Raw genomic sequence first — 54,474 nt, 5'->3', positions numbered from 1 at the left:
GAATTTCTTCGACGGCGTCGCGCCGGTCGCCTTCACGAGCAGCGGCGGCAAGGACGCGCGCACGCACGTGAGCGCCTACGCGCAGGCGGCGGGCGCGAAGATCGGCGCGGGCTGGATCGGCCGGCGCGTGTCGACCGGTTCGCCGGCCGCGCCCGGCGCGCATTCGGACCTGTTCTTCGTCGGTGCGTCGTACGCGGTGAAGCCCGATTTCGTCGTCGACGGCGAAGGCTACCGGATCGTCAACAGCGCGCACGACACGCGCGCGACGATGGCGACGCTGCGCGCGACCTATTTGCTGACCAAGCGCACGGCCGTCTATGCGCAATCGTCGTACCTGTGGAACAGCGCGCATGCACGCTACGCGGTCAGCGGCGGCGGCCCGGGCACGACGCCCGGCGAAGGGATGGGGCAGCTCGGCGCGATGGTCGGCGTCCGGCACATGTTCTGATCCGGCAGTCTGACGAACAGGAGCTATCTTGAACAGACAATCTGCATTCCTCTGCATTGCCCCGCTCACCGCCGCGATGCTCGCCGGTTGCGGCGGCGACGATTCGGTGAATTCCGTGCCGACGCACCTGAGCGCCGCGACACCGGCCGCGATGGCGCAGACCTGCGACGCGCTCGCCGCGAAGCTCGCGTATGCGAACACGTCGTTCACGTCGGTTGCGACCGCGGCCGCCGGCGCGCTCACCTTAGCCGGCAAGCCGATCGCCGAGCACTGCGTGATCGAAGGGAAGATGAACGAGCGCGTGAGCGCGGTGGACGGCAAGACCTATGCGATCGGCTTCGAGATGCGCTTGCCGAAGGCGTGGAACGGCCGCTTCTTCTACCAGGCGAACGGCGGGCTCGACGGCAACATCGTGACCGCGACCGGCGAGATCGGCGGCGGCGGGCCGCTGACCGATGCGCTGAACCAGGGCTTCGCGGTGATCAGCTCGGATTCCGGGCACAGCGGCGCGCAGAACCCGCTGTTCGGCCTCGATCCGCAGGCGCGCATCGACTACGGCTATGGCGCCGTCGATGCGCTGACGCCGATGGCGAAGCAGGTGATCCGTCTCGCGTACGGGAAGGCGCCGGATCGCAGCTACTTCGGCGGCTGCTCGAATGGCGGCCGCCACGCGATGGTCACGGCGGTGCGCAACCCGGCCGACTACGACGGCATCATCGCGGGCGATCCGGGCTTCCACTTGCCGAAGGCGGCGATCGGCGAGATGTATGGCGCGCAGCAGTTCGCGAAGATCGCATCGGCGACCGGGTCGAACGGGCTGCCGGATATCCGCAGCGGTTTCACCGATGCGGAGCGGCAGTTCGTCGGCGCGAAGATCCTCGAGAAATGCGATGCGCTCGACGGCGCGGCCGACGGGATGGTGCAGGACGTCGCCGCGTGCCAGGCGCATTTCAGCGTCGATGCGGACATCCCGACCTGTGCGAACGGCACACGCATGGGCGCGTGCCTGACGACCGCGCAGAAGACCGCGCTCGAGAACGTGTTCACGGGCGCACGCAACAGCGCGGGCACGGCGCTCTACGCGGGCTTTCCGTACGATCCGGGCATCGCCGGCGGCGGCTGGGCCGCGTGGAAGCAGTCCAATTCCATCACGCTCGATCCGGTCGCGATGGCGTTCACGTTCATGTCGCCGCCGAAAACCGCGGCGGTGCTCGCGAACGTGCCCGGCTTCGCGCTCGGTTTCGACATGGACAACGACGCGCCGGCCATTTTCGCGACGAGCGGCGTGTACACGCAATCCGCGTGGTCGTTCATGACGCCGCCCGACGAGACCAACCTGTCCGCGCTGAAGGCGCGCGGTGCGAAGCTGCTGGTCTATCACGGCACGGGCGACCCGGTGTTCTCGTTCGACGACACGCGCGACTGGTATGCGCGGGTCGCGCAGGCGAACGGCGGCGATGCGTCGGATTTCGCGCGTTTCTATCCGGTGCCGGGAATGAACCACTGCTCGGGCGGGCCGGCGGCCGACCAGTTCGACCTGCTGACGCCGCTCGTCGCGTGGGTCGAGCAGGGGCAAGCGCCCGGTACGGTGGTGGCCACTGCGCGCGATGCGACGAACGCGGTGCCGAATGCGGACGTGCCCGCATCGTGGGGGGCGGGGCGCACGCGGCCGCTGTGCCCGTATCCGCAGGTGGCGCGCTACAACGGCTCCGGCGACGTGAATTCGGCGGCGAGCTTCAGCTGCCGCTGACGTAGCCGTCGATGAGAGGCGGCCGGCGTGCGCCGGTCGCCTCGTGTTTGCAAGCGCTCACTCGCTCACTCGCCGGGTTCGACCGGCACCTCGAGCCCGACCTTCACGCGGCTCATGCTCACCAGCGTCTTGAACCGCTTCACGTTGTTGTTCGCGAAGAACAGCTCGCGCGTGAGCGCGTTGTATTGATCCATGTTGCGCACAGCCAGGATCAGCACGAAATCCCATTCCCCGGTCACGTAGTAGCACTGCTGGATCTGCGGGCAGCGCTCGAAGGTGCGCTTCATCGCGTCGAGCTGGTCGATCTGCTCGCTTTCGACCTCGACGTTGACGACGATCGTCAGCGGATGATCGACCTTGTCCGGCGCGACGACGGCTGTGTAGCGCTCGATCACGCCGCTTTCCGCGAGACGCTTCAAACGCCGGTTCACCGCCGCCGTCGACAGGTTCACGCGTGCGCCGAGTTCGCTTTGCGGCGTCTGCGCGTCGCGCTGCACTTCCATCAACAGCTTGCGATCGAACGCATCGAGTGGGGTCGTCATGATGGTGCGCGAAACCTCGAAAGAATGAGAATTTTTTGCGTCCAGGCAACTGTTTTGGCGATTTTATTGACCGGCATGCGCAATATTATTTTTCGGAACGACGGCGAACGCAACCCGCGCTTGCCCGATCCGAACCACCCGACGGGCCGCCTGCGCGGTCCTGCACCGGAGCCTTTCCCCATGCTGATCGCCAACCCCCGCGCGTCGCGCGCCGCCTACCCGAACGCGCTGCGCCGCGTGATGAACATCGCGTCGGCCGACGAAAGCGGCGCGTGGCTGTCGCACTGGCCGCTCGTCGGCCACGCGCGCACGCCGCTGCGCGCGCTGCCGGATCTCGCTGCGCGGCTTGGCGTCGCGAGCGTCAGCGTGAAGGACGAGTCGTGCCGCTCGCCGCTCGGCAGCTTCAAGGCGCTCGGTGCGCCGATCGCACTGGTGCGGCTCGTGAAGCGCCTGCGGCGCACGCAGGATCTCGATCCGCAAGGGCTCGTCACCGGCCGCTACGCGGCGGAGCTGGCCGACCTGACGGTGATCAGCGCGACCGATGGCAATCACGGCCGTGCGCTCGCCGCCGCCGCGCGTGCGATCGGCTGCGGGTGCGTGATCGTGCTGCACGCGAACGTCGACGCCGAGCGCGAACGCGCGATCTCGGCGTACGGCGCGCGGATCGTGCGCATCGCGGGGAACTACGACGAGTCGGTCGTCTGCGCGGCGCAGCTTGCGCAGGCGAACGGCTGGTATGTCGTGTCGGATACGTCGTACGACGGCTACGAAGCGATTCCGCGCGACGTGATGCAAGGTTATGGCGTGATCGCCGCCGAGGCCGCCGCGCAGGCGGCGCAGGACGACAGGCGGCCGTTCACGCATGTGTTGCTGCAGGGCGGCGTGGGCGGCCTCGCCGCGGGCGTCGCGAGCTACCTGTGGGAGCGCGATGGCGCGCAGCGGCCGCATTTCATCGTGGTCGAGCCGCGCCAGGCCGACTGCCTGTATCAGAGTGCGCTCGCGGGGCGGGCGGCGAAGGCGACCGGCAGCGTCGATTCCGTGATGGCCGGCCTGGCGTGCGGCGAGGCGTCGCCGCTCGCATGGGATTTCCTCGAGCTGTGCATCGACCACTTCATGCTGATCGACGACGAGGACGCGGTGCAGGCGATGCGCGGCCTCGCGGCCGGCAGCGAACGCGACGCGCCGCTCGTGGCCGGCGAATCGGGCGCGGCCGGCGTCGCGGGGCTGGCAGTGCTGATGCGCGACCCCGCGCTCGCGCGACAGGTGGGGCTGGGTGCGGATTCGCGCGTGCTGGCGATCAATACCGAAGGCGCGACGGCGCCGTCCGTGTACCGGAGCTGCGTCGGCGAGGCGGCCGACGCCGTGCTCGCGCGGCAGCGCGACTGGCTGGACCGCGCGGCAGTGGCGGCCTGAACGACATCACGACCGATCCCGATCGACTACGACTGACGAGGCCAACGCCATGGACGCAACCGAAGAACGCACGCTGCAGGGGCAACTGAAGACCTGGCGCCGCCATCTGCACCAGCATCCGGAAACGGGTTTCGAAGAAGTGAACACGTCGGACTACGTCGCGCGCATCCTGACGACGCTCGGGCTCGACGTGCATCGCGGGATCGGCGGCACGGGGCTCGTCGCGAACCTGACGGCAGGCACCGGCCGTCGCGCGATCGGCATCCGCGCGGACATGGACGCGCTGAACATCGCCGAGCACGCGCCGGGCCGCGAACATGCGTCGCGCACGCCCGGCAAGATGCATGCGTGCGGGCACGACGGCCACATGTCGATGGTGCTCGGCGCCGCGCAACTGCTGGCCGAGCGCAAGGATTTCGACGGCACCGTGCGTTTCATTTTTCAGCCGGCCGAGGAGCATGGCCGCGGCGCGAAGGCGATGATGGCCGACGGGCTGTTCGAGCGCTTTCCGGTCGACGCGATCTTCGGCGCGCACAACATGCCGGGCATGCGCGCGGGTACGTTCTCGACGCGTGCGGGCGGCATCATGGCGAGCGAAGACAACTTCGTGATCCGGATCGACGGGCGCGGCACGCATGCGGCGCGCCCGCACATGGGCATCGATCCGATCGTGATCGGCGCGCAGGTCGTGCTCGCGCTGCAGACGATCGTGTCGCGCAATCTCGATCCGGGCCAGCAGGCCGTGATCTCGTGCACGGAGTTCATCACCGACGGGCTGCGCAACGTGCTGCCGTCGACGGTGACGATCAAGGGCGACACGCGCAGCTATTCGCGCGACGTGCAGGCGCTGCTGGCAACGCGGATGCGCGAGATCAGCGAAGGGGTTTGCCGCACGCACGGCGCGACCTGCACGTTCGAGTACACGCACGAGTTCGCGCCGACGGTGAATTCGCCGGAGTGGGTCGATACGGCGGTGCAGGCGGCGGCGCAGGTCGCGGGCGCGGATGCGGTGAACGCCGACGTGCAGCCGATGATGATCTCGGAGGATTTCGGCGCATTCCTGCAGGCCGTGCCCGGCAATTTCATGTTCATCGGCAACGGCGAGGCGGCCGGGCGCGGCGGCGTGCCGCTGCATAACGCGGGCTACGATTTCAACGACGAGATCCTGCCGGTGGGGGCGCGGTATTTCGCGGAAGTGGCGCGGCGGGCGTTGAAGGCGGCGCAGCGCGTCGCTGCATGACGCGCACGCGACGGGAAACGGCTCGCCGTGCGGCGGTCCGTTTCACTGTCAGGCGAGACGGGCGACACGAGCGACGCCGCAGGCAACCCATCGCGGCCGTACTCGCGCGATGTGCTGCCTGCCGCGAATGTCACTGCGTCAAACCAGCTCGCCGAGACACGCGTCGAACTGCGTCACGAGTCGGTCGACATCGTCGGCCGTCGTCTGCGGGCACACGAGCATCATGTTGTGGAACGGCGTGATCAGCACGCCGCGATTCAGCAGGTACAGGTGCACGATGTGTTCGAGTTCGCTGTCGAGCTGCGCGCCGGCGAGCGTCCCGTTGCGTGGCGGCACGGGCGCGAACTGAAACTCGGTACGCGCGCCGATGCGCGTCACGCACCACGGCAGCCCGTGCTTCGCGATCGCCTGTTCGAGCCCCGTCGCCAACCGCGCGGCGAGTGCGAACATGTGCGCATAGGCCGCGTCGGTCGCGACCTCGGCCAGCGTCGCACGCATCGCATGCATCGCGAGCATGTTCGCGGTGAGCGTCGTGCCGATTCCCGAATGGCCGGGCGGCGCGTTCAGCTTCGCCTGCTTCGCGCGTTCGGCAAATTCCGCGCTGAACCCGTACACCGCGCACGGCACGCCGCCCGCGATCGGCTTGCCGACCACCAGCATGTCCGGCTCGAGGTCGTGCGCGACCGCATAGCCGCCCGGGCCGCTGCTGATCGTGTGCGTCTCGTCGATCACGAGCAGCGTGCCGTAGCGGCGCGTCAGTTCGCGTGCCGCCGCCCAGAAGCCCGGATCGGGCAGCACCATCCCGATGTTCGTCATCGCGGGCTCGGCGAGCACGCAGGCGACATCACCGCTTTTCAGCGCCGCTTCGAGTGCAGCCAGATCGTTGAATTCGACGACGCGCGTGTTCGCGAGCAGGTCGTATGACTGCCCGAGCAGGCTGTCGCGCTGCACGGGGCGGCCGTCGACGAGATCGACGAACACGTCGTCGACCGTGCCGTGATAGCAGCCGTTGAACACCACGATCGTATTGCGGCCGGTGGCCGCGCGCGCCCAGCGCAGCACGAAGCGGTTCGCGTCGCTCGCGCTCAGCGCGAACTGCCAGACCGGCAGCCTGAAGCGGCGCGCGAGTTCACGTGCGACCCACGCGGCGTCCTCGCTCGGCAGCATCGTCGTGTAGCCGCGCGTGGCCTGTTCGGCGAGCGCGCGCGCGACCGGTTCGGGCGCATGGCCGAACATCGCGCCGGTGTCGCCGAGGCAGAAGTCCACGTAGCGATGGCCGTCGACGTCGGTGAACGTCGCGCCGCGCGCTTCCTTCACGTACAGCGAGAACGGCGTCGACCAGTCCTGCATCCAGTGCAACGGCACGCCGAACAGCAGATGCTCGGATGCTTCCGCGGACAGGGCGCGGGAGACCGGCATGGCTTCGGTGAATGCGCGGCGCTCGCGATCGAACAGCGTGCGGGCGCGGATGAGGTCGACTCCGTGACGGGAAGGCAAAGGCGGCTCCTGGGCTGTGAAGATGCGGAAACGATAGCGCGGGCGGAGGGGGGCTGAACAGGGGCGGAATTACCGAGGCGAATGGGCGCGCACGAATATCCCTTGCGATTGACGATGACGTTGGCGAGCGTGACGGCAGGTGCTTACCGTGCGAGTTTTATTTGATTTGGAGATGGCACTGGTGAATGGAAATCGAAAAGAACCGTGAAGGTTTCCATGGATATTTATCCCGGTTATCGTGGCCTATCGTTAATGCACGCCGTGGCGTGAGGTGTTCGCCCGAGCTTGTCATTGCTGGATGACGGGGGAATCCGATACGCGGTTACGAATGCATCCGGACGATTCGATCGCTCGTGCATGCGGCTGGGCGTGTCGAATTCCGCGGGGATTTTCTTGTTAATTTAGAGATAAGCGAATACCGGATTTTCCAGCAATGACGGGATCGTGGGCTCGAAGCGGGCCGGCTTGTCGGCGATCGGATTTCAACCATCCATCCAGAATGCGGAGCAACACAATGAAGATCGGAAAGCAGCTTGCCGCACTCGCCGTGTGCGGCGCATTGGCCGGCATCGCTCATGCAGGCCCGACGTCGCCGCAAGCGGTCGTCAAGAAGATCACGCTGACGGCGCATATCGGGGACAGCCTGTTCGTGTCGAAGCCGGACAATTCCGCGTGGTACGACGTGGTCGAACTGAACGCGACGGACCGTGCGCAGCAGGCGTTCGCCGCGACGCTGCCGATCCGCGTGCGCACGACGAACCCCGATATCAACGTCGCGCTGTTGCAGCCGCTGCGGCTGTCGAACGGTCGCGACGACATGGCCAACGCGAAGGTCGTGCTGACGGGCAAGGCGGGCGACGCGGAAATCGCATCCGGCGCCGCTCGGACGATCACGCTGGTCAGGCCCGGTCACGACGGCTTTGACGGCTACGACGAAACGCGCAACCTGATAGTCAGCGCCCATGCGCCGGCCGTCAGTGGCGCGACGTCGGCCAACGGGAGTTACCACGGCGATCTGGTGCTGATGTTCGAACCGGCCGCTTCGGCGGGACGCGAGCCGGCAACGGGTGCGGTAGCGGCCGCTGGCGAGTAGGTCATTGCCCCGGCGGACGGTGTCGGCCGGGGTGTTTCAGTTGAAGTTTGTGCGCATAAATGTACGACAACATATCTCTGAAATTACTCTTTTGCGATGTGAGTGAGCGCATACATTCGAGGCATTATCCCGGTTAAAAAAAGGATAAGCGACAAATACGGGCTCGGCTGCGGTCGCGTTCGGACTGCGCATCATGATACGACAACGTACAAGTAACGATCCGCCGTCTGGCGCGTCGATACCCCATGCACTGAAGGAGCTCCCACGGCTGCAAACAATCGCCGTTCGTCTTCGCCTGCCCGATCGCCCTCGTCGAAGCGCGCGTTGCGTCGCGCTTTCATCGGCTGGACCGGCGCGCTCGCCGGCGGCGCCATGCTCGGCGGACCGCTCGCGGCGACCGGGCCTTTGCGGGAGGCCGCATGCCCAATGCGTCGGCGGTCGACCTCGTCTGGGGCGAGCATGGCGCGGCTGCGCGCATCGCCGCGTCGCTCGCGTACGTGTCGCGGCTCGCGCTGCGCGGGCGCGATGCCGACGTGACGCACTCCGGCGCGCGCCGCCGGTGCTTGCCGTGCAGCCGATTTCCGGCGTGACGATCAGCAACTGCGACTTCGGCACCCCGGTCGCGTCGGGCACACCGACGGTCACGTGGGCCGATCCATGCGTTCAACGTGAGCGCGATGACGCTGATGAACGTGACGATCGCCGGGCCGGCCGTCAATACGACGATTACCGACTAGCGGTGACGAGAGGTGAAGGTGAGGGGCGTTCGCGCGCGGTTGGTCGATGCACGCGAACGCCAACCTGATTGAATGCGTTACGCCAGCGTCTTGACCATGTGATGCTCGTCGTAGAAGCGGCCGTCGACGAACAGCGAGCGCGGTTCCGTGCCGAACCGGACGAACCCCTGCGACGCATACAGCCGTTCAGCGGTGCCGTTGACCTCGTTCACGCACAGCATCAGCTGCTTGCAGCCCCACGCCTGCGCCGCGTGCGCGGTCGCGCTTTCGAGCAGCGTTTGCGCGATGCCTTGCCCGCGATACGCGGGATCGACAAACACGCCCCAGGTCGTCGCCTTGTGCGCGATCTTCATGCGCGCATCGCGGCGCACGCCGGTGATGCCGACGAGCGTATCGCCGTCGAACGCGCCGAACACGGCACGTTCGTGGGTCGGCGTGATGCGCGTCGCGAATTCGTCGACGGGCACCTGCGATTCTTCTTCGAGCGTCGGCAGGAACGAGGTGGGCGCGGTGTCGACCGCACGCAGGCGAAGGGTCTGGAAACGGGCAGCGTCGGCCGCGTCGAGCAGGCGGGTCGTGATCGTCATGGGGGCGTTCCGGTTGAAGGTCGTGCATGCCGGCGCGGGCCATTGCGGCCGCAGGATGCATCGTCCTTATCGTAATAGGAATCCGGAGGTCGCGTGGCGGTGTTCGGCATCGCCGCGCGGTCGATGTCACATCGCGTCGCCTGGCCGCGCCGCATCGCCGTCGACACGGCGATACCGGAGCGCTCGGACGAGCGAGGCGAGAGTGAGGCGAAGCAGGTGCGCCGTCGCGCCGAACCGGCGCACGACGTCAAACGCGCGACGATGCGCCCGCTCAGGTCAGGCGCACCGTATCGGCATCAATACCGCGCCAGCTGGTTGCCGTTGATCTGCACGCGATCACCCGGCCGCAGATTGCCCGGCGACTGCACGTCGAACGAACGCATCGTGCCGTCGCTGACCTGCACGTCGATCCGGTAGCTGCTCGGGCCTTGCGCGGCGCCCATCTGCTGGCCGATCTGGTTGCCGGCCACCGCACCGCCGAGTGCACCGATCACGGTCGCCGCATCGCGGCCGTGGCCGCGGCCGAACTGGTTGCCCACCAGGCCGCCGACCAGTGCACCGACGACGGTGCCGGCCACGCCCGACGGGCCGACCGAGCCGTTGACCGGCTGGATGTTCGAGACCGTGCCGTACTGCGTGCCGTAGCCGTTGCCGTATTGCTGCGGATTCCCGTACTGGTCATACGGCTGCTGCGACCCGTATTGCTGCGGATTCCCGTACTGGTCGTACGGTTGCGGCGCCTGGTTCGGATAGGGTTGTTGCTGCTGCACGTAGCCCGGTTGCGAATACGCGGGCTGCGCGTAGCCGGGCGTCGCGTATTGCTGCTGCGGATACCCCGGCTGCGCGCCGTAGTAGCCCGGTGCGACGCAGGCGGTCAGCGGAAGCGCCGCGACGGCGACGAGCGAGGCGAACAGAACGGTCTTCGTGGAAGGCATGTGCATCATGGTGTTTCCTGCATCGGCAACGGGTTCGCCGACGAATGCCGGGACGGGTGGCGAACTCGGCGTGAGTATAAGGAATGGGTGGAAGCGCGTCCGGTGCGGCCGGGTAACAACGTGTAAAGTCTGTTGCCGCGTAAATCGCCGTCCCGGCGGGGCGCCGAAGCGACGCCCGACAAGGGCGCGACGCGGCTTCCGGACGCCCGCTTTCGGGTGAGGCCGACGCTGCGCGGCCATCGGCTTTTCCCCGTCTTCACCGCAATCCCGCCCCATCGCCGGGCCTGGCCCGGCGATCCCTCGCGACGCGCATCGCGAAATCGAATGCGCGGCATCGCGACATTTAATTGGCCTCGGGCGGCGGCGTCCGATATCGTGGCTCGATTCCCTGCCAACGGTCGCGTCGCGCCGGCTGCGGTTCCTTTCCCTGTCCGCGCCGGTGTCGCGCCGCGACCGCCCCACATTCCGAGCCATGACCGATCGTCTCTTCGTCAACGCCGTCGACGCCGGCGGCCAGCCCATCAACCTCGTCGTCCGTGACGGCCGCTTTGCCGCGATCGGCGCCGATTGCGCCGCCGCGCCCGGCGCGGAAACGATCGACCTCGACGGCCGCGTCGTGCTGCCCGGCTTCGTCGACGGCCACCTCCACCTCGACAAGAGCTTCGTCGGCGATCGCTGGGTGCCGCACGAACCGGTCGGCACGCTGCGCGAGCGGCTCGCGGTCGAGAAGCGCCAGCTCGCGGCCGCGCGGCCGATCGTCGAGCGCGCGAATGCGCTGATCGCGCAGGCCGCGGCATTCGGCACGGTCGCGATGCGCAGCCACGTCGACGTCGATGCGACCACGGGCCTGTCGAACCTGCAGGCCGTGATGGCCGTGCGCGAGCAATGGCGCGGCATCGTCGAAATCGAACTGGTTGCGTTCCCGCAGGCGGGCGTCGTGTCGTGCTCCGGCACCGCCGCGATCCTTGACGCCGCCGTGCGCGAAGGTGCGGACGTGGTCGGCGGGATCGACCCGACGACGCTCGACGGCGATGCGGACGGCCAGCTCGACATCGTGTTCGGCATCGCCGAGAAGCGCGGCGCGAAGATCGACATTCACCTGCACGAGCCCGGTGAAACGGGCATCGCGCAGCTGCTGCGGATCGCGGCGCGCACGCGCGCGGCGGGGCTCGGCGGCCGCGTGAACGTGAGCCATGCTTACGCGCTCGGCCAGGTGAGCGACGACGACCTGCAACGCACCGCGGCGGCGCTGGCCGAAGCCGGCGTGTCGATCCTGACGAATGCGCCGGGCGACTGCGCGTTTCCGCCGGTACAGCCGCTGCGCGATGCGGGCGTGCACGTGTTCGCGGGCAACGACAACATCCGTGACGCATGGTGGCCGTACGGTAACGGCGACATGCTGCAGCGCGCGATGATGGTCGGCTATCGGTCAGGCTTCTACACCGATGAAGCGCTCGGTATCGCGCTGGACATGGCGACGCACGCCGGCGCGCGCGTGATCGGAAAGGACAACTATGGAATCGCGGTCGGCTGCGATGCGACGTTCGTCGCGGTGCGTGCGCCGAACGCGGCGGCGGCCGTCGCGGGCGTGCCGGCCGAGCGCTGGGTGTTCCGTCGCGGCGAAATCGACACGGGCGCGCCGTTCGCCCCCGCGCTGCGCCTGGCGCGCTGACCCACCCGACCGGCGGCACGGCACGCGCCGTGCCCTCCTCGCACTGCCTTGCACCAACCGACTACCCCGGAACCGACATGACGAACCTGCTGATCCGCAACGTCCGCCCGAGCGCCGACGCCGCGCTCGACATCCTGATCGAAGGCGATCGGATCGCGCGCATCGGCCCGTCGCTCGACGCGCCCGCCGGCTGCGTGATCGAGGACGGCGCGGGCGCGCTCGCGCTGCCCGGCCTCGTCGAAGGCCACACGCACCTCGACAAGACGCACTGGGGAATGCCGTGGTATCGCAACCAGGTCGGGCCGCGCCTCGTCGACCGGATCGAGAACGAACGCCACTATCGCGCGACGAGCGGCCATGACGCCGGCGCCGCGTCGCTCGCGCTGGCACGCGCGTTCCTCGCGGCCGGCACGACGCGCATCCGCACGCACGTCGACATCGATACCGAAGCCGGGCTGCGGCATCTGCACGGCGTGCTCGCGACGCGCGAGACGCTGCGCGGGGAAGTTGAAATCCAGATCGTCGCGTTTCCGCAGTCGGGCGTGCTCAAGCGGCCGGGCACCGATGCGCTGTTGTCCGAAGCCCTCGCCGCCGGCGCCGATCTGCTCGGCGGGCTCGACCCGTGCGCGATCGAAGGCGATCCGGTCGAGGCGGTGGACGTGCTGTTCGCGATCGCCGAGCGTCACGGCCGCGGGCTCGACCTTCATCTGCACGAGCGCGGATCGATGGGCGCGTACTCGCTCGACCTGATCCTGCAGCGCACGGCCACGCACGGCATGCAGGGCAAGGTGACGATCAGCCACGGGTTCTGTCTCGGCGATATCGCCGAACGCGAGCGCGATGCGTTGCTCGCGCGGATGGCCGGACTCGGCGTCGGGCTCGTCACGACCGCGCCGGCGGCGGTGCCCGTGCCGCCGGTGGCCGCGTGCCGCGCGGCGGGCGTGACGGTCATCGGCGGCAACGACGGCGTGCGCGATACGTGGACGCCGTACGGGTCGCCCGACATGCTCGAACGCGCGATGCTGATCGGCATGCGCAACGATTTCCGTCGCGACGATGCGCTGGAAGTCGCGCTCGACTGCGTGACGCACGGCGCGGCGCGCGGGTGCGGTTTCGCCGACTACGGGCTGCAGCCGGGCAGCCGCGCGGATGTCGTGCTCGTCGATGCACTGACGTTCGCCGAGGCGGTCGTCGCGCGGCCGTTGCGGCGGCTCGTCGTGTCGTCGGGGAAGATCGTCGCGCGCAACGGCGCGCTGGCCTGAGCGAAGCGTGAGCGCGGCGTCGCCCCGGTATGATCGGGTTTTCAGCCGGATTTCCCGGGAGACGACGATGCGACGCACGACAGCGGCACGGGCCGCACGATGGATGGCGGCAGTCCTGTTCGCCGTGAACGCCGCGCATGCGGTGGCGGCCGGCCCGACCGACGCGCAGCAGGAAGCCAACCGGCGGACGGTGCTCGCGTTCTACGAAAAAGGCCTGAACGAGAAAGATGCGGGCGCCGCGCTCGCGTACGTCGGCGATCGCTACGTGCAGCACAACCCGAATGCGGCCGACGGCCGCGACGGCTTCCGCCAATTCGTTGCATTCCTGCGTGACAAATATCCGCGGTCGCACAGCGAGATCAAGCGCTCGTTCGTCGACGGCGACTACGTGATCCTGCACGTGCATGCGGTGCGCGAACCCGGCACACGCGGCAGCGCGATCATGGACATCTTCAAGCTCGAGAACGGCAAGATCGTCGAGCACTGGGACGTCAATCAACCCGTGCCCGAGCAGGCCGCCAACGGGAACACGATGTTCTGACGGGGATGGGGTGCATCGGTGTTTCGATGCGTCCGCGAGCTTGCCGCATCGGCGGTGCCGGCGGCGCAGCGGCGTCCTTCACAGTGCGGCCGCATCCGGCCTGCTTGCTACTCCTCGAGTTCCAGCATCGCCGCGAGCGCCTTCGTCAGTTCGCTGACCATCGGGTCGGCCGTCGGCCGATGCAGGATCGCGATGTCCATGTGCTCGATCGGCGCGAAGCCCTGTTTCGCGGTCAGCACGACGTGCTCGTCCGTCACCACGCGCGCGGGCAGCACGCTGATGCCGAGCCCGTCCGCGACGGCGGCCTGGATGCCGCTCAGGCTCGACGTCGTGAAGCTGATCCGCCAGCGGCGGCCGCGCTCCTCGATCGCCTTGATCATGTCGTCGCGATAGAGCCCGCGCGGCGGAAACGCGACGATCGGCACCGGGTCGAGATCGATCGACGGATGCCTTGCGCTGTCGATCCAGCGCAGCTTCTCGGGCCAGCGCACGACGGCCTCGCGGCTGTCGCGACGCTGCTTGATCAGCACAAGGTCGAGCTCGCCGCGGTCGTATGCGGCGCTGACGTCGCGGCTCAGCCCGCACGTCACTTCGAGCTTCACCTGCGGATGTGCGCGCTTGAATGCCGCGAGCGCATGCGTCGTGCGGCCTGCCGCGAAATCGTCGGGCACGCCGAGCCGGATCGTCAGCGCGACCGTGGCGCCCGACAGCGCCTCCAGCATCTCGTCGTTCAGCGCGATCATGCGCCGCGCGTAGCTGAGCACCGTCACGCCCGCGTCGGTCGGCCGCACGTCGCGCGTGCCGCGGTCGAGCAGGCGGTGCCCGGCGATTTCCTCGAGCCGGCGCACCTTCTGGCTGACCGTCGACTGTGTCGAATGCAGGCGCGCGGACGCCGTCGTGAAGCTGCCGCAGTCGGCGACCATCACGAGCGCACGCAGCAGGTCGAGGTCGAACAGAGGTCTATTCATTTCTGCACTTTTGTGGATTCGAGCATTTCATTTCCAAATGCGTGCGACGACTTTTAACATGGCCGGATACCGTGGGCAATCGCGGTTTCGCCGGACGCGGCGCGGCGATGTGCGGCGCCACGGGGTGCCGGACGCATTGCATCGGCCGCGCTTTGGTGCACGCGGCACGCAAGGAGGAAACGGGATGTTGTTCAAACGGATCGCGATCATCGGCTCGTTTGCGTTGGCCTCGCTTGCGTCGGCGGTGGTGGCCGCCGACGGCGGCGCGCGCGAAGGCCGGCTGCGCGGCGCGGCCGAATTGGGCGAGACCGTGCCGGGATTACCGGTATAGACATCGTCATCTCACCTATAGCCGGAAAAACACGCCCTGTGCCGGTGTGCATCCCGCAGGTCAAATACCCCAGGAATGCGAGGAAATTCCTGTCAGACAGTCAAGTTGCAGGCGCGATTGCATTCTTCCTTCCCGGTTCATGTCTCCCATCTACCCCGCCCCCCTTTCCCCTGCTTGCGCTCGAAAATTAAGCGGTCTAGACTGCTTCGCAGTTCCATCGAAGTCCCTGTCTTTCGCGCACCGCTCCCCACCGGACGCCGGCGCCTGCCCGCCGCGTCGAGACCTTCAAGGACACGCCATGAACCGCACTGCAAAGCTCCTCGTTACCGCGCTGGCGTTCGCGCCGCTCGTGTCATTCGCGCAGGACACGTCGACGATCCGCTGGGGCATCGACCCCACGTATCCGCCGTTCGAGGCGAAGCAGCCCGACGGTTCGCTCGCCGGCTTCGACATCGACCTGCGCAACGCGATCTGCGAGCAACTGCATGCGAAGTGCGTGTGGGTCGAGCAGGGCTTCGACGGGATGATTCCGGCGCTGCGCGCGCGCAAGTTCGACGTGATCATGTCCGCGATGACGGCCACCGACGAGCGGCTCAAGCAGATCGACTTCTCGAACAAGCTGTATGCGTCGCCGGGCGCGCTCGTCGCGCCGGTCGGCTCGAAGCTGCTGCCGAACGCCGCATCGCTCGCGGGCAAGCGCGTCGGGATCGACCAGGGCACGACGCAGGAAGCGTACGCGAAGGCCGAATGGGCGACCAAGGGCGTGACGATCGTCTCGTACCAGAACCAGGACCAGGTGTACCAGGATCTCGTCAACGGCCGCCTCGACGCGACCTTCCAGGACAAGACACAGGCCGGCTACTCGTTCCTGAAGACGCCGCGCGGCAAGGGCTACGCGTTCGCGGGCCCCGACGTGACCGACGTGCGGATCACCGGCTACGGCGTCGCAATGGGCGTGCGCAAGGGCGACGAAGCGATGAAGAAGCGGCTGAACGACGCGATCGTTGCGATCCGCGCGAACGGCACGTACCAGAAGATCGCCGCGAAATACTTCGACTTCGACATCTACGGCGCGAAGCAGCAGCTGACTTCCGCACCGTGATTCCGTGATCCCGTGATTCATTCAATCGACAGGCACACCATGACGAGTATCCAGGACCGCGTCGCGCAAGCCGTGACCCCCGACCTGATCGCCGCGTTCCGCGAGGAAGGGGCGGTCTGCATCAAGGGCATCTTCTCGCCCGACGAAGTCGCCGCGCTGCGCGCCGGCATCGACGCGAATCTCGCACAGCCGAGCGCGCGTGCGAAAGTCGCGAGCCGGCCCGACGATCCGGGCTGGTTCTTCGAGGATTTCTGCAACTGGCAGCACAACGACGCGTATCGCGACTTCATCGTGCGCTCGCCGGCGCCGTCGGTCGCCGCCGCGCTGATGGGCACCGAACACGTGCGGCTCCATCACGACCACCTGCTCGTGAAGGAGCCCGGCACGCGGCAGCGCACGCCGTGGCACCAGGACCAGCCGTACTACAACATCGAAGGCGACGACAACGTCAGCATGTGGATTCCGGTCGACCCGGTGCCGCTCGAATCGACGCTGGAATTCGTCGCGGGCTCGCATCTCGGGCCGTGGCTGATGCCGCGCACGTTCATGGACAAGGAAGCGAAGTGGTTCCCGGAAGGCAGCCTCGCGGATCTGCCGGACATCGAAGGCGACCGCGCGGCATTTCCGATCCGTCACTGGGCGCTCGAGCCCGGCGACATGGTGTGCTTCCGGATGCTCACGCTGCATGCGTCGGGCGGTACGCAGAACCGCCGCCGCGCGTTCTCGATCCGCTTCGTCGGCGACGATATCCGTCACGCGCCGCGCCGCTGGAAGACGTCGCCCGATTTCCCGGGGCTCGCCGAGCAGTTGCCCGACGGCGCGCCGCTCGATCACCCGCTGTTTCCGGTCGTGTGGTCGCGTGGCGCGGGGCAGGCCGGCGCGATCTGACACCGGCGGGCGTGCATGACGGGCGCGGCGGCCGTTTGCTGACGAAACGGCCGCCGTGTGTTTGCGTGCGCGGGAACAGGATCAGGTCGGGTGGCGTCCGGCGCCCGGCTTGAAGCGCGAGCCGAGCCGGTAGCGGTTGCCCGGATGCAGGAAGTGCACGAACGTGACGGGTTGCCCGTTTGTCCAGGTGCGGCGCGTGAGCGTGAGGCACGGCTCGTCGGCGCGCATGTCGAGCAGCCGCGCCTGTTCGCCGGTCGGCAACGACGCATCGACCACGTGCTCGATCTCCAGCTCGTCGTGCGACACGTTGTTGTACAGGTACTCGGACGGCGGCTCGACCTGGAAATCCTGGTCGATGAAGCCGGGTGCGGCGGCCGGGTTCACGTAGCGATCCTCTAGCTGGATCGGGCGGCCGTTTTCCTCGTGCACGCACACCACATGAAACACCGGCGTGTTGACCGGCAGGCCGAACGCGGCCGCGACGTCGAAGGACGCGGGTTCGCTCGACTGGCTCAACACGCGGCAGCGATATTCGTGCCCGCGCGCGCGGATTTCGTCGCGGATGTGCGCGATCATCAGCAGGTTCGACTGCGGCTTCACCTCGGCGACGAAGGTGCCGACGCCCGCGATGCGCTTCAGCACGCCTTCCTCGGTCAGCTCGCGCAGCGCGCGATTGACCGTCATGCGTGCGACGCCGAACTGCGCGGCGAGATCGAGCTCGGACGGGATGCGATCCCCGGGGCGCCAGTCGCCCGATTCGACATTCTGGCGAACGAGCGTCTTGATCTGCTGGAACGGTGCGGTGGCCTTCGTGACCATCGGGGATCCTTGCGCGAAAAGGTGACGATGCTAGTCGTCGTGACTGACGATGACCAGAAGCTCCGCCTGCGCGGTGCCGAGGCTGCGCGTGCGGTGCGGGATGAGTGCGTTGAAATAGACTGAATCGCCGGTCTTGAGTTGCACCGTCTCGTTCGGGAATTCGATTTCGACGCGCCCCTTGTGCACGAACAGGAACTCCTCGCCTTCGTGCTCGCGGAACGTCGACGCGACGAATGCGTGCGGCGGATGCACGACGAACGGCAGCATCTTCTTCGGTGCGACGCCGGCCGCGATGCTCTCGAAGCGATGCGCGTGGCTGTCGGCTGCCGCGCCCATCGCCGTGCGCTCGCCCGCGCGCGTGACCGTGATCAGCTCGCGGTTGTGGCTTTCCGAGAATAACTGCTCGACGTCGACGTTCAGCGCTTTCGACAGCTTCAGCGCGACCGCGATCGACGGCACGCTCAGGCCGCGCTCGACTTTCGACAGGTAGCTCTTGGTGAGGCCCGTCTCGTCGGCCAGCACGTCGAGTGTCCAGCCCTTCTGTTTTCTGAGCAGTTTCAGGCGAATCGTCATGGGGCGCCAAGTGTCCTTCGAAAAACCGATTGTATCGCATGACACGAAGTGTCCTGTGGTGTATTGTGTGTCATTTTGCTTCGGGAAAGCGGCCGCGGACGGCGCGACCGACCCGATCCATTCAGGAGGTGAACATGGCGCAAACGCTGAATCTGACGAAGGAGGCGCTGGTCGCGCTGGCGGAGCGGCGTCTGGACGACGAGGTGGGCGACAGCGGCTGGTCCGTGCGGCAGAAGCTCGCGCTCACGTGCCGGATCCTGTTCGACGCCGGGCACGACTCGGGCCTGGCCGGGCAGATCACCTGCCGTGCGGGCGACGCCGGCACGTACTACACGCAGCGGCTCGGGCTCGGTTTCGACGAGATTTCGGCGGCGAACCTGCTGCGCGTGAACGAGGATCTCGATGTCGTCGATGGCGCAGGCATTCCGAATCCGGCCAACCGGTTCCACACATGGATCTACCGCGAGCGCCCGGACGTGAACTGCATCATCCATACGCATCCGGCGCACGTCGCGGCGCTGTCGATGCTCGAGCAGCCGCTCGTCGTGTCGCACATGGACACCTGCCCGCTGTACGACGATTGCGCGTTCCTGAAGGACTGGCCCGGTGTGCCGGTCGGCAACGAGGAGGGCGAGATCATTTCGAAGGCGCTCGGCAGCAAGCGCGCGATCCTGCTGTCGCACCACGGCCAGCTCGTGGTCGGCAAGACGATCGAGGAAGCGTGCATTCTCGCGCTGCTGATCGAGCGGGCCGCGAAGCTGCAACTGCTCGCGATGTCGGCCGGCGAGATCAAGCCGGTGCCGCCGGCGCTGGCGCGCGAAGCGCACGACTGGATTTCGAAGCCGAAGCGCGATGCGGTGACGTTCGACTACTACGCGCGCAGGGCGTTGCGTACGCACCAGGACTGCATCGAATGAGCGCGTGATTCGTCACGGTCATGTCAGATCATCATTGAGGAATACCTATCGTGTCCATCCAGTTGAAAGGCATCATTGCCTACCCGGTTACACCGTTCTCCGCCGACGGCGCCATCGACCTGAAAACGCTCGACGCGCTGATCGAGCGCCTGATTGCCGACGGCGTTCACGCGATCGCGCCGCTCGGCAGTACCGGCGAAAGCGCATACCTGTCCGACGCCGAATGGGAGGCGGTCGCCACCGCGTCGATTCGCGCGGTGCGCCGGCGCGTGCCGACCGTCGTCGGCATTTCCGATCTCACCACGGCGGGCGCGGTGCGCCGCGCGCGCTTCGCCGAACGGGCCGGCGCCGATGCGGTGATGGTGCTGCCGGTGTCGTACTGGAAGCTCGCCAACGACGAGATCGTCGCGCACTATCGCGCGATTGGCGATGCCATCGGCATTCCGATCATGCTGTACAACAACCCCGCGACGAGCGGCGTCGACATGTCGCCGGACCTGATCGCGACGATCTGCCGGCGCGTCGACAACGTGACGATGGTGAAGGAGAGCACCGGCGACATCGGGCGGATGCACCGGCTCGCGCAGCTGAGCGACGGCGCGATCCCGTTCTACAACGGCAGCAATCCGATGGCGCTCGCCGCGCTCGCAGCGGGCGCGGCCGGATGGTGCACGGCCGCGCCGAACCTGAACGCGGCGTTGCCGCTGGCGCTGTTCGACGCGATGCGCGCGGGCGACCTGGCGCGCGCCAGGACGGTTTTTCATGCGCAGCTGCCGCTGCTGCAGTTCATCGTGAACGGCGGGTTGCCGGTGACCGTGAAGGCCGGGTTGCGCCTGCGCGGCTTCGATGCGGGTGAACCGAGGAAGCCGCTGATGCCGCTCGGCGACGCGCGCACGCGCGAACTCGAACGCTTGCTCGCAGCGCTGCCCGACGGTGTGACGACATGAACGATGCGGCATGGCCGGCGATTTCGGTCGCCATCGGCGCGGTGCGGGTCGGCCAGAGCCGGCCGCTGGCCGGCACGCCGCACGCCAGCGCGATCGACAAGCAGCCGGTCGGCTCGCGTCTGTGGCTGGGCACGCTCGGCTTTGCCGGCGACGAGCAGGCCGATGCGCGGCATCACGGCGGCCCGGACAAGGCGGTCCACCACTATGCGCACGATCACTACGCGTGGTGGTCGGCTCAAATCGGCGCTCGCGACGTGTTTGCGCAACCGGGCGCGTTCGGCGAGAACCTGTCGACGCATGGCGTGACCGAGCGCGACGTGTGTCTCGGCGACGTGTTCACGCTGGGGGGCGCCGTGCTTCAGGTGTCGCAGTCGCGGCAGCCGTGCTGGAAACTGAACACGCGTTTCGATCATCCGCGGATGGCCGCGCTCGTGCAACAGAGCGGCCGGACGGGCTGGTACTACCGCGTGCTGCAGGAAGGCTGGGTGGCGCCGGGTGACGTGCTGGCGTTGCATCGGCGCGGCTATCCGCAATGGCCGCTGTCGACCGTGCTCGACGTGCTGTACCGGCGCACGCTCGACATGGCCGCGCTCGATGCGCTGTGCGACGTGCCGATACTGCCGCCCGGCTGGCGCAAGATGCTCGACAAGCGCCGGGCGGAGCGGCAGGTCGAAGACTGGACGCAGCGGCTCGAAGGGCGTTGACGGGCCCTGGCTCAGTGGCTCGGCAATTCCCGCACGTCCGCCGTCGGCGCCGAGCCGAACGCATCGCTCAGCGCATAGCCGATCAGCTGTCGCGCGGCCGCCTCGGGCGTCGCGAGCGCGCCGCTCGACTTCAGCTGGTCGAATTTCTCGCGCATCGGGAAATTGTCTTCGCTGGTCGAGCGGATCGTCGCCTGCATGCTCGTATCGACGACGCCCGGCGCGACGCTGCAGATCCGCAGCGCGCGGTTCGCGTCGAGCGCGACGGCGCGCGCATGGTGATCGAGTGCCGCCTTGGTTGCGCAATAGATGCTCCAGCCCGCGTACGCATTGCGTGCCGCGCCGCTCGACACGTGCAGGATCCGGCATTCCGTCGTGGCCGATACCGCTTGCGTGAGCGCGGCCGACAGCATCAGCGGTGCCGCGACGTTCACGCCGACCGCGCGCGCGACGATTGCCGGGTCTTGCGCAGCGAGCGGGCCGATCGGATCGACGATGCCCGCGTTGTTGAACAGCAGCACGAGCGACGCGCCGTCGACGAAGCGGCGCAGTGTGCCACTCGCCAGCCAGGCCGCGACGGCCGACGTGTCCGACAGGTCGAGTTTGATTTCGGCGAAACGGTCGCTCGCCTGCGACGCGAGCGACGGATGGCGGCTGCGCGACACGCCGAGCACGGCGACGCCTTCCAGCAGCAGTTGTTCGGCGAGCGACGCGCCGAGGCCGCGCGTGTGTCCGGTGACGATGGCGCGCACGTGCGGAGCGGAAGAGGATGCGGTCATGGAGGTGAGTGGTTCGAAGGGATGAACGGGATGAGCACATGCGTGGCGGCAACGCGTGCGGGACGGGCGATGCGTGATGTGGCGTGCGAATGCGGTCGCGCGCCGCCGCGGGCGTCAGGGTGACGCATATCGTAGCGCCCGCCTGCGCGTCGCGCAAACGCCGCCGCGTGCAGGGAGGCGGAATCCGCCGCACGGCACCGGCCGGCCGATAGGTTGGACGAAAGCCTGCTGCGGCAAGTGCGCGCGCCCGCACACCGCGCGGCGCCGGCTACGCGACGCGAGCTATCATATGGCTCGCCCGTGCGCGATGCCGGACGGGCCGCGACCGTTTCCCTTCACCTGCTGCACGCTGCGACGCCACTCATGAACACCACGCCGGATACGCCCACGCCACGCGCCCTTCGCGAACTCACGCCTCTCGAGGCCCGCATTCTCGGTGTGCTCGTCGAGAAACAGCACACGGTGCCGGACACCTATCCGCTATCGCTGAACGCGCTGACCGCGGGCTGCAACCAGAAAACCGCGCGCGCACCGGTGATGAACGTCAGCGAGGATGAAGTCACGACCGCGCTCGACGGGCTGAAGCACCTGAGCCTCGTGATGGAAGGCAGCAGCAGCCGTGTGCCGCGTTTCGAGCACAACATGAACCGCGTGCTCGGCATCCCGAGCCAGGCGATCGCGCTGCTGACGATCCTGCTGCTGCGCGGCCCGCAGACGGCCGCCGAACTGCGCCTGAACAGCGCGCGCCTGCACGGTTTCGCGGATATTTCGTCGGTCGAGGCGTTCCTCGACGAGCTCGCGGCGCGCGCGCAACCGCTCGTCGTCCGGCTGCCGCGTGCGCCGGGGGCGCGCGAGAACCGCTGGATGCACCTGATGTGCGGCGAAGTGAACATGGCCGACTTCGCGAGCGCCGATGCCGGCGGCGCCGATTCCGTTCCGCCTTCGGAATTCGAAGCGCTGAAGGCCGAACAGAAGCGCCTCGCGGACGAAGTGGCGCGGCTAAGTGCGCTGGTTCAGCGGATGGCCAGCGAACTGGGCATCGACGTCGACGCGCAACGCGACGCGTCCTGACACAAGCGGCTGCGGTGCGTGTGCATTGCCCGGCCCCGCCGCCACGCGGCCGGGCCGGGGTGCGATGCGGAAATCGCACGCACCGCCTCGTTACTTCAGCTTGACGCCCGGTACGAGATAGCGCGAACCGCCCGGCTTCAGGATCGGCGCGAGCGCCGCAAACGAAGCGTCGAGTTGCGGCCCGAGGCACGCACCCATCGCGTGCCCGATGCCGGAGACGCTGAACGACAGCTTGCCGGGTGCATCGAACCCGAACGCCAGATATTCCGGGAACACGTCGGCGCACGCGATCGAATCGCCGCTTCCATCCGTCGCACGAGTGCCGGATTCGCCCTTATCGCGCAGCCGCGTGATGAAACTCACCAGTGCGGGGCTCGTTGCCGGGTCGCCATCCTTGCCTGCCGTAGTCGCATCGATCACGCGATTCCAGTCGAGGTACGTGCCGCGCAGCAGGTCGAACGTGACCGGATCGTAGTGATTGTTCGGATGGGCGCCGCCGCAGTACGTACTGCCCGATTCCACGATGCCGAGTACCGCAGGCGACAGCCACGTGACCGTCACCTGTTCGTCGTCGTAGCCGCCGAGCGAACCGGCCGCCGGCTCGTCGTCGGTATAGCGGGTCGACGCGCATTCGAGCGCGGCGAGATTCTTCTGCCAGTGCTGCTGCTCGAGCAAGCGGTTGACTCGCGCCATGACCGCCGGATCGGGATGACGGCTCAGGCGCGGATACATGAGCTCCGTGCGCGGATCGCGCCACATCCGGTACGCGACGGTGCCGTCTCCGATCTCGGGGCCGGCCGGCTGCGCGTGCCCGGCGAGCTTCAGCGTTGCATAGGGCGCCTGCCGCATGTCGATGGCCACGCCGCTTGCGATGCCGCTGCCGACGCCGCCGGCGATGCGGTTGGTGATCGCTTCGACGGAGCCGGGCGCAACCGCGTCGGGATCGTATTCGGCGATGCGCCGCAGCGCGAAATTGCGCGTCTTGCCGGTGCGCGCGTCGGTCCATCGGCCGCGATAGCCGGCCTTGTCCCGCGTGCCCTGCCAGGTGGCGGCGGCATGATCGAAATTGGCTTGCTCGTTGAATCCCAATGGAACGCGCGCATCGTCCGGCAACTGCGTTCGCACGACCGGTTCGATCAATTCCGCGGGCGTACCGTGCAGTGGAATATCGACGCCGTACTGCGCATAGAAGTAGCGGCCCGAGATCGAACCATCCGCAGCCGGGCGATCGTCGAGTTCCATCACGACGGCGCCGGCGCCTTGCAGCGTTCCTTCGTAGACCGTGCGCGGCGCGGCATCCGCGAAGCCCGCGCGCAGCGCGATCAGCGCGAGCATCATCCTGATCAGCGGGCGCATCACCAGCGGCACCCGGTCTGTTCGGACGCGTCGACGTCCAGTGCCCTGCCGAACGCGGTCTGCTTGCCGGTGCGCGCGCTGGTATAGGTCATCGAATAGATCATCGCGCCCTGCGACGTCATCTCGTACCGCCCATTGATCCTGCCGTCGACCATCTCGACCCAGGTCGTCGTGAACTGGTGCGGTCGGCCCTCGGCGAGCACTTCCTCGTCCACGTGCTCGACCACCAGCGGCAGCGCCGTTTTTGCTTTCGCATAGCGGACCATGCCGCCTGACCAATTGACGGCGTCGTCGTAGTAGGTGCGCATCTCGAAGCGCACGGGTTTGTCGCCGTCCGATTTGAAGCAGTACACCTCGGTGGAGACCGTGGCGAACGCGGGCAGCGACGCGCAGAGCATCAGGGCGGCAAAGGTTGTTTTCATGATGGGCCGGTGAGGAATGAAGTACGGCATTATCCGAGCACGATCCGCGTGGCGCCCGCATCGACGAGCCGGAACAGCAGATCCTCGACGGCCGTCTCGGGCGCGGAGCCGAGATCCGTATCGACGCGCCACCCCTGTTCGGTGCGAACCGGTTCCGACAGGTAGTGAACGATCCCGTGCAGGCCATCTTCGGCCGGCGTGTTTTCGTCGTCGACATCGAACCACGCAAAGAACCACGTCTTGAACGCTTCGACGGCCGCGCTTTCGGCTAGACCGCCGGCCTCGATCGCGGCCCAGTCCCACACGAACGGGCGAATCGACACGGCTGCTGTTTCGAGGTCGAACGCCAGCGGCTCGAACGCCAGCTGCGTGGCGGAATCGACCCTCGCCGGCTGGCCGGCCGATTCGCCTTCGGTTGCGATGATGTCGGCCCGGCACGGCAACGCGAGCGGCCCTTCGGCGGCGAGCGTACCGTCGGCACGCCGGTAGGCCGGTTCGACGATCACGGCCGGTTGTGCGGCCGCTTTCGCGAGCAGGTCGGCATACGGTTGGCGGATGGCGCGGAGCAGTTCGGAGACGGTCATCGTGGCGAGTCGGTTGGGCAGGGGAGGGGCGATCGGTTACAGGCAAGCGGTGCACGGCGCGGCCGGCATCGCACGATGCGGCCTTCGGTACCGGACAGCCGTGATCGTACGGCACTTCGACAGAACACGGACAGTCGGCCGAACGGCCGGTGCGCCTCGCATCACGCGGCGGCGGTTTAGACGTTTACCTTCAAACAATGGAAAACGCCCATCGGGTGCGCGCGCGTTGTGCTTCAATGAATGCGGTTTGTACTCCTACTAAAACGACAGATTCAGAACAAGCCGGATTACTCATTCACAGGAGACAGTCGATGGCTCGGAAACGGTTTTGAAGCGGTACGCATGATGGTCTGTAACACCGCCGGACTTCCTTCGATGCAAGCAGGTTATCCCAGGGGCCCCCAACCATGTCCTCCAGACGTTTCATGATGGCCGCGGCGGCCGTGTCCGCCGCGCTGGCCGTCGCCGCACCGCCGGCCAGCGCCGCCGCGCCGACCGTGTCCGACCCGTTCTACACGTACACCGGTACGACGCCGCTGGCATCGATTCCACCGGGCACGGTGCTCAAGACGCGCAGCGTCACCTATCACGTGGCCGGCATTCCCACCGCGCTGACCGCGCAGCAGTTGCTGTATCGCACCCATAACGCGCTGAACCAGCCGGTCGTCAACGTGACGTCCGTGATCCGGAGCCCGGTCAGCAACGGCCGGGCGATCTCGTACCAGTCGGCCTACGATTCGCTGAACCCGTACGACGAGCCGTCGCAGGTGATCGCCGGCGACCGCGACGTCACGAAGGTCATCAACATCGGCACGCTGCTCTACAGCGCGGAATCGATTCCGCTGTCGACGCTGCTGCTGCTCGGCTACAACATCATCGTGCCCGATACGGAAGGCCAGAGCGCCGACTTCGCTGCCGGCCCCGAGTACGGGATGACCACGCTCGACTCGATTCGCGCAGCGCTCAATACGGCGTCGACCGGCCTGAACCCGTCGAGCAAGGTGGCGATGATCGGCTATTCCGGCGGTGCGATCGCGACGAACTGGGCCGCGCAGCTCGCGCCGAGCTATGCGCCCGAGATCAACAGGCAGCTCGTCGGCGCGGCGGAAGGCGGCGTGCTGGTCGACCCCGCGCACAACCTGCGCTACGTCGACGGCAGCATCGTCTGGGGCGGCGTAGCCGCGGCCGCGCTGGCCGGGCTGTCGCGCGGCTACGGCTTCGACCTCACACCCTATCTCAGCGATACCGGCGTTGCCGTGTTCAAGGACATCCAGAGCCAGTCGCTCGCGTACATCCTGCCGAAGTACACGGGGCTGCGCTGGGGCACGCTGTTCAAGCCGCAATACGCGAACGACATCAACAGCATTCCCGTGTACGTGACGTATGCGAACAAGGTGAATGCGGGGCTGGCCGCATCGCCGACGATCCCGATGTTCATCGGCCAGGGCACGGCGGGCGCGCTGGATGGCACGTTCAGCAGCCAGGTGGGCGACGGCGTGATGATGGCGTACGACGTGCGCGCACTGGCGCAGAAGTTCTGCGCGAGCGGCACGCCGGTCACGTACAACGAGTATCCGCTCGAACATGCGGGCGCGATCGTGCCGTGGGTGGCCGGCATGCTGCCGTGGCTCTACGACCGTTTCAACGGGAAAGCCGCGCCGAGCAATTGCTGGCTGACGTCGCTGCTGCCGAGCAATTCGCTGGCGCCCGAAACGCCGCACTAGCCGCCGCGCCGCCGCGCCGTGCGATGCGGCGCATGACCGGGCGACCCTGCGCGGGTCGCTTTTTTCTTTCGCCTTTTGATCTCCGTCGCGCTGCCGCCATGCAGCCGCACCCGCTCCCCCGCCGCAATCCGCCGCCGTCCCGCCCGGGTGCCATAATCGAGCCTGCCCATCATTCCAGACGTCCCCCGGAGAATCACCATGCAGAACCTCGACAATCCTTCCCACGATCGCGAGGTAGGCAGCGCCGACGCGACGCAGGACACCACGCGCATCGACGACGTCCGCATCGGCGCCGTGCGCCCGCTGATCTCGCCGGCGCTGCTGCTGGACGAATTGCCGGTGCCGCCCGCCACGCAGACGCTCGTCGAGGATACGCGCCGCGCAATCGGCGACATCCTGCACGGCCGTGACGACCGGCTGCTGCTTGTCGTCGGCCCGTGCTCGATCCACGATCACGACCAGGCGCTCGATTACGCGCGCCGCCTGAAGGCGGCCGCCGATGCGCTGCAGGACGACCTGCTGATCACGATGCGCGTCTACTTCGAGAAGCCGCGCACGACGGTCGGCTGGAAGGGCTACATCAACGATCCGCGTCTCGACGGCAGCTTCCGCATCAACGAAGGGCTGCGCGCCGCGCGGCAATTGCTGCTCGACATCAATGCGCTGGGCCTGCCGGCGTCGACCGAATTCCTCGACCTGCTGAGCCCGCAGTACATCGCCGACCTGATCGCGTGGGGTGCGATCGGCGCGCGCACGACCGAGAGCCAGAGCCATCGCCAGCTCGCGTCGGGCCTGAGCTGCCCGATCGGCTTCAAGAACGGCACCGACGGCGGCGTGCAGGTCGCGTCCGACGCGATCGTTGCCGCGGCGGCGAGCCATGCGTTCATGGGGATGACGAAGATGGGGATGGCCGCGATCTTCGAGACGCGCGGCAACGACGACGCGCACGTGATCCTGCGCGGCGGCAAGAACGGCCCGAACTACGACGCCGAACATGTCGAGGCGAGCTGCGCGGTGCTGCGCAAGGCCGGCTTGCGCGAGCAGGTGATGGTCGACTGCTCGCATGCGAACTCGAACAAGTCGCACGATCGTCAGATCGACGTTGCGCAGGATCTCGCGCGGCAACTGTCGCAGGGCGAGCAGCGAATCGTCGGCGTGATGGTCGAGAGCCATCTCGAGGCCGGGCGCCAGGACCTGAAGCCGGGCGTGCCGCTGAAGTACGGCGTATCGATCACGGATGCATGCCTGAGCTGGACGCAGACGGAACCGGTGCTCGACGTGCTGGCCGACGCCGTGCGGCAACGACGCGCGCAGTCGCGCAGCGCGTGACGCAGGCGATGCCGACATGAGCGATGTCCCGTCCGGCGGCGCACCGGCCATGCCGGGCGAACCCGCTGCTTCCGGCATGACGGCATCGACGGCGCCGATCCCGCCCGGCAAGCTGTACACGATGGCGGGCGTCGGCTGGGCGGCATTTCTCGGCTCGCCGCTCGCCGGCGGCATCCTGCTCGCGGCGAACGCGCGGCGTCTCGGCCACCGCGCGCTCGCACGGCGGCAGATTCTCGTCACGGCACTCGTCACGCTCGTGTCGATCGTGCTGTACGCGGCGGTGGCGATACCGGAAACCGCGGTGGTGCCGCACGCGCTCGTGCATGCGGTCGTCATTGCCGGTCTCGCCGGGACGATTTTCCACGCACGGCACGCGCAACGCGCGGCCGTGGACGCGCATCGGGCCGCCGGCGGCGCACTGCAATCGAACTGGCGTGCGGCGGGCATCGGCCTGCTGACGCTGCTCGGCGTCTGGCTGTCGATTGCCGTGGTGATCGTGGCGCTGGGTGTCGCGAGCGTGTTGAACTTCGACAACGACCTGCGGCTCGTGCGCGACTATCCGGCGCCGGCGGAGCTGCATCTGCCGGCAGGATGGCGGGTCGCGAACCAGCCGGAGGATCGCGGCGACGCGACCTACCGGATCCGGCGTTTCAGGTTCGGGCTGATGTCGGCGGGGATCGAGTTCGTCATCGGCGACAAGAGCGACGACACGCTGTCGAGCTTCTGTGACGGGATGGTCGATGCGTTCAAGGACGGTGGCAGCGCGATCGCATGGTCGCACCCGGAGCACGGCACGATAGCGGGCCGGCCCGCAATGACGTGCGAGCACAAGCGGGCGTTCAACGATGAAATCGTGCACCAGGCGGCCGTGCTGACGTCCGGCGACACGAAGACCTGTGCGCTGATCTACACCGCGCGCGAGGAAAACTACGCGCGTTACCTGCCGGAGTTTGACCGCGTGCGCGACTCGTTGCGGTGTCCGTAATGTCGCCGTCGCGCGGCGAGCGTGGCGGGGCTGCGTCATCGCGTCCGATGCAGCGTTGCGCGAGTGGCGCTAACATGGGCCGGTGCGCTGCGTCGTGCGCGAGCCGCGGTGCTTCACGCGGCGCAGGCATGGAGGCGGCTTGGCCGGCCGCCGACACCGACAACAATTCACCGGAGTACATGACAGCATGGCTTTCTACAAGACCCTCATCGCAGCAACCGTCCTCGCATCGAGCGTCAGCGCGCACGCGCAGATCGCGGGCGCGCAGCCGATCAGCGTGACCGTCGAGCAATCGCAGGCGCTGCTCGAAGGCTGGAGCGTGAAGAAGAGCGTGCTCGGCAAGGCCGTCTACAACGACGACAACCAGAAGGTCGGTACCGTGCGCGACCTGATCGTCGCACCGGACGGCTCGGTGTCGGCGGCGATCGTGTCGGCCGGCGGCTTCCTCGGCGTGGCCGCGCACGATGTCGCGGTGCCGATCGCGTCGCTCGACGTGCGCAACGGCAACATCTACCTGCCGGGTGCGACGAAGGATGCGCTGAAGGCGACGCCCGCGTTCCAGTACGCGAAGGTGCCGTCGCCGCCGAAGCCGAAGAAGCTCGACGACAAGCACTGATGCATGCGGCCCGGCACGTGCCGGGCCACGCCGACCGCGGGCGATGAATGGCCCCGCGCGTCGGCGCGATCGTTGGAGGCCGGGCGCCACGTCATGGCGGCGAACGGATCACGTTGACGATCGACGACGATGTGGCTGCATTGCCGCTGCGCATCCGGCGCGAATCGGTATCGTGATTCACGCCGCACCGCGAATGCCTGCGATCAGCTTGCCGTCACCTCCCCGTCCACCCACAACCCGTCGAACCCGAACGTGACCGGCCCGCTCAGGAACACGCTGTCAGTGCCGTCCCATTGAACGGTGACGTCGCCGCCGTCGCATTCCACCCGTACCGTAGCGTCGAGCAGCCCGCGCCGGATGCCGTTGACCACCGCCCCGCACGAACACGATCCCGAACCGAGCGGCACGCCGCCGCCGCGCTCCCAGATGCGCAGGCGAATGTGCGTGCGATCGATGACCTGAACGAAATGCACGTTGGTTTTCCGCGGAAACAGCGAATGCGTTTCGATGGCCGGGCCGAGCGCCGCGACATCGATCGCGCGGAGATCGTCGACGAAGAACGTGCAATGCGGATTGCCCATGTTGCACGCGGCCGGTGCGCCGGGCAGCGGCAGCGCGAGGGTGTCGAGCGCCTCGGCGAGCGGCACGTCCCGCCAGCCGGTGAGCGGCTTGCCCATCTCGACGCTGATGAGGCCGCTCGCCTCCGTCGAGCACACGAGATACCCGCGGGGAGTCCGCAGCACGAGCGACGACAGGCCGGTTTCCCGCATCAATCGCCACGCGACGCCGCGTGTCGCGCTGCCGCAGGTGTCGAGCGGTGAGCCGTCGGCGTTCCAGAACGCGACGCGGGCCGCCGCGTCGTCGCAGTCCGACACGACCGCGAGCTGGTTGAAGCCGATGCCGCGATGGCGGTCGCCCATGCGCCGGACGAGGTTGCCGTCGATCGCGTGCGCTCGATCCTGACCGCGCAGGTCGACGATTGCGAAGTCGTCGCCGTTCGCGTGCATTTTCTGAAATCCGATCGGCATGGCGGTTCCGGTATCGAGGCAGGCGATCACTGTACGGTGCGCGCGGGCCGGGATCAAGGCGGTTCGGGCGCGGGGCCATGCCGCGCCGTGAGATTCGCGGCGCCCGGCGCACGCCGCGCCGCCCGATTGCCGATCACGTCGTTGCAACGCCGCCCGGGTTCGTCGCGCGTCGCTTGGGGGACACCCCAATGTCGAAGCAGATCGTAAGACATGTAATATAAATGAAAGATAAATTCGGATTTGTCTGTAGTCGTGACGCCGCGCGGTCACGCAACGGATCCGACCCTCCGCCACGCGCCATCCTCGCCTTCAACAGAAACGCCTCATGGAACAACTCGTCGAATCGCTCAACGGTGTCATCTGGAGCCCCGCGCTCATCTTTCTCTGCCTTGCCGCAGGGCTGTACTTTTCGCTGCGCACGCGCTTCGCGCAGGTTCGCCATTTCGTCGAGATGCTGCGCCTGATGCGCGGCAGCAAGGCGTCGGCGGAAGGCGTGTCGTCGTTCCAGGCGCTGGCGATGTCGCTGTCGGGGCGCGTCGGCACGGGCAACATCGCGGGCGTCGCGACGGCCATCACGTTCGGCGGGCCCGGGGCGATGTTCTGGATGTGGCTCGTCGCGTTCCTCGGCGCGAGCACCGCGTTCGTCGAATCGACGCTGTCGCAGATCTACAAGGTGCGGCGCGAAGGGCAGTATCGCGGCGGCCCCGCGTATTACATCGAGAAGGGGCTCGGCATCCGCTGGTATGCGGTGGCATTCGCGATTGCCACCGTGCTCGCGTGCGGGCTGCTGCTCCCCGGCGTGCAGGCGAACGGGATCTCGTCCGCGATCGAGAATTCCTTCGGCATCGCGAAGCCCGTCACGGGCGCGGTGCTCGTGCTGCTGCTCGGGCTCATCATCTACGGCGGCGTGAAGCGGATCGCGCGCGTCGCGGAAATCGTCGTGCCGTTCATGGCGCTCGGCTACATCCTGATCGCGTGCGTCGTGATCGCACTCGACATCGAGCGCCTGCCGGGCGTCGTCAAGCTGGTGTTCGAAAGCGCGTTCGGCTTCGAGGCCGGCTTCGGCGCGGTGCTCGGCATGGCGATCCAGTGGGGCGTGAAGCGCGGCGTCTATTCGAACGAAGCGGGGCAGGGCACGGGCCCGCACGCGTCGGCTGCCGCCGAAGTGACGCACCCGGCGCAGCAGGGGCTCGTGCAGGCGTTCTCCGTCTATGTCGATACGCTGTTCGTCTGCTCGGCGACGGGCTTCATGATCCTGATCACCGGCGCGTACAACGTGGTTGCGCCGGGCGGCCGCGCGCTGTTCTCGGGCGCGGCCGGCATCGAGGCCGGCCCCGGCTACACGCAGATGGCCGTCGAATCGGTGCTGCCGGGCTTCGGCGCGGCGTTCGTCGCGATGGCGCTGTTCTTCTTCGCGTTCACCACGATCCTCGCGTACTACTACATCGCGGAAACCAACGTCGCGTACCTGAGCCGCGCGCGCAGTAGCGCCGCCGGCACGTTCGTGCTGCGCGCGGTGATCCTGCTCGCGACGCTGTACGGCGCGGTGAAGAGCGCGAGCGTCGCGTGGGCGCTGGGCGACATCGGCGTCGGGTTGATGGCGTGGCTCAACATCGTCGCGATCCTGCTGCTGCAGAAGCCGGCGCTCAAGGCGCTGCGCGACTACGAAGCGCAGAAGCGCGCGGGACGCGAGCCGTCGTTCGATCCGGCCGCGCTCGGCATCGCGAACGCGACGTTCTGGGAGAAGCCGGCGGCGGCAAGCGGCGTGCGCGAAAGCCGGGCAGAGCCGGTCGTGGCAGTCGAGCGGCAGTCGTAGCCGTGCATCCCGTGGCGGTGCGCCGTCTGCGAGGACGGCGGCCGCGCATTGCGGGAATCAGGCGTTTCACCCCAGCGGCCGGCACCTCTGTTGCCGGCCGTTTTGCATCGTGCCGCGACAGGCAGGGAGGGGCGATTTTCGACGCCTCCACCCGAACGTTGCGCACACATCTACGTAATTCTACGTAGCTCCGCATACGTAGTTATCCGCTTGTAAGCTCCCCCTGTCGCACGGAATACTACGGCCCATCGTCACGGCCTTTGCGAGGCCGTGGCGCGACGCATCGACGTCACGCGTGTGCGGCCACTTCGCCGCATGCCATCAAAACCACATTGGAGACCAGGAGACGCCATGAATCGGGCTTCCAGTACCCTGCTCTGGATTGCGGTCGCGCTGCTCGGCGCGTTCGCGTTCGGCACGATCGCACTCGCACACGGCGAGCGCGTCAGTGCCCTCTGGATCGTGATCGCCGCAGTCTGCGTGTATCTGATCGCGTATCGCTTCTACAGCCGTTTCATCGCCAGCAAGGTGATGCAGCTCGACGGGCTGCGGATGACGCCGGCCGTCAAGTACAACGACGGCCTCGACTACGTGCCGACCAACAAGTACGTGCTGTTCGGCCATCATTTCGCCGCGATCGCCGGCGCCGGCCCGCTCGTCGGGCCCGTGCTCGCCGCGCAGATGGGCTACACGCCCGGCATGCTGTGGATCCTGGCCGGCGTCGTGTTCGCCGGCGCGGTGCAGGACTTCATCGTGCTGTTCATCTCGACGCGCCGCGACGGCCGCTCGCTCGGCGACCTCGTCAAGATGGAGCTCGGCACGGTGCCCGGCGTGATCGCGCTGTTCGGCGCGTTCCTGATCATGGTGATCATCCTGGCGGTGCTCGCGCTGATCGTCGTGAAGGCGCTGACCAATTCGCCGTGGGGCACGTTCACCGTCGCCGCGACGATTCCGATCGCGTTGTTCATGGGCGTCTATACGCGCTACATCCGTCCGGGCCGCATCGGCGAAGTGTCGATCATCGGCTTCGTGCTGCTGATGGCGTCGATCGCGTTCGGCCAGCACGTGCACGATTCGCCGACGCTCGCCGCGTGGTTCACGTTCACGGGCACGCAGCTCACGTGGATCCTGATCGGCTACGGCTTCGTCGCATCGGTGCTGCCGGTGTGGCTGCTGCTCGCGCCGCGCGATTACCTGTCGACGTTCCTGAAGATCGGCACGATCCTCGGCCTCGCGATCGGCATCCTGGTCGTCGCGCCGGAACTGAAGATGCCCGCGCTGACGAAGTTCGTCGACGGCACGGGCCCGGTGTGGTCGGGCAACCTGTTCCCGTTCCTGTTCATCACGATCGCGTGCGGCGCCGTGTCGGGCTTCCATGCGCTGATCTCGTCGGGCACGACGCCGAAGCTGATCGACAACGAAACCAACGCGCGCTTCATCGGTTACGGCGCGATGTTGATGGAATCGTTCGTCGCGATCATGGCGCTGGTCGCCGCGTGCGTGATCGAGCCGGGCATTTACTTCGCGATGAACGCACCGGCCGCCGTGCTCGGCTCGACGCCGGAAGCGGTGGCCAACACGGTCACGCAATGGGGCTTCGTGCTGACGCCCGACATGCTGACGCAGACCGCGAAGGCCGTCGGCGAAACGACGATCATCGCGCGCGCGGGCGGCGCGCCGACGCTGGCCGTCGGCATGGCGCACATCCTGCACCAGGTGATCGGCGGCGAAGCGATGATGGCGTTCTGGTATCACTTCGCGATCCTGTTCGAGGCGCTGTTCATCCTGACGGCCGTCGACGCCGGCACGCGCGCGGGCCGCTTCATGCTGCAGGACCTGCTCGGCACGTTCCACCCGGCGCTCAAGCGCACCGAGTCGCTGCCCGCGAACCTGGTCGCCACCGCGCTGTGCGTGGCCGCGTGGGGCTACTTCCTGTACCAAGGCGTGGTCGATCCGCTCGGCGGCATCAACACGCTGTGGCCGCTGTTCGGCATCTCGAACCAGATGCTTGCCGCGATCGCGCTGGTGCTCGGCACCGTCGTGCTGTTCAAGATGAAGCGCGAGCGCTATGCATGGGTGACGATCGTGCCGACCGCATGGCTGCTGATCTGCACGCTGACCGCCGGCTGGCAGAAGATTTTCGACGCGAACCCGAAGGTCAGCTTCCTCGCGCACGCCGCGAAGCTGCAGGCCGCGGTGGACGAGGGCAAGGTGCTCGCGCCGGCGAAGTCGATCGCGCAGATGAAGCGGATCATCTTCAACGACTACATCGATGCGGCGCTGGCGGGCCTGTTCATCTTCGTCGTGGTGAGCATCGCGGTGTACGGCGTGATCGCCGTGCTGCGCGCGCGCCGCGAGTCGAAGCCGACCGTGCGCGAGACGCCGTACGAAGCCATGCCGGCCGCGCAGGCGCTCGGCAGCGGACGTTAAGGGGAGGCCGCGATGTTCAGCGATCTTGGCAGCGACCTGCGCAGCGCGGGGCGTTACCTCGGGCAGGCGTTGCGGCTGATGGTCGGCCTGCCCGACTACGATACCTACGTCGCGCACATGCGCGCCACCCATCCGGACCGCGAGCCGATGACGTACGAGGCGTTCTTCCGCGAGCGTCAGAATGCGCGGTACGGGTCGGGAGCGGGGAAGTGCTGTTGAGCGCGTGAAACGGCACGAACGAAGGGAAAAGGCGTCATGGGGTGAAAGCCATGACGCCTTTTTTTGTCGGCGCAAGGCGATCGGCTCGTGCAACGCATGCCGTCGCGCACGGCCGTCAGTCGTTGTCGTGCCTCAGCGCCAGAACCGCAGCCGCCCCCGCGGCGAGCGCGATCAGGGCCAACGCGACGGCGAAGCCGGTCGCGCCCGCCGTGAACCCGACGCGGTCGATCGCGTACCCGGTCATCACGGGCATCAGTCCCGCCGGGAGGTAGCCGCCGATGTTCATGACGGCGTTCGCCTCGGCGCGCCGTGCGTCCGACACGTGCAGGCCGATCAGCGTCAGGCCGCCGAGTTGCCCGAGGCCTTGCCCCGCGCCCGCGAAGAGCGCCGCCGCGACGAGAACGGCGGCCGACGACGCATGCACGGCGACGCACAGCATCACCATCGACAGCAGGGTGGCGACCGTGCCGGCAACGAACGTCGTACGGATCGATCCGCGCCGCGCGACGAACTGGACCCCGGTGGCGGCAATGAACATCGCGCAGGCCATTCCACCCGCGAGCAGCGGGCTGCGCACGTGCAGCAGGCGCGCCAGCAACGACGGACCCAGCGCAAGCACGAAGGAGGTCGCGGTGATGCCCGGCCCGAACACGGCGATGCCACTGGCGACATGGCGCCGGTTGTGCGCCGGTACGGACGGCAGGCGCAGCGGCGGCGCGTCGCCAGGCGCCTGCGCGGGCCGGTTGCGCGGCAGCCGCAGGGCGACGGCCAACGCGCTCAGCAGGATCATGAATTCGACGCCGAACACGAGGGTGACCGGATGGGCGGCGGTTTGCGCGGCAATCCCGGCGAGCAACGGCCCGAGTCCCGCACCGAACACCATGGCGACCGACGCGAGCAGCGCGGCCTTGCGCCGCTCGGTGCCCGCGAGATCGATCACCGACGCCATGCCCGCCGACACGATGACGCCCACCGCGATGCCCGTCAGCAAGCGGGCGACCGCGAGCATGGCGACGGACGACGCGGTCGCGAACAACGCGCACGCGATCAGCGCCGCGGCGAGGCCGGGCAGCAGGACCGGCTTGCGCCCGTAACGGTCCGAAAGCTGGCCGGCGACGAGCAGCGTACCGAGCAGGCCGACGATGTAGAGCGCGAAGATGACGGTCAGCGTGCCGGACGAGAAGCCGAGGGCGTGCTGCCAGGCAACGTACAGCGGCGTCGGCGAATTGGAGAGCATGAAGACGGCGGTGACCATCCAGGCGGCGTGCGCCATGCGCGGCACGGGGCGCGAGGCGGCGCATGGCGATTGGGGAACGGCGGCGTCGGACATGAACACACTCCTTGTACGAGTTTTTTCGAACTATAGCTTAGTTCGAAAAAACTCGTACAGGGTGATAAGCTTGCGGACATGAAACGAATTCATCCTGAACGGGCGGCCGACATCGTGCCGGCGCCTGCGGACTTGCCCGATCCGCTGCCGGAACCGGGCGTCGCCGAGCTTCGCCTCGAAACCATTCTTGGCGCGCTGGCCGATCCGTTGCGGCTGACGATCGTGCGCAAGCTGATGCTGGAATCCGAGGCTTACGACCATCCTTGCGGCTGGTTCGGCTTCGATCGCCCGAAATCGTCGCTCACCCATCATTTCAAGGCGCTGCGCGACGCGGGCGTGCTGCGCCAGCGTCAATACGGGCTCGAGCGGCGCAGCCGCGTGCGCACGGAAGATCTCGACCAGCGTTTTCCCGGCCTGCTGAAGCTCGTGGCCGAGTGGGAGCCGCCGTCCGGCAACGTCGGTTGACGGCTGCCGCGATGGCCGCCCGGCGGGACGGGCAGCTTTGCGATGCGGCGGCGTGCGTGACGCGCCGGGCATGCAGCGGCGAGCAACTGTGCGTGTGTCGGGCTTGATCCGTCCGCAACCCGGCTTCGTTTCCCGGCCGGTATCATGTGAGCTTGAGCTTTTGGCCCCCAATGAACCCGCACAGGAGGAACCCGTCGTGCATGCCGGTGAGCGTTTCAACAGCATTACCCATCTCGTCGGCGCAGTGCTATCGGTGGCAGGGCTGGCAACATTGGTGACGATGGGCGCGCTCAAGGGCGACGCGTACAAGGTGGTGAGTTTCAGCGTTTACGGCGCGATGCTTTGCGTGCTCTACGCCATCTCGACGCTTTACCACAGCGTCCGCAAACCCCGCCTGAAAGCCATTCTGCAGAAGTGCGACCACTCGGCGATCTACCTGCTGATCGCCGGCAGCTACACGCCGTTTACGCTGGTCACGCTGCGCGGCCCGTGGGGCTGGTCGCTGTTCGGCGTGAGCTGGGGGCTGGCCGTGTTCGGCATCGTGCAGGAACTGACGCTTGGGCGGCGTACGCGCATGCTGTCGATGATCCTGTACGTGATGATGGGCTGGCTCGCGCTCGTCGCGGTGCGTCCGCTGATCCATGCGTTGCCGCCGGTCGGTACCGCGTGGCTCGTGGCCGGCGGCTTGATCTACAGCGCGGGGATCTACTTCTTCATCAACGACGAACGTATCCGTCACGGGCACGGCATCTGGCATCTGTTCGTGCTGGCCGGGAGCCTGTGCCAGTTCGTCAGCGTCGCGATGTATGTCGCGTGAGCGGCGTGCCGCACCGATCCCGACGCGATGAGCCGCCGCGAGCTCGCCACAGCATGCGCTAGCGGCGCGTGGCGGCTCGCAGCGGCGCGGCCGGTTCGCCGGTTGCCGGTGTCGGCCGCGCCGTGATCCACCACGTCGTCGCGGCGAGGGCCGACAATCCGGTCGCGATGCCGAGCGCCACCCGCATCGCCGCCGGAAACGGCTGCAGCGTCGCGATGCACGCACCGAAGATCGCCACACCGAGCGCCGATCCACTCTGGCGCGCTGCGTTCAGCGCGGCCGCCGCCACGCCGGCGCGGTGCCGTTCGACCGTCCCGAGCGCGGGCGATGTCGCGGCCGGCGAGATGAATCCCGATGCAAAGCCGATCGCGAGCATCGGCGCGACGGCGAGCCACGCGGGCGTCGCCGCAGTCATGCCCGTCATGCCGAGCGCGCCGGCCGCATAGAGCGCGAACGCCGCACACATCGAGCCGCGCGCGCCGAAGCGCGCGGCCAGCTTGCCCGAACACAGTCCGCCGAGCGCGACCATCGCGGTCATCGGCAGGAACGCGAGCCCCGTGTCGAGCGGGCTCGCGCCGCGGATCTGCCGATAGAACAGGCTGAGCACGAACAGCAGGCCGTAGAACACGAACGCCGACGCCATCGATACGAACGTCGATCCGGCGAACAGCCGGTTGCGGAAGAACGCGAGCGGCAGCATCGGTTCGCGGCGTCGCGCTTCGATCGCGATGAACGCGCTCCACGCGACTGCGCTCGTGATCGCGCCACCGATGATCGGCAGCGAGCGCCAGCCGAGCGACGGGCCTTCGATCAGCGTGCCGATCAGCGCCGCGATCGCGACGATGGCCGTGGCCTGGCCGCCCCAGTCGAACTGCCGTGACCCGTCGCCGGCGGCGCGCGCGACCGTGCGGCCGAGCCAGATGCCGGCAAGCCCGAGCGGCAGGTTCACGAAGAAGAGGCTACGCCACCCGAACAGATGGATCAGCAGGCCGCCGATCAGCGGGCCCGACGCCATCGCGATACCGCCGCAGCCCATCCACAGGCTGATCGCCGAGGCGCGCGCGGCCGGTTCGGGGAATGCGCGGTTGAGCAGCGCGAGCGAGCAGGGCACCAGCATCGCGCTGCCGACGCCTTGTAACGCGCGGGCGATCGCGAGCGCCGGTAGGGTCGGCGCGACGCCGCACAGCGCCGACGCGGCGACGAATACCGCGAGCCCCGCGACATAGACGTCGCGATCGCCGAGCCGGTCGCCGAGCGTGCCGCCCGTCATCAGCAGGCTCGCGAACGCGAGCGTGTACGCGTTCACGATCCACTGCAGGCCGGCCACGCGGCTGCCGAAGGTGTGGGCGATGTCGGTGAGCGCGACGTTGACGATGGACGCGTCGAGCAGCACGAGCGTGTAGCTCACGCAGGTCGCGGCGAGCACGCGGCGGGCCGCGGCGCGGTTCGGCGCGGCGGCCGTCATGCGCGGTCGGACGCCGGCGCGGCGGCGCGCAGCGCGAGAAAGCCGACCCACCCCCAGTACACGCGATGATGCGCGATCAGCCCGTCGCGCAGATCCATCACCTCGACGAGATCGATCTGGTCGCCGTCCGGCGTGGCGCGCGGATATTCCCACGTGAGCTGGCGGCCGTTCGAGAGGAACAGCCCGGTGCGGTACCAGCGCCCGAGCCGGTTGCCCGGATTGCGCAGGCCCGCGGCGAAGAATGCGCCGATCGCGGCCTTGCCGTGCAGCACGCCGGAGCCGTGATCGGGCAGCGTGACGACGATCAGCGGCGTTTCGAGCACCGCGTCGTCGGCATACAGCGCCATCAGCGCATCGACGTCGCGCGCGACCACGGCCGCGTGCCAGCCTTCATAAATATGCCGGACATCGGCGTTGGCGTTGGCGTGTGACATGGCAGGTTCCGGAAGCATCGATAACGGAACCCACTGTATGGGCGCGCCGCCGCGAGACGTTTCACGTCGGCCCGAAACATGGATGTCGCCTGCGGGGCAGGTGCCCGCGCGCCGGCCCTTATCCGGCCAGCGCGTCGAGATTCAGCTCATACGATTTCCCGATCCACACCGCGCAATCGCGATGGTCGCGCAGTTCGTCGTTCGTATTCGGATGCAGGAAGATGTCGAGCGCGCCGTGGTTCAGCACGAGCCACGGCACGATGTCGTCGAAGCGTGCGGCGTCGAACGCGATCTGGTACGACCAGGCCGGGTGCGGGCCGACCAGGCGTTCGTGAAAGCGGCCGAGTTCGATGACCGCGCCGAACCGTTCGTCGACGACCTGGCGAAATGCCCAGGCCGCGTCGCGGCTGGCCGCATCGAAATAGACGTGCGCGTGCCAACTGTGGATGGCGGTGGTGTCGAAGGCAGCCATGGAAAGACTCGATAAAAATGGGCGTGCATGAGGTGCCGTGCGAAACGGCCGATGCGTGATTATCGCGCGTCCTTGGCGTGCGCGTCGTGTCGCTATCCGGCAATCCGGATGCGATGACTTGTCCTGGATCACAAGAGCCGTTCGATTCGATCAGGCCGGGGTTTGGAATACCCGGTATCCGCCCGCGCGATATCACGCCGGAAGCCTTGCCGGCAGGTGCACGAGCCGCGATCGCACCGGCAACACGTCATTTCGGAAATTGAAAAAGCGCTGCGTGCGCCGCTCCGGATCGTCTGAACCAATGCGATCAGGGCGTTGAATGAAATAAAGAAATTCCTGTTTGGCGGGATTCGCGTATGACGCGGTTTGCGCACCGGATTTCGAAGCCGAAAATATCAATTGCGGAATCGGCTATTCATGCGGAATGCAGCGCGTCATACGATGGTTTCAACGCATCGTCGAACCCGATCGATGCGGGGACAACCATCTGGAGGCCACTATGCGATCCCTCGTTCCCGTCGCTGCACTGTCCTGCGCACTCGTTGCGCTGCCCGCCGTCAGTTTTGCGCAGCCGGTCGCGCCGGACGGCGCACCGAATGCCGCCCTGTCGACCTGGTCGGCCGCGCGTGCCGAAACCGACGCGCAACTGATGCAGATGACGCGCGCCGGCTATCGCGCGACGTCGGCCGGCAACCAGAACTATCCGCTGGCGATGCAGCGTGCGCTCGAACGTGTCCACAATCCGGTGCCGGACCGGTCGCGCGAAGAGCGGGCCGAGATGGAAGCGCGCGCCGCGCGCGACGTGCAGGGCGGCCATCCGGTCAAGGCGTTCCTCGTGAAGACCGCGTACTACCTGAAGGGCGAGAACACGTTCTGATGCAGGAGACGAGCATGGCTTGCACGATCGGATTTGCCGACGTCGTGCGCGCGTCGACGCCGCACCGGCTGCCGGACGCGCGGGCGACGCAGCGACGCGATGCTGGGCACGGCACGCGGCGTCGTGCGAAGCACCCGCGCGATGCGCGCGGTGACGCCGTTGCGTGCCGCATCGCATGGCCGGCCGTCGCGGCGGCCGATGCGCCCGCAAGCGGGGGCCAGTCATGAAGGGCACCCGGAAGCACCGTCGTCACGTGCCGCTGACCCGCGAGTGGCTGCTGCCGCTGCCGCCCGTGCATGCGCGCGACATCTCGCTGAAATGCCACATGGCGCTCGTCGCGCTGCGTGGCGGGCACGGCAACGAGGCGCTGCTGATGCGCTTGCGCACGAGCGTCTACCTGGTGTTCCTGGCGCTCGACGATGCGGTGAGCGCGGACGCGGACATCGACCTGTGCGTCGACGCGGAACGTGCGCTCGATGCGGGCCTGGCGCGCGCGGCGCAAAGCGGCGCATGGATGCTGCGCGACGACGAATGCGCGGTACTCGAGCATGTGCTCGCGGCGAACGACACGTGTGTCGCGACGCTCACGCGGCATCGGCTGGCCGAGCTGTGGGAGCACGTCTGCACGTTCGCGTCGAGCGGCCAGCCGGCGCTCGTCGCGAGCGCGGCGGAGAAGATGCGCAGGCATGCGGCCGAATCGCCGGCCGCGTAGCGTCGCAGCGGTTTCGCAGGGAGGTTGGAGGAGACAGGGCCGGCCGCACCGGCGTGGCTGCGGTAATCGCGCGGCTTCGGCTTCGGTTTCGACGATCGCACGGGCCGTCGCGGCCCTACGGTGACGGCGAAACACGACGCAAAACGGCGGCCCAAAACAAAAGCGCCACGGAGCGGAACTCCGTGGCGCTTTATTTTTTCCCGCCGGCGCGGAGGCATGGCCTCCGCGCGGCGAAACGCGCTCAGGCTGCTGCTGCCGGCTTCGCCGACTTTTGCAGCTTGCCCTTGCCGGCGCGCTGGATTTCCTCGAGCTTGATCTCGACGTGACGCGAGAACACGTACTCGGCCGGACGCTGCTTGTCGATCGGAATGTCCGGAGCGAACGGGCCGTCGGTCTTGATGCCCTTGCGGCTCACGGCGAACGCCTTCAGCGGATGCGCCATCGTGTCCATCACGGCGGTCGCTTCGAAGCCGCAGTGAACCATGCAGTCCGCGCACTTCTCGTAGTTGCCGACGCCGTAGTTGTCCCAGTTCGTGTCTTCCATCAGTTCCTTGAAGGTCTTCACGTAACCTTCGCCGACCAGGTAGCACGGCTTCTGCCAGCCGAACACCGTACGCGCCGGGTTGCCCCACGGCGTGCACTTGTACGTCTGGTTGCCGGCCAGGAAGTCGAGGAACAGCGACGACTGGCTGAACGACCAGCGCTTGCCGCCTTCGCCGCGCTTCAGGATTTCGCGGAACAGGTTCTTCGTCTTGTCGCGGTTCAGGAAGTGCTGCTGATCCGGCGCGCGCTCGTACGCGTAGCCCGGCGACACGGTGATGCCGTCGACGCCGATCGGCTTGAGCGTGTCGAAGAACTTCGCGACGCGCTCGGGGATCGCATCGTTGAACAGCGTGCAGTTGATGTTCACGCGGAAGCCGCGGCGCTTCGCTTCCTTGATGGCCGCGACCGCCTTGTCGTACACGCCTTCCTGCGACACCGAGTGATCGTGCATCTGCGCGTCGCCGTCGAGGTGGACCGACCAGACGAAGTACGGGCTCGGCTGGTAGTCGTCCATCTTCTTTTCCATCAGCAGCGCGTTCGTGCAGAGGTAGACGAACTTCTTGCGCTTCATGATGCCGCGGACGATTTCCGGCATGTCCTTGTGCAGCAGCGGCTCGCCGCCTGCGATCGACACGATCGGTGCGCCGCACTCGTCGACCGCTTCCAGGCATTCCTGGACGGACAGGCGCTGGTTCAGGATGGGGTCCGGGTAATCGATCTTGCCGCAGCCGTTGCACGCGAGGTTGCAGCGGAACAGCGGCTCGAGCATCAGCGCGAGCGGATAGCGTTTGTTGCCGGACAGGTGTTGGCGCGTGATGTACGCGCCGACGCGGACTTGCTGGAGCAGCGGAATAGACAAGAGATGTCCTCCTTAAACTTCGCGGGCGACGGCTTGCGTGAGCTTCGCCGGCAGCTTGAATTCGACTTTTTCCTCTCGGCCCGCCATCGTCGTGACGTCGACGGGACCCAGCGCGCGCAGCGCGCCGATTACATCTTCGACCATCTCCTCGGGCGCGGACGCCCCGGCGGTCAGGCCCACGGTCTTCGCATTCGCGAACCATTCGGCCTTTACTTCCGAACCGTCGGCGACGAGGTAGCTCGGCACACCGCTTTCGGTGCCGATCTCGCGCAGGCGGTTCGAGTTCGAGCTGTTCGTCGCACCGACCACGAGCAGCACGTCGACCTGCTCGCTCAGTTCGCGCACGGCGGCCTGGCGATTTTGCGTCGCGTAGCAGATGTCTCGCGTGTCCGGGCCGACGAGGTCGGTGAACCGGCGCTGCAGCGCTTCGATGATGCCGCGCGTATCGTCGACCGACAGCGTGGTCTGCGTGATGTACGCAACCGGCGTATCGACAGGCAGCGTCAGCGTATCGACTTCGGCTTCGCTCTGCACGAGGATCACCTCGGCCGGAATCTGGCCGATCGTACCCTCGACTTCCGGGTGGCCCGCATGGCCGATCAGGATCAGCCGGCGGCCCGCCGCGACATATTGGCGACCCTGCACGTGCACTTTCGTGACGAGCGGGCAGGTGGCGTCGAGCACGTCGAGCCCGCGCGTTTGCGCATCGCGCTCGACCGTCTGGGCGACACCGTGCGCGCTGAAGATCGCGACAGCGCCGTGAGGCACCTCGTCGAGCTCCTCAACGAATCGTGCCCCTTTATTACGCAGATTTTCGACGACATGCCGGTTATGCACGATCTCATGACGCACATAGACCGGCGCACCGTGCTGTTGCAGCGCGCGATCGACGATCTCGATCGCACGGACAACCCCCGCACAAAAGCCGCGAGGCTGGGCAAGGATGACTCGCATAGGTGAGCGAACTCCGACGACAGACGCCGAGGTTCGAGGAGCTGGCACTCGCTCGCTCGCCCCGGCTTGATGTTATGAAGGCAGGAACGAACCGGCCGGCCAGGCCCCGGAACCCCGAATTAATCGCGCATTTTAACCTCATCGGCAAGTCCTTGCTTCGGTGCTGTATCTGGCGTGTTGCATTTGCGGGAGAGCCGCGTCGGCGCTGGCGCGCGCGGAACCCAGTAAACTATGCGGTTTCGCGGGCAGCCGCTCCGGCTGCCTGGCGTCGCGCTCATTTCAAGGCCATTCGATGACCGTCGATTCTTACGCGTATTGCCCGGCCGCCCGTGCGGTTTCGGGCGTTTTGTTCCTGACCCTGATTGATTGTGCCGATGCCGGCGCCCGACAGGAGGCGTGCCGATGATGCTGGTTCTCGCTTTTCTGGCGTCCGGCCTGTCGCTGATGATCTGGATCGTGCTGCTCGTCGCGCGCGGCGGCTTCTGGCGCGCGGTGCCCGCGCGGCCGCTGCCGCCCGAGGCGCGCGGCGCGGCGGCCGAGGCCGGCTGGCCGGCCGTCGTCGCGGTCGTGCCGGCACGCAACGAGGCCGACGTGATCGCCCGGGCGGCGACTTCGCTGCTCGAGCAGGATTACCCGGGCGATTTTCATCTGATCATTGTCGATGACCACAGCGACGACGGTACCGCCGACGCGGCCCGGGCGGCCGCGCTCGCGATCAACCGCGCCGACCGGCTGACGGTGCTGGCCGCGAAGCCGCTGCCGGCCGGCTGGTCGGGCAAGGTGTGGGCGCAGTCGCAGGGGATCGCCGCGGTGCAGACGCTCGGCCTGGCGGCCGACTACCTGTTGCTGACGGATGCCGACATCGGCCACCCGCCCGACGCGGTCGCGCAACTCGTCACGCGCGCGCAGGCCGAGCACCGCGATCTCGTCTCGCTGATGGTGCGGCTGCGCTGCGATTCGTTCTGGGAAAAGGCGCTGATCCCGGCGTTCGTGTTCTTCTTCGCGAAGCTCTACCCGTTCTCGTGGATCAACAATCCGCGCAACCGGACGGCCGGCGCCGCGGGCGGCTGCATGCTCGTCAAGCGCACGGCGCTCGAGGAAGCGGGCGGGATCGAGTCGATCCGCGGCGCGCTGATCGACGACTGCAGCCTCGCCGCGCAGATCAAGCATCGCGGCGAAGGCCGCCATCCGATCCGGCTCGACCTGGCCGACCGCAGCGTATCGCTGCGCCCGTACGACAGCTGGCGCGACATCTGGAACATGATCGCGCGCACGGCGTTCACGCAGTTGCACTATTCGCCGCTGCTGCTGGCCGGCACGCTGCTCGGGATGACGATCATCTATCTCGTGCCGCCCGCAGCCGCGCTCGCGTACGGCGCGCGAGCATGGCCCGCGTGGCTCGCGTGGGCGTCGATGTGCGCCGCATATGCGCCGATGCTGCGCTACTACCGGCGCTCGCCGCTGTGGGCGCCGGCGCTGCCGCTCGTCGCGCTGTTCTACGTCGGTGCGACGTTCGCGTCCGCGTGGCGTTACTGGCGCGGCAAGGGCGGCCAGTGGAAGGCGCGCGTGCAGGCGCCGGTGGATCGCTGAGCGTTGCCCGGGAGGCGTGCCACCCGCCAGCCGGAAAGCAAACAGCCCGATCGGTGGAAACCGGTCGGGCTGTTTCGTTTTCGGCGGTGCGGCCTGCCGGTGCCTAGCGCTGCGTCAGCATCATGTACATCTGGACCACGACGTCCGGCGAGAACGTGAACGGCACCCAGCCGTAGCCCGTGTGGCGGGCCACCAGCAGGCGGTCGCCGTTCGTCTGCTTCTGCACGGCCATCATCGGATTCTTCGTCGTCACGAAGCGCCATCCGGCCGGGATGCCGGGCGGCGGCTCCGGCTGCATCGACGCGCGCGCATGCGCGAGTTCCTCGATCAGCTGGCCCAGTTGCTCCGGATGCAGCGTGATCGATTCGCCGTTGATGGTCAGCGTGAGTTCGTTCTGCGACGGACGCGCCACGTGCAGCGTCGATTTGTCGGTCGGGGCCGGGGTGGCCGCGTCGGCTTTGGCTTCAACCGGCGTGTCGGCTTGCGCCGTCGCGACGATGGCCGTTTCGGCATCGGCCGTCGAATCCACCGTTTCGGCCGTAGCCGGCGCGATCACGGCCGGATCCGCGGCCGGCGCGTCGGCCGGTGCAGGTTCGACGACTTCGGCCGCCACGGCCGGGGCGGCGACCGCGTGGGTCGCGGCTTCCTTGACGACGGCCTCGACCAGCGCCTCGGCGTCGGCGACGGCCTTCGCGTGGTGCTGCGCAGCCGCTTCGGCTTGTGCGATCGCCTCGGTATGACGCTGCGCGACGGCCTCGGCCTGCGCGGTGGCGTCGGCGTGGCGCTGCGCGGCCGCCTCGGCCTGCGCGATCGCTTCGGCATGGCGTTGCGTGACGGCTTCGGCCTCGGCGGTCGCGTCGGCATGACGCTGCGCGGCGGCCTGCGTTTCCGCGATCGCCTGCATGTGCTGCTGCGCGAGCGCTTCGGCTTCCGCGATCGCAGCCTTGTGGCGTTGCGCAGCGGCTTCGGCGTCGGCGATCGCAGCCGTGTGGCGCTGCGCGGCGGCTTCGGCTTCGGCAGTCGCTTGCGCGTGACGCTTCGCGGCGGCCTCGGCTTCGGCGGTCGCGGCCGCATGGCGCTGCGCGGCCGCATCGGCTTCGGTCGCGGCGGCGTGATGGCGCTGCGCGGCGGCTTCGGCTTCGGCGATCGCCGCTGCGTGTCGTTGCGATGCGGCTTCGGCATCCGCGTGACGTTGCGCGAGCGCTTCGGTCAGTGCGGTGGCTTCCGTATGGCGCTGCGCGGCGGCTTCGGCCTGCGCGGCGGCATCCGTATGACGGTGGACGGCGGCTTCGGCGGCGGCGGTGGCTTCCGCGTGGCGCTGTTGCGCGGCTTCGGCCTCGGCGGCTGCCGCCGTGTGGCGTTCTGCGGCGGCCCGCGCTTCGGCTTCCGCGGCGGCGTGACGTTGCGCGGCGGCCTGGGCTTCGGCTGCCGCGGCGCGCGCGAAGGCTTCCGCGCTGCGGGCCGCCTGCTGCGCGGCGTGGTGATCGTGGAGGAGCTGATCGACGCCCGCGTTGAGCGAATCGATCTGATCGTTCAGGTTCATGCGTGTCTTCTCTGCGTAAGACCCGCGATTTTACCCGCTGCGCCGGTAGCGGGCCGCGCGGGACGTGTAACAAAGTGCGCAAAGCGGCGGGAAGCGCGCCGCTTTGTGTTACTTCAGGTAGCCTGCGGCGCCGAACCAGTCGAGCGCATCGCGCAGCCCTTCGCGGTACGGGCGCGCACGGTAGCCGAGTTCGCGCTCGGCCTTCGCGGACGTGAAATACATCTTGTTCTTCGACATCCGCAGCCCGTCCACGGTGACGAACGGCTCCTTCTTCGTGAATTTCGCGACCGCTTCGGCGCCGACCGCGAGCGGGTACAGCGGCCAGCGCGGCAGCGCGATCGTCGGCGCCTTGCGGCCCGTCATCTGCGCGATGTCCGCGAGCATCTGCTGCAGCGGCAGGTTCTCGCCGCCGAGGATGTAGCGCTCGCCGATCCGGCCGCGCTCGAGCGCGAGGAAGTGGCCGTGCGCGACGTCGTCGACGTGCACGAGGTTCAGCCCCGTGTCGACGAACGCGGGAATCTTGCCGAGCGCGGCCTCGACGATGATGCGGCCGGTCGGCGTCGGCTTCACGTCGCGCGGGCCGATCGGCGTCGACGGATTGACGATCACGGCCGGCAGCCCTTCGTCGGCGATCATCCGCTCGACCGCGCGTTCCGCGAGCACCTTGCTGCGCTTGTAGACACCGATCGCCTGCTCGGCCGTGAGCGGCCGGTTTTCGTCGGACGGGTCGCCCGCGCTCGTCACCTTCAGCGTCGCGACGCTGCTCGTGTAGACGATCCGCTCGACGCCTTCGGCGCGCGCCGCGCGCATCGTCGCGACCGCGCCCTCGAGGTTCGCACGCTCGATCTCGTCGGGATCGGGCGCCCACAGCCGGTAGTCGGCCGCCACGTGCAGCAGGTAGCGCACGCCGCGCAGCGCGGCGCGCATCGACGCCTCGTCGCGCATGTCGCCGGTGACGATCTCGGCGTCGAGGTCCGCCACGTTCGTGCGCGGGCTGGTCGGGCGCACGAGCACGCGCACCGCATAGCCTTTCTGCTGCGCAATGCGTGCGACGGCCGAGCCGACGAAACCGGACGCGCCGGTGACGAGAACGAGATCGCGGGAGGTATCAGTCATGCGTTTCCTTCAGGGCCGCGCGCGAGCGGCGCGGCGGTTGAGCACGGGCGAGATTGTACGTGGTCGGCGCGCGCGGCGACGCGAGGCCGTGACCGCGGCGAACAGGCTCCGGCCCGTGTGCGAAGCGGCCGACGCGACTACAATGCCGGGCTTGAATGCAACGGGAGGGCGACGCGATGAGCCGCAATGAACTGGACGAACGGATCGAGACCTACTACGTGCGGGTGCGCGGCGTCGTGCAGGGCGTCGGCTTCCGTCATGCGACGGTGCGCGAGGCGCATGCGCTGAAGCTGCGCGGCTGGGTCGCGAATCTCGAGGACGGTACCGTCGAGGCGATGATCCAGGGCCCCGGCGCGCAGATCGACCGGATGCTCGCGTGGCTGCGCCACGGGCCGCCGGCCGCGCGCGTGACCGAAGTGACGTTCGAGGAGCGCCGGACCGAACGACGCTTCGAGCGCTTCCAGCAGCAGTAAGCGGCGCGGAACGATCATGACGGGGTATCCGGAGGCCGGGCGCGGCCTCATGCTGTCGGTGACGGCGTCGATGCTGTTCGCGCTGATGTCCGCCTACGCGAAACTGCTCGCGCCGCTCACCGGGCTCGACATCTTCGCGTGGCGCGTGTTGTGGACCGCACCGGGCGCGCTCGCGCTGATCGCGCTGCGCGACCGCTTGCCCGCGCTCGTCGACCTCCTTCGGCGCAGCGTGCGCGACTGGCGTCTGCTGCTTGCGCTGCCCGTGAGCGCCGCGCTGCTCGGCGTGCAGTTGTGGCTGTTCCTGTGGGCGCCGCTGCACGGCCGCATGCTCGAAGTGTCGCTCGGCTATTTCCTGCTGCCGCTGACGATGGTGCTCGTCGGCCGCTTCTACTATCACGAACGGCTCGATCCGCTGCAATGGGCGGCGGTCGCGTGTGCCGCGCTCGGCGTCGCGCACGAAGTGTGGGCGACGCGCGCGTTCGCGTGGCCGACGCTCGTCGTCGCGCTCGGCTATCCGCCGTATTTCGTGCTGCGCCGGAGGATCAACGCCGATTCGCTCGCCGCGTTCGCGATCGAGATCGCGCTGCTCTGCCCGATCGCGTTCGCGATGGTCGTGACGAGCGAGACGCGCGTCGCGGGCCACCCGGTGCTGTGGGCTGCGCTGCTGCCGGGCCTCGGCGTGCTCAGCACGCTCGCGCTTGCGAGCTACCTGAAGGCGAGCCGGATGTTGCCGATGGCGCTGTTCGGTATTCTCGGCTACGTCGAACCGGTGCTGCTCGTCGTGGTGTCGCTGCTGCTGCTCGGCGAAACGCTGAGCGTCGCGAAGCTCGCGACGTATGGGCCGATCTGGGTCGCCGTTGCGCTGACCGCGTGGCATAGCGCCATGCTGATGCGGCGCCTGCCGGCGCGCAGATAAACGTTGATCGCGATGCCGCTGCCGCGTGCCACGTGCCGCGTCGGGCATCGCAAAACCACGCCGCCGCAGCGGTCGAATCCATCGATGCTGGCCGCAAACTGGCGTCGCGCTGACGCGAGTCTGGCAACGCCGCCTGCTTTGCCCCACAAGGCTCGCGCCCGTAATCGAACAGAAGATTCGGTTGCACTTTGTTACTTAGGGTCTGCCCGGATCGGCCACTAGACTGGCCTCACCGACCCCCTTCGTATGCAGCCTTTCGATGAACGGTCATCTCCGTGCCCGGCCGGCCGGGCTGGCGCGATGCGGGCATCTGCGTATCGCCGCCGATCACGCTCGCCGCCTTCTCCCCGATTCATTTTCCGGTGCGTGCCGCACCGTTGTCGTGCAGGTGCGCTCATGTCGTTGAGCGGGCTGCCCGCCACGGTTCAGCCGTCGCGCAGCGGCCGCCTGATTGAAGTCGATTTCTTCCGCGGGCTCGTGCTGTTGATGATCGTCGTCGATCACATCGGCGCAAGCGTGCTGTCGCGCGTCACGCTGCACGCATTCGCGCTGTGCGATGCGGCCGAGGTCTTCGTCTTTCTCGGCGGCTTCGCGACCGCGAGCGCCTATGGCGCGATTGCCGAGCGACACGGCGCCCGCGCGGCGCAAAAGCGGTTCGTGCGCCGCGCGATGCAGATCTACCGCGCGTTTCTCGCGACCTCGACGCTGATGCTCGTCGTGTCGGCCGTGCTCGACCACTACGGGATCGATGCGCCGAACCTCGCGCTCGACGACGTCAGCGTGATGCTCGCCTCGCCGCTCACGGGCCTCGCCGAGCTGCTGACGTTCCAGCGCCAGCCCTATCTCGCGTCGGTGCTGCCGATGTATGTGCTGTTCGCGCTCGCGTCGCCGGTGCTCGTGCCGTTCGCGCGCCGGCATCCGTGGCTGCTGGTTGCGCTCAGCGTTGCTTCTTGGCTGGCGGCGGGCTGGCTCGGCCCCGAGCTGCTGGATACCGACGGGTTCCGCTGGAGTTTCAATCCGTTCGCATGGCAACTGATGTTCGTCGCCGGGGTGCTCGCGCGCTGCCAGCCGTTCTACCGGCGCATCGCGCTCGGGCGCTGGGGGGCAGCTGCGACCGGGCTCGCGTGCGCGGTCGTGCTCGGCTGCGCGAGCTACAAGCTGTTCTCGGGGCTGCCGCTGCCGGAAGGCGTGTTCAAGCGCGACCTCGCGCTGCCGCGCGTCGTGAGCTTCGCGGCCATCGCGTGGCTGATGGCCGACTGCGTGCGTTTCGGCTGGATCGCGCGGATCGCGCAGGGCGTGCGGCCCGTCGTGGCCGTGGGCCAGCGCGGGCTGATCTGCTTCGTCGCGGGCGCGGCGATCTCGCTCGTCATCGATTCGCTGTTGCATCCGGTCGTGCGGAGCGCCGATCTGCGGCATGTCGGCGTGGGCCTCGCGGCCGACGCGTGCGCGCTCGGGCTGATGATGGCCGTGGCCGGTTCGGGTACGTGGATCGCGCGGTGGCGCAGCGCGGCCGCATGAGCGGCGCGGGAGGCGGCGCGTGCGGCACGGAGTGTGCCGCGCGGCGTCAGTGAGGTGAGCCGATACGGGAGCGGGGAACGGCGGTGGCGTCGTCGGATTCGGCGTCGTCGCGTTCGTCGGGCGCCGGATCGTCTTGTTCCGCGAGTACTGCGTCGGCTTCGGCTGCCGCCCGGGCGGCGCGCAGTGCGGTGCATCGCTGCGCGTACCGGATGTCCGACAGTATCCTCAGTATCCTCGTGGTCTTGCTTTTCATGGTCTTCTCCCGCCAGTGCGCATCGCGGCGGATGCACTGCTTGCAACCAGTGTAGGACGCAATCGCGCAACCGGCGGGAGAATGTGGCGTGCACGCAGCACGCCGAGGGATAGTCCTTACTGAGCCGCGGCGACGCCCTGCGCCTGCAGCGCTTCTTCGCGGCGCTCTTCTGCACAACGCTGGTGCTGACGCGACAGGCGGTTCATCAGCGGCAGAAGCAGCAGCGCGAGCAGCATGCCGATCGCGGCGAGCCAGCCGAGCTTCTCGAACAGCGACAGGTACAGCGGCAGCGATTCGGTGGCCGGCAGTTCGTGCGACGGCATCTGCGCGAAGTTCGCGACGACGCTGCCCAGGTACTGCGACACACCCGTCGCGACGAAGTACGCACCCATCATGAAGCCGCTCATGCGCGCCGGCACGTAGCGGGCGATCATCGCGAGGCCGAGGCCGCTCACCAGCAGTTCGCCGAGCGAGTAGAGGCCGTAGCCCCACACCATGAACCACGACGACACGCGGCCGTCGACCGCGTAGCGGCCGCTGATCGTGAACACCAGGTAGCCCGCAGCCACTGCGCCGAAGCCGAGCGCGTATTTCGCGGCGACCGGCAGGTCACGGCCGCCCTTCGCGACGGCGTTGTAGACCCACACGAGCACCGGGCTCAGCAGCATGATCCAGATCGGGTTCAGCGCCTGGAACTGCGCGGCGCTCCACGTGAACAGCGTCGTGCCGAACAGCATGAAGCGCGGATCGACGTTGCGCAGCGCGAACAGCGTCAGCGACGTCGACATCTGCACGTAGAAGATGAAGAACAGGATCACCTGGCCGATCAGCACGAGTGCCGCGATCAGGCCCGCGCGCTCCGAGCGCTCCGACTTCGCGATCATGTATGCGAAGATCGCGAGGATCGCGAATGCTGCCGTCCACACGCTGGCGACCGCGAGCTGCTTGTGCTGCAGCACGTACAGCGTGATCAGCGCGAGCCCGACGCCGCCCAGCGCGACCGCGCCGAGGCGCTTCCAGCGGATCGGCTGCTCGTCCGGCAGCGAGCCGACGTGCGCGAGCGTGCGATGCATCAGCATGAAGTTGAGGATCGCGAGCAGCATGCCGCCGCAGCAGACGGCGAACGCGGTGTGCCAGCCCCAGTGATCCTTGATCCACGGCGTCGCGAGCATCGACACCGTCGAGCCGATGTTGACTGCCATGTAGTAGATCGTGAACGCGCTGTCGATGCGCGCGTCGTCGCCTTCATAGATGCGGCGCACGAGGTTGGCCGCGTTGGCCTTGAACAGGCCGTTGCCGACGACGATCACGCCGAGCGACGCGTACATGTACGTCAGCTGATCGTTCGGTACCGACAGCATCAGGTAGCCGGTGCACAGCACGGCCGCGCCGATGATCATCGTGCGGCGGGCGCCGAGCACCTTGTCGCCGATCCAGCCGCCGATCGACGGCGCCGCATAGACGAGTGCGGTGAACGCGCCCCAGGTCAGGTTCGCATGGCTGTCGGTGAAACCGAGCCGGTCGACCATGAAGAGGACCAGGAGCGCGGCCATGCCGTAGTAGCCGAAGCGCTCCCACATTTCGATGAGGAAGACCGTCGTGAACGATCGGGTTTGTGAAACAGGTGGTTGCATCATCAATCTCGTTTGAAACGGACGGCACGGATCGCGCGTCGTCTAGGGGTCGAACTGGCGCCGGTGCACAATGGGCCGGGTAGGCTTCGTGCTGGCGATGGAACAGTCGGGCGGTTAGCCCGGGCCGGGGTCTGACTCCGCCTGGTGTGGCGGGGAGGGGCCCCGACCGGCGCGCGCATGGTAACGGCTGCCGGTCCGGTGCGTCACGTATCTGCCACTTAGGGAAACTCCCAATGCGGCAGCAGCTTTCAGGAACATTCGTCTCATCATCTATTTGTAAGCTTTCGTGCCGGCCCTCCGAAGATTCCCGGAGAGCCGCTTGCAGCTTGCCTGTGAAGCCGGCGAGTCTGGCAAGATAGCGCGTCATTTCGCTCGCTTCGTGTCCCGTTTAGTGCACCGGGCTCAACACCGAAGACGTGGGCGAACCCGAAGACTAAGCTATATCGTTCTAACTTAGTTATTTTCCATCAAACATTTTTTGACGACTACTTTTCGGCCTGCTATGGTTCCCCCCACTGAAAACTCGCGGTCGGCAGACGCTCCCGCCGCTCTGGGCAGCAAGATTCGCGCGTTGCGCCAACGACTCAAGCGCACGCTCGACGACACCGCTACCGCCGCGGGGATTTCGAAGCCGTTTCTGTCTCAAGTCGAACGCGGGCTCGCGTCGCCGTCGCTGACATCGTTGGCCGGTATCGCGCACGCGCTCGGTGTGACGGTGCAGTACTTTGTGGATACGCCGAGCGAGGAACGCTCGGTTTGCCGCGGCGAGCAGTTGCGCTTCTTCGGGTTTGCCGATTCGGCGAACCTGTTCGCGAGGCTGACGAACGTATCCGAAGGGCGCCAGCTGGAGGCGATCCTCGTGAGGATGCCGCCGGGGCAGAAGCGGTCTGAGGTGACGACACATGCAGGAGAGGAGTTCCTGTATGTGATTGAAGGGGAAGTGTCGCTGACGCTGGAAGGCAAGACATTCGTCCTGCAGGCCGGTGACAGCTCGCATTATCAGTCGACGGTCCCGCATAGCTGGGTCAACACCGCGAAGATCGAGTCGGTGGTGGTCTGGGTGGGTACGCCAAGGCTGTTCTAACGCACAGGTATTCCTTCGTTTCGAAGACGGAATGCCTGTCGAAAGAAACGTAAGGAATACTAATATGCAATACGAGAATCACGGGCCTCCTCAATCG

54 protein-coding genes and 1 pseudogene (1 of these 55 running past the window's edge) are annotated in these 54,474 nt (G+C 67.7%); 33 read left to right on the top strand and 22 right to left on the bottom strand.

Features of this window, described 5'->3' with window-relative positions; genetic code table 11:
* Both HWX39_RS01315 and HWX39_RS01310 read left to right on the top strand, forming a co-directional pair.
* Positions 1-448, top strand: the final stretch of a protein-coding gene (locus HWX39_RS01315; RefSeq protein ID WP_175965211.1) for a porin. Its footprint begins 692 nt before the window's first position; only the last 448 of its 1,140 coding nucleotides appear in the window; its start codon lies off the left edge, out of view; the stop codon is at positions 446-448.
* A 28-nt stretch (positions 449-476) separates the two neighbouring features.
* Complete coding sequence (locus HWX39_RS01310) at positions 477-2,198, top strand: tannase/feruloyl esterase family alpha/beta hydrolase (protein WP_175965210.1); 1,722 nt, start codon at positions 477-479, stop codon at positions 2,196-2,198.
* Positions 2,199-2,263: 65 nt separating this feature from the next.
* On the opposite strand, the gene HWX39_RS01305 is transcribed toward HWX39_RS01310, so the two are convergent.
* The gene (locus HWX39_RS01305) at positions 2,264-2,740 is read right to left on the bottom strand and encodes an Lrp/AsnC family transcriptional regulator (protein WP_175965209.1); all 477 of its coding nucleotides are present in this window, start codon (positions 2,738-2,740) and stop codon (positions 2,264-2,266) included.
* A 180-nt stretch (positions 2,741-2,920) separates the two neighbouring features.
* On the opposite strand from HWX39_RS01305, the gene HWX39_RS01300 reads away from it, so the two are divergent.
* Positions 2,921-4,153, top strand: a complete 1,233-nt coding sequence (locus tag HWX39_RS01300) for a diaminopropionate ammonia-lyase (RefSeq protein WP_175965208.1) — start codon at positions 2,921-2,923, stop codon at positions 4,151-4,153.
* 49 nt (positions 4,154-4,202) lie between these two features.
* The gene (locus tag HWX39_RS01295; RefSeq protein ID WP_175965207.1) at positions 4,203-5,393 is read left to right on the top strand and encodes a M20 aminoacylase family protein; all 1,191 of its coding nucleotides are present in this window, start codon (positions 4,203-4,205) and stop codon (positions 5,391-5,393) included.
* Between the two features lie 138 nt (positions 5,394-5,531).
* Here HWX39_RS01295 and HWX39_RS01290 read toward each other — a convergent pair whose 3' ends face one another.
* Positions 5,532-6,890 (bottom strand): aspartate aminotransferase family protein, encoded by a 1,359-nt coding sequence (locus HWX39_RS01290; RefSeq protein WP_175965206.1) that lies wholly within the window; start codon positions 6,888-6,890, stop codon positions 5,532-5,534.
* A 514-nt stretch (positions 6,891-7,404) separates the two neighbouring features.
* Between HWX39_RS01290 and HWX39_RS01285 the strand changes: the two genes are divergently transcribed.
* Both HWX39_RS01285 and HWX39_RS01280 read left to right on the top strand, forming a co-directional pair.
* On the top strand, positions 7,405-7,983 hold the full coding sequence (locus HWX39_RS01285) for a CS1 type fimbrial major subunit (protein ID WP_175965205.1): 579 nt from the start codon (positions 7,405-7,407) through the stop codon (positions 7,981-7,983).
* Between the two features lie 324 nt (positions 7,984-8,307).
* Positions 8,308-8,537: pseudogene (locus HWX39_RS01280) on the top strand (endopolygalacturonase); the annotation flags it as partial.
* A 260-nt stretch (positions 8,538-8,797) separates the two neighbouring features.
* On the opposite strand, the gene HWX39_RS01275 reads toward HWX39_RS01280, so the two are convergent.
* Positions 8,798-9,307, bottom strand: a complete 510-nt coding sequence (locus HWX39_RS01275) for a GNAT family N-acetyltransferase (protein WP_175965204.1) — start codon at positions 9,305-9,307, stop codon at positions 8,798-8,800.
* A 296-nt stretch (positions 9,308-9,603) separates the two neighbouring features.
* The gene (locus HWX39_RS01270; protein WP_175965203.1) at positions 9,604-10,251 is read right to left on the bottom strand and encodes a glycine zipper 2TM domain-containing protein; all 648 of its coding nucleotides are present in this window, start codon (positions 10,249-10,251) and stop codon (positions 9,604-9,606) included.
* A 463-nt stretch (positions 10,252-10,714) separates the two neighbouring features.
* Between HWX39_RS01270 and HWX39_RS01265 the strand changes: the two genes are divergently transcribed.
* From HWX39_RS01265 to HWX39_RS01255, 3 genes are all read left to right on the top strand, one after another.
* Complete coding sequence (locus tag HWX39_RS01265) at positions 10,715-11,914, top strand: amidohydrolase family protein (RefSeq protein ID WP_175965202.1); 1,200 nt, start codon at positions 10,715-10,717, stop codon at positions 11,912-11,914.
* A gap of 77 nt (positions 11,915-11,991) precedes the next feature.
* Positions 11,992-13,176 carry an amidohydrolase family protein gene (locus HWX39_RS01260; protein WP_175965201.1) on the top strand — a complete coding sequence of 395 codons (1,185 nt, stop codon included), beginning with the start codon at positions 11,992-11,994 and terminating at the stop codon, positions 13,174-13,176.
* Positions 13,177-13,243: 67 nt separating this feature from the next.
* A complete protein-coding gene (locus HWX39_RS01255) occupies positions 13,244-13,717 on the top strand; it encodes a nuclear transport factor 2 family protein (protein ID WP_175965200.1) in 474 nt (157 codons plus the stop codon).
* 107 nt (positions 13,718-13,824) lie between these two features.
* On the opposite strand, the gene HWX39_RS01250 is transcribed toward HWX39_RS01255, so the two are convergent.
* The gene (locus tag HWX39_RS01250; RefSeq protein ID WP_175965199.1) at positions 13,825-14,685 is read right to left on the bottom strand and encodes a LysR family transcriptional regulator; all 861 of its coding nucleotides are present in this window, start codon (positions 14,683-14,685) and stop codon (positions 13,825-13,827) included.
* Between the two features lie 37 nt (positions 14,686-14,722).
* On the opposite strand from HWX39_RS01250, the gene HWX39_RS01245 reads away from it, so the two are divergent.
* The 3 genes from HWX39_RS01245 to HWX39_RS01235 all read left to right on the top strand — a co-directional run bounded on the left by HWX39_RS01245 (position 14,723) and on the right by HWX39_RS01235 (position 17,006).
* A complete protein-coding gene (locus tag HWX39_RS01245) occupies positions 14,723-15,016 on the top strand; it encodes a hypothetical protein (protein ID WP_175965198.1) in 294 nt (97 codons plus the stop codon).
* Positions 15,017-15,314: 298 nt separating this feature from the next.
* The gene (locus HWX39_RS01240) at positions 15,315-16,118 is read left to right on the top strand and encodes an ABC transporter substrate-binding protein (protein ID WP_175965197.1); all 804 of its coding nucleotides are present in this window, start codon (positions 15,315-15,317) and stop codon (positions 16,116-16,118) included.
* 39 nt (positions 16,119-16,157) lie between these two features.
* Positions 16,158-17,006, top strand: a complete 849-nt coding sequence (locus HWX39_RS01235; RefSeq protein WP_175965196.1) for a phytanoyl-CoA dioxygenase family protein — start codon at positions 16,158-16,160, stop codon at positions 17,004-17,006.
* An 81-nt stretch (positions 17,007-17,087) separates the two neighbouring features.
* Here HWX39_RS01235 and hutC read toward each other — a convergent pair whose 3' ends face one another.
* Together hutC and HWX39_RS01225 are read right to left on the bottom strand one after the other, a co-directional pair.
* Positions 17,088-17,825, bottom strand: a complete 738-nt coding sequence (gene hutC / locus HWX39_RS01230) for a histidine utilization repressor (protein WP_175965195.1) — start codon at positions 17,823-17,825, stop codon at positions 17,088-17,090.
* Positions 17,826-17,855: 30 nt separating this feature from the next.
* Positions 17,856-18,398 (bottom strand): XRE family transcriptional regulator, encoded by a 543-nt coding sequence (locus HWX39_RS01225; RefSeq protein ID WP_175965194.1) that lies wholly within the window; start codon positions 18,396-18,398, stop codon positions 17,856-17,858.
* 134 nt (positions 18,399-18,532) lie between these two features.
* Here HWX39_RS01225 and HWX39_RS01220 point away from each other — a divergent pair, with 134 nt between their 5' ends.
* The 3 genes from HWX39_RS01220 to HWX39_RS01210 are packed head-to-tail and all read left to right on the top strand — an operon-like array spanning position 18,533 to position 20,966.
* The gene (locus tag HWX39_RS01220; protein ID WP_175965193.1) at positions 18,533-19,315 is read left to right on the top strand and encodes an aldolase; all 783 of its coding nucleotides are present in this window, start codon (positions 18,533-18,535) and stop codon (positions 19,313-19,315) included.
* A 50-nt stretch (positions 19,316-19,365) separates the two neighbouring features.
* Positions 19,366-20,262: a dihydrodipicolinate synthase family protein gene (locus HWX39_RS01215; RefSeq protein ID WP_175965192.1), complete on the top strand. Its 897-nt coding sequence runs from the start codon at positions 19,366-19,368 to the stop codon at positions 20,260-20,262.
* Positions 20,259-20,966 carry an MOSC domain-containing protein gene (locus HWX39_RS01210; RefSeq protein ID WP_175965191.1) on the top strand — a complete coding sequence of 236 codons (708 nt, stop codon included), beginning with the start codon at positions 20,259-20,261 and terminating at the stop codon, positions 20,964-20,966. Before HWX39_RS01215 ends, HWX39_RS01210 begins: the two co-directional genes overlap by 4 nt.
* 11 nt (positions 20,967-20,977) lie before the next feature.
* Here HWX39_RS01210 and HWX39_RS01205 read toward each other — a convergent pair whose 3' ends face one another.
* Entirely contained in the window at positions 20,978-21,742 is a 765-nt protein-coding gene (locus HWX39_RS01205; protein WP_175965190.1) for an SDR family oxidoreductase, read from the bottom strand.
* A gap of 363 nt (positions 21,743-22,105) precedes the next feature.
* Here HWX39_RS01205 and HWX39_RS01200 point away from each other — a divergent pair, with 363 nt between their 5' ends.
* Positions 22,106-22,813, top strand: a complete 708-nt coding sequence (locus tag HWX39_RS01200) for a YceH family protein (protein WP_175965189.1) — start codon at positions 22,106-22,108, stop codon at positions 22,811-22,813.
* A gap of 90 nt (positions 22,814-22,903) precedes the next feature.
* On the opposite strand, the gene HWX39_RS01195 is transcribed toward HWX39_RS01200, so the two are convergent.
* From HWX39_RS01195 to HWX39_RS01185, 3 genes are read right to left on the bottom strand one after another with little or no spacing between them, the layout of a single operon-like run.
* Entirely contained in the window at positions 22,904-24,169 is a 1,266-nt protein-coding gene (locus tag HWX39_RS01195; protein ID WP_175965188.1) for a hypothetical protein, read from the bottom strand.
* A complete protein-coding gene (locus HWX39_RS01190) occupies positions 24,169-24,621 on the bottom strand; it encodes a hypothetical protein (protein ID WP_244134868.1) in 453 nt (150 codons plus the stop codon). Before HWX39_RS01190 ends, HWX39_RS01195 begins: the two co-directional genes overlap by 1 nt.
* Complete coding sequence (locus tag HWX39_RS01185; protein ID WP_175965187.1) at positions 24,621-25,175, bottom strand: hypothetical protein; 555 nt, start codon at positions 25,173-25,175, stop codon at positions 24,621-24,623. The genes HWX39_RS01190 and HWX39_RS01185 overlap by 1 nt, the downstream gene beginning before the upstream one ends.
* A 407-nt stretch (positions 25,176-25,582) precedes the next feature.
* Here HWX39_RS01185 and HWX39_RS01180 point away from each other — a divergent pair, with 407 nt between their 5' ends.
* The 4 genes from HWX39_RS01180 (at position 25,583) to HWX39_RS01165 (ending at position 29,829) form a co-directional block, all read left to right on the top strand.
* Entirely contained in the window at positions 25,583-26,899 is a 1,317-nt protein-coding gene (locus HWX39_RS01180) for a lipase family protein (RefSeq protein ID WP_175965186.1), read from the top strand.
* 198 nt (positions 26,900-27,097) lie between these two features.
* A complete protein-coding gene (locus tag HWX39_RS01175) occupies positions 27,098-28,228 on the top strand; it encodes a 3-deoxy-7-phosphoheptulonate synthase (protein ID WP_244134867.1) in 1,131 nt (376 codons plus the stop codon).
* 16 nt (positions 28,229-28,244) lie between these two features.
* Positions 28,245-29,213, top strand: coding sequence for a hypothetical protein (locus HWX39_RS01170; RefSeq protein WP_175965185.1), 969 nt, complete (start codon positions 28,245-28,247; stop codon positions 29,211-29,213).
* A 187-nt stretch (positions 29,214-29,400) separates the two neighbouring features.
* Positions 29,401-29,829 carry a PRC-barrel domain-containing protein gene (locus HWX39_RS01165; protein WP_174917872.1) on the top strand — a complete coding sequence of 143 codons (429 nt, stop codon included), beginning with the start codon at positions 29,401-29,403 and terminating at the stop codon, positions 29,827-29,829.
* Between the two features lie 203 nt (positions 29,830-30,032).
* On the opposite strand, the gene dapF is transcribed toward HWX39_RS01165, so the two are convergent.
* Positions 30,033-30,857 (bottom strand): diaminopimelate epimerase, encoded by an 825-nt coding sequence (gene dapF, locus HWX39_RS01160; protein WP_175966025.1) that lies wholly within the window; start codon positions 30,855-30,857, stop codon positions 30,033-30,035.
* 325 nt (positions 30,858-31,182) lie between these two features.
* On the opposite strand from dapF, the gene HWX39_RS01155 reads away from it, so the two are divergent.
* From HWX39_RS01155 to HWX39_RS01145, 3 genes are all read left to right on the top strand, one after another.
* Positions 31,183-32,673 (top strand): alanine/glycine:cation symporter family protein, encoded by a 1,491-nt coding sequence (locus tag HWX39_RS01155; RefSeq protein ID WP_175965184.1) that lies wholly within the window; start codon positions 31,183-31,185, stop codon positions 32,671-32,673.
* Between the two features lie 351 nt (positions 32,674-33,024).
* Positions 33,025-35,103 (top strand): carbon starvation CstA family protein, encoded by a 2,079-nt coding sequence (locus HWX39_RS01150; protein ID WP_069260967.1) that lies wholly within the window; start codon positions 33,025-33,027, stop codon positions 35,101-35,103.
* 12 nt (positions 35,104-35,115) lie between these two features.
* Positions 35,116-35,322: a YbdD/YjiX family protein gene (locus HWX39_RS01145; RefSeq protein ID WP_009689042.1), complete on the top strand. Its 207-nt coding sequence runs from the start codon at positions 35,116-35,118 to the stop codon at positions 35,320-35,322.
* A gap of 115 nt (positions 35,323-35,437) precedes the next feature.
* Here HWX39_RS01145 and HWX39_RS01140 read toward each other — a convergent pair whose 3' ends face one another.
* Positions 35,438-36,652 carry an MFS transporter gene (locus HWX39_RS01140; RefSeq protein ID WP_208458823.1) on the bottom strand — a complete coding sequence of 405 codons (1,215 nt, stop codon included), beginning with the start codon at positions 36,650-36,652 and terminating at the stop codon, positions 35,438-35,440.
* Positions 36,653-36,730: 78 nt separating this feature from the next.
* On the opposite strand from HWX39_RS01140, the gene HWX39_RS01135 reads away from it, so the two are divergent.
* Together HWX39_RS01135 and HWX39_RS01130 are read left to right on the top strand one after the other, a co-directional pair.
* Positions 36,731-37,117, top strand: coding sequence for a helix-turn-helix transcriptional regulator (locus tag HWX39_RS01135; protein ID WP_175965183.1), 387 nt, complete (start codon positions 36,731-36,733; stop codon positions 37,115-37,117).
* 196 nt (positions 37,118-37,313) lie between these two features.
* Positions 37,314-37,934 carry a hemolysin III family protein gene (locus HWX39_RS01130; protein WP_175965182.1) on the top strand — a complete coding sequence of 207 codons (621 nt, stop codon included), beginning with the start codon at positions 37,314-37,316 and terminating at the stop codon, positions 37,932-37,934.
* Positions 37,935-37,992: 58 nt separating this feature from the next.
* On the opposite strand, the gene HWX39_RS01125 is transcribed toward HWX39_RS01130, so the two are convergent.
* From HWX39_RS01125 to HWX39_RS01115, 3 genes are all read right to left on the bottom strand, one after another.
* Positions 37,993-39,399 (bottom strand): MFS transporter, encoded by a 1,407-nt coding sequence (locus tag HWX39_RS01125; RefSeq protein WP_175965181.1) that lies wholly within the window; start codon positions 39,397-39,399, stop codon positions 37,993-37,995.
* On the bottom strand, positions 39,396-39,833 hold the full coding sequence (locus HWX39_RS01120; protein ID WP_175965180.1) for a nuclear transport factor 2 family protein: 438 nt from the start codon (positions 39,831-39,833) through the stop codon (positions 39,396-39,398). Before HWX39_RS01120 ends, HWX39_RS01125 begins: the two co-directional genes overlap by 4 nt.
* A 118-nt stretch (positions 39,834-39,951) precedes the next feature.
* A complete protein-coding gene (locus HWX39_RS01115; RefSeq protein WP_175965179.1) occupies positions 39,952-40,305 on the bottom strand; it encodes a DOPA 4,5-dioxygenase family protein in 354 nt (117 codons plus the stop codon).
* Between the two features lie 499 nt (positions 40,306-40,804).
* Here HWX39_RS01115 and HWX39_RS01110 point away from each other — a divergent pair, with 499 nt between their 5' ends.
* From HWX39_RS01110 to HWX39_RS01100, 3 genes are read left to right on the top strand one after another with little or no spacing between them, the layout of a single operon-like run.
* Positions 40,805-41,182: a hypothetical protein gene (locus HWX39_RS01110; protein WP_175965178.1), complete on the top strand. Its 378-nt coding sequence runs from the start codon at positions 40,805-40,807 to the stop codon at positions 41,180-41,182.
* A 14-nt stretch (positions 41,183-41,196) separates the two neighbouring features.
* Positions 41,197-41,409 (top strand): hypothetical protein, encoded by a 213-nt coding sequence (locus tag HWX39_RS01105; protein WP_175965177.1) that lies wholly within the window; start codon positions 41,197-41,199, stop codon positions 41,407-41,409.
* Entirely contained in the window at positions 41,406-41,894 is a 489-nt protein-coding gene (locus HWX39_RS01100; protein ID WP_175965176.1) for a hypothetical protein, read from the top strand. The genes HWX39_RS01105 and HWX39_RS01100 overlap by 4 nt, the downstream gene beginning before the upstream one ends.
* 241 nt (positions 41,895-42,135) lie before the next feature.
* Here HWX39_RS01100 and hpnH read toward each other — a convergent pair whose 3' ends face one another.
* On the bottom strand, positions 42,136-43,296 hold the full coding sequence (hpnH, locus tag HWX39_RS01095; protein ID WP_175965175.1) for an adenosyl-hopene transferase HpnH: 1,161 nt from the start codon (positions 43,294-43,296) through the stop codon (positions 42,136-42,138).
* Positions 43,297-43,308: 12 nt separating this feature from the next.
* Positions 43,309-44,250 (bottom strand): 4-hydroxy-3-methylbut-2-enyl diphosphate reductase, encoded by a 942-nt coding sequence (gene ispH / locus HWX39_RS01090; protein ID WP_089459207.1) that lies wholly within the window; start codon positions 44,248-44,250, stop codon positions 43,309-43,311.
* A 402-nt stretch (positions 44,251-44,652) separates the two neighbouring features.
* Between ispH and HWX39_RS01085 the strand changes: the two genes are divergently transcribed.
* The gene (locus tag HWX39_RS01085; RefSeq protein WP_175965174.1) at positions 44,653-45,840 is read left to right on the top strand and encodes a glycosyltransferase; all 1,188 of its coding nucleotides are present in this window, start codon (positions 44,653-44,655) and stop codon (positions 45,838-45,840) included.
* 103 nt (positions 45,841-45,943) lie between these two features.
* Here HWX39_RS01085 and HWX39_RS01080 read toward each other — a convergent pair whose 3' ends face one another.
* The gene (locus tag HWX39_RS01080) at positions 45,944-47,383 is read right to left on the bottom strand and encodes a phage tail protein (RefSeq protein ID WP_175965173.1); all 1,440 of its coding nucleotides are present in this window, start codon (positions 47,381-47,383) and stop codon (positions 45,944-45,946) included.
* Between the two features lie 108 nt (positions 47,384-47,491).
* Complete coding sequence (hpnA, locus tag HWX39_RS01075; RefSeq protein WP_059780150.1) at positions 47,492-48,499, bottom strand: hopanoid-associated sugar epimerase; 1,008 nt, start codon at positions 48,497-48,499, stop codon at positions 47,492-47,494.
* Positions 48,500-48,675: 176 nt separating this feature from the next.
* Here hpnA and HWX39_RS01070 point away from each other — a divergent pair, with 176 nt between their 5' ends.
* The 3 genes from HWX39_RS01070 (at position 48,676) to HWX39_RS01060 (ending at position 51,406) form a co-directional block, all read left to right on the top strand.
* Positions 48,676-48,972, top strand: coding sequence for an acylphosphatase (locus tag HWX39_RS01070; protein ID WP_027781702.1), 297 nt, complete (start codon positions 48,676-48,678; stop codon positions 48,970-48,972).
* A gap of 16 nt (positions 48,973-48,988) precedes the next feature.
* Positions 48,989-49,888, top strand: coding sequence for an EamA family transporter RarD (rarD, locus tag HWX39_RS01065; protein WP_175965172.1), 900 nt, complete (start codon positions 48,989-48,991; stop codon positions 49,886-49,888).
* 396 nt (positions 49,889-50,284) lie between these two features.
* Positions 50,285-51,406, top strand: a complete 1,122-nt coding sequence (locus HWX39_RS01060) for an OpgC domain-containing protein (protein ID WP_175965171.1) — start codon at positions 50,285-50,287, stop codon at positions 51,404-51,406.
* A 46-nt stretch (positions 51,407-51,452) separates the two neighbouring features.
* Here HWX39_RS01060 and HWX39_RS01055 read toward each other — a convergent pair whose 3' ends face one another.
* Positions 51,453-51,659, bottom strand: a complete 207-nt coding sequence (locus tag HWX39_RS01055) for a hypothetical protein (RefSeq protein ID WP_175965170.1) — start codon at positions 51,657-51,659, stop codon at positions 51,453-51,455.
* A 116-nt stretch (positions 51,660-51,775) separates the two neighbouring features.
* A complete protein-coding gene (locus HWX39_RS01050) occupies positions 51,776-53,296 on the bottom strand; it encodes an oligopeptide:H+ symporter (protein WP_175965169.1) in 1,521 nt (506 codons plus the stop codon).
* Positions 53,297-53,795: 499 nt separating this feature from the next.
* Between HWX39_RS01050 and HWX39_RS01045 the strand changes: the two genes are divergently transcribed.
* Positions 53,796-54,377, top strand: a complete 582-nt coding sequence (locus HWX39_RS01045) for a cupin domain-containing protein (RefSeq protein WP_175952685.1) — start codon at positions 53,796-53,798, stop codon at positions 54,375-54,377.
* The last annotated feature ends 97 nt before the right edge of the window (positions 54,378-54,474 follow it).

The sequence above is a fragment of the Burkholderia sp. BCC0322 genome (genome assembly GCF_902833045.1).
Lineage (GTDB): Bacteria > Pseudomonadota > Gammaproteobacteria > Burkholderiales > Burkholderiaceae > Burkholderia.
The sequence above is the reverse complement of the archived record's forward strand: the minus strand, read 5'-3'. Positions and strand labels throughout refer to the sequence as shown.

What these genes read in the sequence shown, in the direction of transcription:
- HWX39_RS01305 (WP_175965209.1), bottom strand. Translation starts at nt 2,740, where the DNA reads ATGACGACCCCACTCGATGCGTTCGATCGCAAGCTGTTGATGGAAGTG.
- HWX39_RS01300 (WP_175965208.1), top strand. Translation starts at nt 2,921, where the DNA reads ATGCTGATCGCCAACCCCCGCGCGTCGCGCGCCGCCTACCCGAACGCG.
- HWX39_RS01295 (WP_175965207.1), top strand. Translation starts at nt 4,203, where the DNA reads ATGGACGCAACCGAAGAACGCACGCTGCAGGGGCAACTGAAGACCTGG.
- HWX39_RS01285 (WP_175965205.1), top strand. Translation starts at nt 7,405, where the DNA reads ATGAAGATCGGAAAGCAGCTTGCCGCACTCGCCGTGTGCGGCGCATTG.
- HWX39_RS01275 (WP_175965204.1), bottom strand. Translation starts at nt 9,307, where the DNA reads ATGACGATCACGACCCGCCTGCTCGACGCGGCCGACGCTGCCCGTTTC.
- HWX39_RS01270 (WP_175965203.1), bottom strand. Translation starts at nt 10,251, where the DNA reads ATGATGCACATGCCTTCCACGAAGACCGTTCTGTTCGCCTCGCTCGTC.
- HWX39_RS01265 (WP_175965202.1), top strand. Translation starts at nt 10,715, where the DNA reads ATGACCGATCGTCTCTTCGTCAACGCCGTCGACGCCGGCGGCCAGCCC.
- HWX39_RS01260 (WP_175965201.1), top strand. Translation starts at nt 11,992, where the DNA reads ATGACGAACCTGCTGATCCGCAACGTCCGCCCGAGCGCCGACGCCGCG.
- HWX39_RS01255 (WP_175965200.1), top strand. Translation starts at nt 13,244, where the DNA reads ATGCGACGCACGACAGCGGCACGGGCCGCACGATGGATGGCGGCAGTC.
- HWX39_RS01250 (WP_175965199.1), bottom strand. Translation starts at nt 14,685, where the DNA reads ATGAATAGACCTCTGTTCGACCTCGACCTGCTGCGTGCGCTCGTGATG.
- HWX39_RS01245 (WP_175965198.1), top strand. Translation starts at nt 14,723, where the DNA reads ATGCGTGCGACGACTTTTAACATGGCCGGATACCGTGGGCAATCGCGG.
- HWX39_RS01240 (WP_175965197.1), top strand. Translation starts at nt 15,315, where the DNA reads ATGAACCGCACTGCAAAGCTCCTCGTTACCGCGCTGGCGTTCGCGCCG.
- HWX39_RS01235 (WP_175965196.1), top strand. Translation starts at nt 16,158, where the DNA reads ATGACGAGTATCCAGGACCGCGTCGCGCAAGCCGTGACCCCCGACCTG.
- hutC (WP_175965195.1), bottom strand. Translation starts at nt 17,825, where the DNA reads ATGGTCACGAAGGCCACCGCACCGTTCCAGCAGATCAAGACGCTCGTT.
- HWX39_RS01225 (WP_175965194.1), bottom strand. Translation starts at nt 18,398, where the DNA reads ATGACGATTCGCCTGAAACTGCTCAGAAAACAGAAGGGCTGGACACTC.
- HWX39_RS01220 (WP_175965193.1), top strand. Translation starts at nt 18,533, where the DNA reads ATGGCGCAAACGCTGAATCTGACGAAGGAGGCGCTGGTCGCGCTGGCG.
- HWX39_RS01210 (WP_175965191.1), top strand. Translation starts at nt 20,259, where the DNA reads ATGAACGATGCGGCATGGCCGGCGATTTCGGTCGCCATCGGCGCGGTG.
- HWX39_RS01205 (WP_175965190.1), bottom strand. Translation starts at nt 21,742, where the DNA reads ATGACCGCATCCTCTTCCGCTCCGCACGTGCGCGCCATCGTCACCGGA.
- HWX39_RS01200 (WP_175965189.1), top strand. Translation starts at nt 22,106, where the DNA reads ATGAACACCACGCCGGATACGCCCACGCCACGCGCCCTTCGCGAACTC.
- HWX39_RS01195 (WP_175965188.1), bottom strand. Translation starts at nt 24,169, where the DNA reads ATGCGCCCGCTGATCAGGATGATGCTCGCGCTGATCGCGCTGCGCGCG.
- HWX39_RS01190 (WP_244134868.1), bottom strand. Translation starts at nt 24,621, where the DNA reads ATGCCGTACTTCATTCCTCACCGGCCCATCATGAAAACAACCTTTGCC.
- HWX39_RS01185 (WP_175965187.1), bottom strand. Translation starts at nt 25,175, where the DNA reads ATGACCGTCTCCGAACTGCTCCGCGCCATCCGCCAACCGTATGCCGAC.
- HWX39_RS01180 (WP_175965186.1), top strand. Translation starts at nt 25,583, where the DNA reads ATGTCCTCCAGACGTTTCATGATGGCCGCGGCGGCCGTGTCCGCCGCG.
- HWX39_RS01175 (WP_244134867.1), top strand. Translation starts at nt 27,098, where the DNA reads ATGCAGAACCTCGACAATCCTTCCCACGATCGCGAGGTAGGCAGCGCC.
- HWX39_RS01170 (WP_175965185.1), top strand. Translation starts at nt 28,245, where the DNA reads ATGAGCGATGTCCCGTCCGGCGGCGCACCGGCCATGCCGGGCGAACCC.
- HWX39_RS01165 (WP_174917872.1), top strand. Translation starts at nt 29,401, where the DNA reads ATGGCTTTCTACAAGACCCTCATCGCAGCAACCGTCCTCGCATCGAGC.
- dapF (WP_175966025.1), bottom strand. Translation starts at nt 30,857, where the DNA reads ATGCCGATCGGATTTCAGAAAATGCACGCGAACGGCGACGACTTCGCA.
- HWX39_RS01155 (WP_175965184.1), top strand. Translation starts at nt 31,183, where the DNA reads ATGGAACAACTCGTCGAATCGCTCAACGGTGTCATCTGGAGCCCCGCG.
- HWX39_RS01150 (WP_069260967.1), top strand. Translation starts at nt 33,025, where the DNA reads ATGAATCGGGCTTCCAGTACCCTGCTCTGGATTGCGGTCGCGCTGCTC.
- HWX39_RS01145 (WP_009689042.1), top strand. Translation starts at nt 35,116, where the DNA reads ATGTTCAGCGATCTTGGCAGCGACCTGCGCAGCGCGGGGCGTTACCTC.
- HWX39_RS01140 (WP_208458823.1), bottom strand. Translation starts at nt 36,652, where the DNA reads ATGTCCGACGCCGCCGTTCCCCAATCGCCATGCGCCGCCTCGCGCCCC.
- HWX39_RS01135 (WP_175965183.1), top strand. Translation starts at nt 36,731, where the DNA reads ATGAAACGAATTCATCCTGAACGGGCGGCCGACATCGTGCCGGCGCCT.
- HWX39_RS01125 (WP_175965181.1), bottom strand. Translation starts at nt 39,399, where the DNA reads ATGACGGCCGCCGCGCCGAACCGCGCCGCGGCCCGCCGCGTGCTCGCC.
- HWX39_RS01120 (WP_175965180.1), bottom strand. Translation starts at nt 39,833, where the DNA reads ATGTCACACGCCAACGCCAACGCCGATGTCCGGCATATTTATGAAGGC.
- HWX39_RS01115 (WP_175965179.1), bottom strand. Translation starts at nt 40,305, where the DNA reads ATGGCTGCCTTCGACACCACCGCCATCCACAGTTGGCACGCGCACGTC.
- HWX39_RS01110 (WP_175965178.1), top strand. Translation starts at nt 40,805, where the DNA reads ATGCGATCCCTCGTTCCCGTCGCTGCACTGTCCTGCGCACTCGTTGCG.
- HWX39_RS01105 (WP_175965177.1), top strand. Translation starts at nt 41,197, where the DNA reads ATGGCTTGCACGATCGGATTTGCCGACGTCGTGCGCGCGTCGACGCCG.
- HWX39_RS01100 (WP_175965176.1), top strand. Translation starts at nt 41,406, where the DNA reads ATGAAGGGCACCCGGAAGCACCGTCGTCACGTGCCGCTGACCCGCGAG.
- ispH (WP_089459207.1), bottom strand. Translation starts at nt 44,250, where the DNA reads ATGCGAGTCATCCTTGCCCAGCCTCGCGGCTTTTGTGCGGGGGTTGTC.
- HWX39_RS01085 (WP_175965174.1), top strand. Translation starts at nt 44,653, where the DNA reads ATGATGCTGGTTCTCGCTTTTCTGGCGTCCGGCCTGTCGCTGATGATC.
- HWX39_RS01080 (WP_175965173.1), bottom strand. Translation starts at nt 47,383, where the DNA reads ATGAACCTGAACGATCAGATCGATTCGCTCAACGCGGGCGTCGATCAG.
- hpnA (WP_059780150.1), bottom strand. Translation starts at nt 48,499, where the DNA reads ATGACTGATACCTCCCGCGATCTCGTTCTCGTCACCGGCGCGTCCGGT.
- HWX39_RS01070 (WP_027781702.1), top strand. Translation starts at nt 48,676, where the DNA reads ATGAGCCGCAATGAACTGGACGAACGGATCGAGACCTACTACGTGCGG.
- rarD (WP_175965172.1), top strand. Translation starts at nt 48,989, where the DNA reads ATGACGGGGTATCCGGAGGCCGGGCGCGGCCTCATGCTGTCGGTGACG.
- HWX39_RS01060 (WP_175965171.1), top strand. Translation starts at nt 50,285, where the DNA reads ATGTCGTTGAGCGGGCTGCCCGCCACGGTTCAGCCGTCGCGCAGCGGC.
- HWX39_RS01055 (WP_175965170.1), bottom strand. Translation starts at nt 51,659, where the DNA reads ATGAAAAGCAAGACCACGAGGATACTGAGGATACTGTCGGACATCCGG.
- HWX39_RS01050 (WP_175965169.1), bottom strand. Translation starts at nt 53,296, where the DNA reads ATGATGCAACCACCTGTTTCACAAACCCGATCGTTCACGACGGTCTTC.
- HWX39_RS01045 (WP_175952685.1), top strand. Translation starts at nt 53,796, where the DNA reads ATGGTTCCCCCCACTGAAAACTCGCGGTCGGCAGACGCTCCCGCCGCT.